Below are 57,671 nucleotides of genomic sequence, written 5' to 3'. Positions count from 1 at the left end.
CTGCTTGAGCACGTCCTCAAGATTCGCTACTGCTGCTTCATTGGGCGTGGAGTAGAACGTGTAATTCGACAGCTGCGCCCCGACCTGCGCATCCAGAATGAAATTGATGAACTTGTGTGCCAGCTCCGGATGCGGCGCACGCGCCGGAATCGCCATGGAGTCCACCCACAGCTCCGAGCCCTCTTTCGGAATCACGAATTCGGTATTGGCGTAGCCTTCAGGGTCATCTTCCCTGTACTGCAGATAGTCACCGTTGTAGGTCACCCCAAGAGCATTCACACCGCGTGATACCTGGCCCAGCACCGGTGTCGAGTCGGTAAAGCCGGTAAAGTTGGCGCGATGCTTGGTCTTGAGCATCAGTTTGGCCGCATCAACCATGTCCTGCTGATCGGTGCAGTTATAGGGCTTGCCCAGAAATGCGCATGCCGCACCGAACATGACCTGGCCATCCTTGAGCATCGAAAACGGCTGGCTGTCGTTGGCCGACTCGTCAAAGACCATCGACCAGCTCGGCTTTGCCTCCGGAAAGGTTTTGGTGTTGATAATCAATCCGGTCGAGCCCCACAGATAGGCCGCGGTGTACTGATTGTCCGGGTCATAGGGCGGGTTGACGAAGCGCGACATCAGGTTGGACATGTTGGGCAGTTGCGATTTGTCCAGCGGCTGCAATAGCCCCGCCTCGATCATGCGCGGCACGAAATAGTTCGACGGCACCACGATGTCATACTGCGAAACGCCACCGGCCTGCAGCTTGGAAAACATCTCGCCCAGCGAGCCGTAATAGTTCTGCACGACTTCCACATCGTACTGCTTTTCGAACGCCTCGATGATTGCTGGATCCATATAGTCGGTCCAGTTGAACACGTAGAGGCGCTCGGCCGCACTGGCGGCATTCGAGAACATGGCGGCGGCAATGGCGCCGGCGAGCAGTGCCGGGCGAGGTGAAAATAGAGTCATTGTCGGGTCCCCTGGGTGATCGTGATATGACGTTTTTTTATGAGACCGCCGCAACGCTTACGCGCGACGACGGTTGAACAGCAGACTCAGTACGGCCACCAGCGCTACCGAAGCAATCATCAGCGTGGCAATGGCGTTGATCTCCGGGGAGATGCCGCGGCGTATGGCGCCCCAGATATAGATCGGAAGCGTCGCGCTTTCAGGCCCCGCCGTAAAGAAGCTGATGACGAAATCATCCACCGACAGCGTAAACGACAGGAAAAAGGCCGACAGCAGCGCAGGCTTGAGCGTCGGTAAAATGAAATGCAGCATCCGCTGCCAGGGGCTGGCGTAGAGATCCTTCGCGGCATCAAAGAGCGTCGCATCCAGACCCACAAAGCGGGAATAGACAATGAGCGCCACAAACGGAATCTGAAAGGTCACATGGGCAATCACCATGGTGCCCAGCCCGGGCGACAGCAATCCGGTCAGGCGATTGATCTGCACGAAAAACGCCATGTCGGCGATGCCGAAGACGATGTCCGGCATCACGATCGGCAAATAGATCAGCACGATTAAAAGCCCGAGCCGGCGTGCCCGATGCTTGTAAAGTCCATAGCCGATCATTGCGCCCAGAATGACCGCAATGATCGAGGAGATGACCGCCAGCAGCAGTGTGTGACTGATGGCGTTGATCACCACATCGTTGTGTATCAGGCGCTCATACCAGCGCAGCGAAAAGCCACCCCAGCGCGCCGAGGTGTTGATGCTGTTAAACGAAAACACCATTACCACCAGCAGGGGCGCGTAGAGGAAAATCAGCGTCAGCCACCAGAAAACGGCAAGCCCCTTCCTGAAACTCCGGTTTTGCATGCCGTTCTCCTAGATCACCATCTCGGTACCACCGCCCAGGCGGCGACCCATGCGACGCAGTATCACCAACCCCAGGAGCGTAGCCAAAAGCATCAACAGCGCCCCGGCCGCGCCCAGCGGCCAGTTGGCCGCCTCGCCGAACTGGCTTGCCACCAGATTACCCAGCATCTGCGAACGCCCGCCGCCCAGAAGCTCGGGGATGACGTACATGCCAAAGGCCGGAATGGCGACCAGTACGGAGCCTGCCAGCAGTCCCGGCAGGGTCTGGGGGAGCACGGCGACAAAAAAGGTCCGCAGCGGCGAAGCATAGAGATCGCGTGCCGCCTCGATCTGGGCGTGATCAAGCTTTTCAAACGCGGCATACAGCGGCAGCACCATGAAAGGCAGGAAGTTGTAGACCAGCCCCAGCGTCACGGCAAAGTCGGAGGGAAACAGTCCCATATTAGGCGCAATCAGCCCCATGTTTTCCGCAAGGGTCGACAGCGGTGTGCCCGGCGAGAGCAGGTTCATCCAGCCAAAGGCGCGAATGACCTGATTGGTCCAGGACGGCACCACCACCGCCAGCAGCATGATCGCGCGCAGCCGTGGCCGGCACATGGAGATATACCAGGCCACCGGATAGGCCACCAGCACTACCAGCCCCAGCGAAATGAGCGACTGAAAGACCGAGCGCCAGAGCGTATAGAGATTGCCCGGGCTCCAGCCCAGAAAGCCAAAACCGGCCAGATTGCGAAAGGCATCCAGCGTCAACGGCATCTGCGGCTGGCCAAAGCCGCCATTGGTCATGAAGGCCACCGACATCAGATAGGCACTGGGCAGCACCAGAAAGATAAATATCCACAGGGCGCCGGGCAGGACGCTTACCAGAAGATGGCGGGTCTCCCGGCGGCGACGACGGCGCCAGACCACATCCACCTGGCTCATGCGCCCTCCTCGTCATCGCTTAACATGACGACGTCTTCCGGGTAGATCTCGACTTTCACCTCATCACCGACGCGAAAAAGGCGCTCACCGGTATTGGAGATTTCGGCAATCAATTCATTGTGCTGATCGCCGCTCTGGTGTGCCAGGCGATATTCGACGTTACTGCCGCGGTAAAAGCGCTCCACAACCCGGCACACAAGCGTGTTGAGCTGCTTGCCCGGCTCGACGCTCGGCGCATTGGGCGAGGTCAGCTCCAGAGTTTCCGGGCGAATCAGGGCAACACTGCCTTCGCTTTTGTCTTCGGTTTCCAGCGCACCGATCGGCGTGGTGACCGTCATGCCCTCTCTTGCCGAGATCGGAAAGAGATTGTCATGGCCCATGAAGCGCGCCACGAACAGATTGGCCGGGCGCTCGTAAACCTCCTGCGGCGTGCCGATCTGCTGGATGATCCCATCGTTTAACACCGCAATGCGATCGCTCATGACCATGGCCTCTTCCTGATCATGGGTTACGAAGACAAACGTCATGCCCAGTCGCTTCTGGGTACGCAGCAGCTCGACCTGCAGCTGACTGCGCAGCCCGGCATCCAGTGCCGAGAGCGGCTCATCGAGCAGCAGCACATCCGGCTCGCAGATCAGCGCACGGGCCAGTGCGATTCGCTGTCGCTGACCGCCGGAGAGCTGATCGACCCGACGATCCACCAGCGAGCCCAGCTTGATGAACTCGGCGATCTCCACCACCTTCTGTTCACGCTGGGTGCGTGCCATGCCGCGCATTTTCAAACCGAAAGCGATGTTGTCGCGCACTGACAGGTGCGGGAAAAGCGCATAGGACTGAAAGACCGTATTGACGCTGCGCTTGTGAGGCGGCGTATCGGTGACATCCACCCCGCCAATGGCAAGCGTGCCGCCGCTGGGCTCATCCAGCCCCGCCAGCATGCGCAAAAGCGTGGTCTTGCCACAGCCGGAAGGGCCCAGCAGGGTAAAGAACTCGCCGGCACGAATGTCCAGATCCACGCTTTCCAGCGCCACCACTCCGCCCGGATACTCCTTGCGAACGCCTTTCAGGCTGATGGAGGACGCCTCGCGCGCCGCACTGGCCTCGCTACCCGGGGTGCTTTCGACTGATGAAAAAGGCCCGCCGGGTGCGGCGGTCGGTGAGCGTTCTGCCATCGAACAGGGTCCCCCTGAAATTGTCCGTACGTGTCTTTTGGGCATCGAATGCCGGCGCGATGGCGCCCTACAGCCGATCCCTTAATCGATAAAAGGTGGTCGCCAGTACCAGCAGCGGGGTGCGAAGCCGCGAGCCGCCGGGAAAGTCGAGATGCTTCATGCCGGCAAATAAATCAAATCGCTCGGACTGTCCGGCCACGGCCTCGGCCATGAGCCGTCCGGCAAGCCCTGCCAGTGCCATGCCATGGCCTGAATATCCCTGCACAAAATGAATATTATGATCCAGCCGACCGAAATGTGGCGCCCGATTACGCGTAATCGCGACCCGACCGCCCCAGCGATAGTCGATGGACACACTCTCAAGCGCCGGAAAGAGCTCGCGCATCTTGCGTTGCATGATCTCGACCAGACCATGTGGCTCACGTCCGCTGTAGCTGACCTGGCCGCCGTAGAGTAAACGACGATCACGGGAAAGCCGATAGTAGTCCAGCACAAAATTGGCATCCGAAACAGCGTCACGCCGCGGCAGGGTCTGAGCCATCTGAACCTCCGACAGACACTCGGTGGCAATGATGTAGTTCACCACCGGCATGATCTTGCGCTCAAGCGCCGGTAATAGTCCGCCCAGATAGGCGTTGCCGGCGACCAGCAGATGATCACATTCGATCTGCCCCTGGTCGGTATCGACCCGAACGGTCTTACCCTTCGTCACGGCCTTCACGCGGCTGTGCTCGTGAATGACCGCGCCGGCATTTTGTGCGGCCCGGGCCAGCCCCAGCGTATAGTTGAGCGGATGTAGATGACCGGCCTCGCGCTCATAAAGCCCACCGAGATAGGCATTGGTGACCACATGGTGGCGCAGCGCATCGCCCTCCAGCCACTCAAGACCGTCATAGCCAAAGCGCCCGGCCATCTCGTCCCGCCAGGCCTTCATGGCCCGTTCGTGGCGCGGCTTGATCGCGGCGTGAACGTAGCCTCGCGAATACTCGCAGTCGATGTCATGACGCTCGATCAGCATCTCGGTCAACCGCACGGCCTCACGACTCATCATCCAGATATCCTGCGCTGCCTGATGCCCGAGCGATTTTTCGATGACCGACAGCTCGGTGCCCAGCCCCGGCAAAATCTGCCCGCCGCTGCGACCTGATGCGCCCGCCCCGATCTCACCCGCCTCCAACAGTGCGACCCGATAACCCCGCTCGGCCAGATGCAGTGCCGCGCTGCACCCGGTCACGCCACCGCCGATGATGGCCACATCAAAGCGCTGCGCACCGCTTAAAGGCGCGGCGGCGTCCAGCGTCAGATTACGGGAGTGGGCATACCAGCTTCTGCTATTCGGGGTCATGAAGGTATTCCAGGCAGAACGGCCAAGTGCAGGCACGGCATATAATATTACCAGGGCCCCGGATGATCAGTCGCCCGACGATCCCCAAAACCAGAAAGCCAAAGCCAAAGCCAAAGCCAAAGCCAAAGCCAAAGCCCATTTACGATGACAGGGCTACGTGGCAGATGTATAGGAAGGCCACTCTTTATCGCCTCATGCTTTGCATATGCCAGCAGCATACTTTAGCTGCTTTTGGGATATCAGAAGAGATATGGTCGCTGTTTAAGCGATTTGGGAGAGAAGAGAGCAACTCAAGTGGTGGTGAAGTACATGAATGGGTGGAAGTCAACGGATCGACTCGCCCCTCATATTCTTTAGTTTTTCGCATCGAGCCACACACTCAAACCACGGTTGGCCGGACCAGTTCCCGGTGTCATCATGCCTAAACCAAGTCTCGTTTTTGCCGAACCAGTGCGGCCACCGGGGCGTGTTCTTCAAATAACCGTAAGCATAAGCGGAACCGTCCGGGTGAATATAAATACGCTCCAGATATTCCGCACCGATGCCTCCCGGCTCACAATGCTCCGGGTGATCTTGGCCATCCTTTGTCTGACGACACCAAGCCTGGTCGAACTGCTCGGAACCGATCAGATATTCTCCATACACTTTATGGGTGACCTGCCAGCGATAGCTTTGCTTCAACGGAGGCATTTCCACCCCATTGTTACGGGGAAAGTTAACCGCAGCACGTGGGGCCTCACGGTCATCTATAATGGCAAAGACCGGATACTCCATAGAATCGACCTGAAACTGCTCATGAGGCGCGACGAAATCACGCCCATCACCACTGGTCGCAGCGCCATAATCGGCCATAGTCGGGCAACCGCTGAGAGTAGCCATTAAAGTAACGCCGCCCCCCCCTGCTAGCCACTGCCATATTCCGGAACTTTCGGCAATTACGGTTCGGGAATCAGTAATCTTTTGGATAGAGTTGGGGATTGTCATCGACAAATGCCTTGTAGTTATTAAATGGATGTTGAGATGGTGTTAGCGGCGCCACAATCGCATCTGGATTGAAAAACTTGCCAAAGTAACCGCCATTGATCAAATCCCCGGAGCCAATGGTTAGATGCGCACCGGGCGCTGCAACATTGCCGAAGGGTAGAGAAAATAGTTCAGCGCGTTCCACCAATCCGTTACTAACCAGATAGTTAGAGGTCAGTGTTCCCAAACTATGTCCTGTTAGCTCACCCCCAAACCCTTGATCCATTAAATAAGCTCGAACGGAAGTATCAGGCAACCCTTGGTATCCAAGCGCACTATCAATCAAATTAAATGGTACTCCCGGTAGGCCACTATCCATAAATCCGCGTGCCCCCTTGAAATACGTCAGTGTGAATTCTTGGTCGTCCGACTTATAACGATTGCCGATCCCGGGCAGTTGATCGCCTGCTATCGAACCGGCCATCAATACCCAGTTCAGCTCCTCGGCATTCAGGCCCACACCTTTGGCCAGCTTCTCGGCGATGCGACTATAAGTCTTCTGCATGGCCACACCGCCAACCACCTTTCCGGCATCCAGCAAAACACCTTGCGAGATCTGTTGCCCGAGGTCGGTTGCCTTGCTCAAGGGATTGCCGTAATAGGTACCCGCTGCCAGATAATTGGCAAGGCCACCCGTTATCGCGCCATGTAGCGCGGGGTCTTGCCAATCCTGACCCTGACTCGCCGCTCCGGCAGCAGCACCGACTGCCCCGGCAATGACCCCTGAAAGGGCCGCATTGGCCCAGCCGGAGGCGGCGGCGGTGGTTCCAGCCGCCCATACCGAGGTCGCCGTAGTCGCGGTAGCCGCTGTCGTAGCTCCTGATAGCATTCCTATCGCCGAACTGGCGGCACCAGACGTCGCAGCAGCTGCGATAATGGCCACGGCCATGCCCACAGCGGGACTCACGCCCGACTGCTTATAGTCCCAGCTGTCGTGGATCTCTTTCACCTGACGCCAGTCGACATCGCCCTGCGCCTCGGCCTGTTTCAGCCAGGCAAGTTCAGGCTCGGCGGCGACCATGGCATCGATGGTCTGACTGACGCTCTGCTGGTCAATGTCACGCACATCGATATTGACGCGGTTGGCGGCGTTGATGGCCAGCTGCCCCTGGGCGACCAGCTCGCTCTGGCGCAGGGTCTCATCGGTGTTGCCCTTGCCCTTCGCCGACTGCCACGCCCAGTTGCTCTTGCTCTTTTCATGGGACTCGCTGTGGCTATCCATGGCCCCGGCAAAGGTGATGTCACCGCCGCTGCTCAGGGTCAGATTGTTGCCGGCGTCCAGCCGCGCCTTCTGATAGACCTGGTCGTTGCCGCTGACAATGGCGAGATCGCCGCCGCTTTCCACCGTGGTGCCGACCGCGCGGGTATCGGTGACCTCGTCGCGCTTCATCTTCTTGCTGCTGACCAGCCCACCGCTTTTTTTCTTCTTCTGATAGAAGTAGTAATCCTGATCGTTGGCGGCGATGAGCTGGACGTCGTTGCCGCTTGCGGCAGACTCTTTACGGTCTGCCAGAGACCTTGCAAAAAAGCCACGACCCGCAGTTTTCATTACGCCACGCCGGGCGAACTTGCCGCTCACCTGAAGGATTATCTGTGGGCCTATAATAGTGCTTGGCCGCTACGTTCTCTGAAAAACAAGACGCCTATCGGATTTATCCTTGAAAGGTGGTAGGACGAGTCCGACAGGTTCCATCATGATCCGAACCACTACTTCCCGGGACCAAACACCTAGAAAAGCTTAATCCCGATGCCAAATTGATGCGACAACTGGAAGCTTTTTGCCGAGGGCAGCTCGGCATAAAGGTTGTCTTGGGCGATTTCGGGGATAGGATTGCGGGTGGGCGACTACTGGAATCCGGTATCAGTGCGTCACTGATACCGGACTATCGCATCGTCAGCCGGGGAGTGAAAACCTTAACTGACTGGCATTAGCGCTCAAGGCGCGACTTTTAAAAAGTAGCTGTTGTTTAACGACGCCACTGGCACACTGGACAGTGCGGGTCACGCCCCAGGCCGAAATGTCGCCACTGGCCGCTAAGTCCGTCGAAGGTGGAGAGGCCCTTTTGAGAGGTGCCGCAACCGCTCAGGAGCTTTAACGCTTCAAGGGCCTGATAGCTGCCGATCATGCCAACCAACGGGGCAATCACGCCGCTTTCGGCGCAGGTCAACTGGTCTTCATCGCCGCTGTCGCCATAGAGACAGGCATAGCAGGGAGCAGCGGAGTCACGAACATCAAAGACGGCAAGCTGCCCCGAAAAGCGAATGGCCGCGCCGGAGACCAGCGGTGTGCCGGCCGCAACGCAGGCACGGTTAATGGCATCGCGACTCTCAAAGCGGTCCGTACAATCCAGCACAACATCGGCATGTTCTACCGCATGCTGGAGCGCTTCCCCCTGCAACCGCTCGGTAATGACCTGCGTTCGGCAATGGTGGTTGATCGCACCAATACTCTCGGCCGCAGACTGCGCCTTGTAATGGTCGATATCCGCCTCACCATGGGCAATCTGGCGCTGAAGGTTGGAAAGATCGACCCGGTCATCATCGGCCAGCGTCAGCGTCCCCACACCTGCAGCGGCCAGATAGAGTGCCGCCGGTGATCCCAGTCCGCCCAGCCCGATGATCAGTGCATGGCTTTCCGTAAGCCGGACCTGACCGTCGTAATCCAGCTCGCTCAGCATGATCTGACGGCTGTAGCGCATGAGCTGTTCGTCGTTCATGAGCCTGTCCCGTTCAATAATTCTGATGAAGCCTCGAACCACTGCCCCAGACTGATGCGCTCACGCCCGCCCAGATCACGACAGGTACCAACGCATTGATAGCCGGCGTCGACCAGTGCGGCCCTGACCGGCTCACCCTGCTGGAAACCGTGTTCCAGCAACAGCCAGCCTTCAGGCGTCAGAAAGGTGCGAGCGGTGTCGATCAGATGCAGCAGATCGCCCAAACCACTTTGCTCGGCCACCAGCGCCGAGCGGGGTTCAAAGCGTACGTCACCCTGCCCCAGATGCTCATCCAGTTCATCGATATAGGGCGGATTGCTGACGATCAGCTCAAAGCGTGCCGAAGGGTTCAGTGAGGAGAAGAAATCGCTTTCCTCAAAGCAGACATTGGTGATGTCGAGCATCTCGGCATTGCGTCGTGCCAGCGTAATCGCCTCCGGCACGATATCGAGGCCGGTGACGTGCCAGTCGGGACGCTCGGAAGCCAGCGCCAGAGCAATGGCACCGCTGCCGGTGCCCAGATCCAGCACCCGACCGCTGCCGGTCACCGCCATGCGCTGTAGCGCCTGCTCGACCAGCGTTTCAGTGTCCGGGCGCGGAATCAGGGTATGAGGAGAGACCGCCAGACGCAGGCCGAAAAATTCTCGATAGCCCAGCAACCAGGCCACCGGCTCTCCCTGTTCACGCCGTTCAACCAGATTATTGAATTGCTCGAGCTCGACGCCCTCAATCTCGCGATCCCCCCAGGTGTAGAGCCAGGTACGTGAACGACCCAGTACATGAGCCATCAGCAGCTGAGCGTCGAGATGGGGGGTGGCCGTCTCGCCCGAGGCGTGATGGGCAAGGCGGGTCACAGCCTCTGACAAAGCCTGATCAATGCGCATGACAGCTCTTTTCAACCATTCTCGTCAGCCGTTCTCGCCGGTCATGGCCGCCAGCTGATCAGCCTGATATTCATGGACCAGCGGGTCGATGATGTCATCCAGCGCTCCGGTCATGACCTCACCAAGCTTGTAGAGCGTTAGATTGATCCGATGATCAGTCACCCGGCCCTGTGGAAAGTTATAGGTGCGAATGCGTTCGCTGCGATCACCCGATCCCACCAGCGAGCGGCGGGTGTCGGACTGCTGCTGCTGTCGAGTGCTTTCGGCGCTCTGCTTGAGGCGCGCCGCCAGCAGTGACATGGCACGTGCACGGTTCTTGTGCTGGCTGCGTTCGTCCTGGCATTCCACGACGGTGCCGGTCGGCAGATGGGTAATGCGGATCGCGGAATCGGTGGTGTTGACGTGCTGACCGCCGGCGCCGCTGGCGCGAAAGGTATCGACGCGCAGATCTGCCGGGTTTAGCTCGACTTCGGCCACCTCGTCGGCCTCGGCCATCACGGCGACCGTACAGGCCGAAGTATGGATGCGGCCCTGTGACTCGGTCGCCGGCACTCGCTGCACCCGGTGGGCACCGGACTCAAACTTGAGCCGGGCATAGATATCACCGCCGGCCACGCGGGCGATGATCTCCTTGAAGCCCCCCTGCTCGCCGTGACTGGCACTGATGGTCTCCATCTTCCAGCCGCGGCTTTCAGCGTAACGCGAATACATGCGAAACAGATCACCGGCAAAGAGTGCCGCTTCATCGCCACCGGTGCCGGCACGCACCTCGAGATAGACGCTGCGCTGATCATCCGGGTCCTTCGGGATCAGAAGCTGCAGCAGCTGAGGCTCCAGGGCTTCAAGATTTTCATCGATCTCGACGATCTCGTCATGCGCCATGGCACGCATGTCGGGATCGCTGTCTTCGAGCATCTGGCGGGCACTGTCGCGATCAGCCTCAAGGGCGCGATAGCGCGCCCACTGGCCTACCAGCTCTTCGAGATCGGCATACTCGCGCGAGTAATTGCGAAAACGGGTCTGGTCACCGATGACACCCGGGTCGGAAAGCAGTCTGGAGAGTTCTTCAAAACGTTCGGAAAAGCCGTCGAGACGGTCTCTGAGCGAGGCCTTCATGGTGATTCCTGGTGCAACGCGCTGTCGTCGATCAAGAGTTCCTCCGCAGCCTGTATCAGATCCACCCGCTCGGCACCGGAAGCCGCGCGAATGCGTGAAGTCGTGCCATGCAGCAGCCGATTGGTCAGCTGCTGCGTCAGTTTCTGGATCACCCGTTCAGGGTCCTGCCCTCGCGACAGGGCCGCCAGCGCCTCGGCTTCGGCCTCGGCACGCAGACGCTCGGCCTGATGACGATGGCGCCGGATCAAATCGCCGGCACTGCGTACGCGCCGCTCATGCTGCCAGGCCGAAACGTTGGCCAGAATCATCTCTTCGGCCTGATCAGCGGCAGCCTGACGCGAGCGACGATTCTCACTGATGACGTCGTTAAGATCATCAATGCTGTACAAAAAGATGTCGTCAAGCTCGCCCACCTGAGGCTCGATATCCCGCGGGATGGCAATGTCCACCATGAAAATGGGGCGATGCTTGCGCGTTTTCAGCGCCGACTCGACGATGCCCTTGCCCAGAAGCGGTGTCGGGCTGCCGGTCGAGGAGATCACGATGTCGGCACACACCAGCGCATTTTCCAGCTCATCCAGGCCAATGGCCACACCGCCGACTTCATCGGCCAGCGTCTGCGCGCGCTCTCGCGTGCGGTTGGCTACGATAATGCCCTGAATACCGGCCTCGCGCAGATGGCGCGCCACCAGCTCAATGGTTTCACCGGCGCCGATCAAAAGCGCCCGGGACTGGCGAATATCGTCAAAGATGCGACCGGCCAGATTGACTGCAGCATACGCTACCGAGACCGGATTCTCGCCGATACCGGTTTCGGTTCGAACCTGTTTGGCCACGGCAAAGGTGTGCTGAAAAAGACGCTCAAGGTCGCTACCCAGCGTGTGATGGGTTCTGGCGAGCTGATAGGCGCCTTTGATCTGACCCAGAATCTGAGGCTCGCCCAACACCATCGAGTCCAGCCCGCAGGCTACTCGCATGAGATGACGCACGGCCTCACCATCACGATGCCACCGGGCACAGTGCTCAAGTGAATCGATGGGCAGGCGATGAAAGTTGCCGAGCCATTCAAGTACCAGACGCTCACCTCCCCCATCGAGCCGACAATAGATCTCGGTTCGGTTGCAGGTCGACAGAATGGCGGCTTCCTCGACCTCATCGAGGGAGGTCAGGTCTTCAAGCGCCAATGCCATCTGACTGGAAGAGAAGGCAACCTGCTCACGTACTTCAAGGGTCGCACTTTTATGATTGATGCCTAGAGAAAGAAGCATCGTGATACCGTATTAGCTGTAACGTTCGTGTAGAACGCTGAGACACGACTGGATAATGTGTCAGGTATCCAATCCTGCCAGGTCAGGTCCGTTATCGGTGATACAGTGCGTATTTCCTGCACGAGCAGCACCGGAGGATTGCATACCCACGGTGCTCGCACTTCATGGTCATGCATTCTAACATAGCCCCGGGCACCATGGGATGGAACGCTTTCATCACCCTCATAGCCCCCGCAGGTTTCGCCATCAATGAGGACACGGATGCGCCAACGCACACTATGGCTATCGATGGCCGCCCTGTTGCTGCCCACCACACTCTGTCCGCTGTCCACCATGGCAGCGGACACATCGACCTCCCCTGACGTCAGCGTTCGGGCGTCTGATGACATGACCCGAGCGCAGGACGAGGCTGCTCCGGAGCGGCTTGATGGCGCCACCTTCGGAGCTCTATTGGGCGCCGATATTGCCGCCCAGCGCGGCGATACCGGACTTGCCGCCCGCACCTATCTTCAGCAGAGCCGACGTCACAGCGACATTGCCCTGGCGCGGCGCGCCACACAGATGGCCCGCTTGAGCAATGATCCACAGCTGGTAGTGGCCGCAGCCAATCGCTGGGCAGCGCTGGACCGCGAAAGTGCGACACCACGTCGCATCCTGGCCGCTGCAGCGGCCGGCCAGGGAGAGTGGGCAACGGCCATGGCGCTGCTGCTGGAAGTCGATGCCAGCGGTCAGGACGCCGATCTCGAATCATTTCTGGAAGAGGCCATTACCAGCGGTGCCAGCCCCGAAGAGCTGCAGGCTCCGCTTGAAAGTTATCTCAAGCGCCATCCCGACCAGCCTCACGCCCTGATTACTCGCGCCCTGCTTCAATCCCTGCAGGGCAATAACGACGCAGCCGACCAGGATCTTGAACGGGCGCAGACGCTGGATGCCAGCCTCCCGGCCCTTTGGCTGGCGCGCAGCCAGATCGCACTGGATCACGAAGATGCTGCCAAAGCGCTTGAATATGCCAGACGCGGACATGAACTGTCCTCTGACGACAACCGCTTTATCCTGGCCATGGCGCAGGCCAACCTCGCCATGAATGATGTTGATGCTGCTGAAAAGCAGTTCGACCGCCTGATGCAGGACATGCCCGATAACCTTCAACTGCGCCTGGCACTGGCTCGGCTCTATCTGCGCAATGACCATCCCGAGGCGGCTCAGCGACTGCTGAAACCGGCATTGGAAGATGATGGTGCCGCCACCTCTGGCGAGCTTTACATGCTGGCAGGACTTGCCAGTGAACAGCTCGATGATCTCGATCAGGCACTGGCGCTTTATGCCCGTGTCCCGGCGGGCGAAGATTTCATGGCTGCTCGCGTACGCGGCGTGCAGTTGCTTTCGGAGAAAAAGCGTATCGATGACGCTTTAAAGTGGCTACAGACTCAGGAGAGGGACTATCCCGATCAGTATGCCTCGCTCATGCAGCTGTCATTGACGCTGCTGGATCAAAATAATCAGCGCTCGCGCGCCGATCAGTTGCTCGATAGCACCATCAAGGCACACGCTCCCGACAATGACAGCCTGCTTTATCTACGTGCCATTCGTGCCATCGAGCATCAGGATCTCAAGGCCATGGAACGCGACATGCGCACCCTGCTTGACCGCGACCCGGACAATGTTGATGCACTCAATGCCTTCGGGTACACCCTGACCGAACAGACCGATCGCCATGAAGAAGCACTCAGGCTTCTGGAGCGCGCGCACCGGCTGGCGCCAGACTCGGCCCCGGTCGTGGACAGCCTGGGCTGGGTGCACTTTCATCTGGGCGAGTTTGACCAGGCCATCACCCTGCTCAAGCAGGCCTACGCCATGATGCCGGATGAAGAAGTCGCGGCTCATCTATCAGAAGCGCTCTGGGCCAGCGGCGACAGCGAACAGGCACGGCGCATCATCGCAGGTGCCATGGCCCGTTTTCGCACGCACCCCACCATTAATGATCTGCTAAGCCGCTATCCGCTGCTGACCCCGCTCAGCCCGCCGCCACAGGCAACGACTTCATCCACTGTCACTTCCCAGGAGACCACCCCATGACATCAGGCACTGCGATCGGTCGCACGCTACAGTTTCTGACCCTCGCCCTGATCGTTCTTCTGGCCGGCTGTGCCACTCAGGCACCCTCCCAGAAGGAAGACCGTTACCCCGGTGACTGGCGCACCCAGCAATCACAACTTGAAGCTCTGGAGACATGGACGGCCGCCGGCAAGGTCGGCATTCGCACCTCGGACGACAGCCAGAGCGCCAATCTCGACTGGACCCAGCGCAATGATCAATACCGCATTTCGGTCAGCGGTCCCTGGGGCGCCGGACGCAATACGCTGGAAGGCAATGATCGACAGGTCACCCTGACCAATGGCGATGGTACTTTCCAGGCACCAACGCCCGAAGAACTGATGGCACAGCAGATGGGCTGGTCGCTGCCGCTCTCCTCGCTGGTCTACTGGGTACGCGGTCTGCCGGATCCGCGTGGCCCGCACCAACTGAGCGAAGATGATGTCGGCTTCCCCAAAACGATGGACCAGGCTGGCTGGCATATCGATTATCGAGACTGGAGTCAGGCAGATGGCCTGTGGCTGCCACGACGCATCGTCATGACCTATGACGACATCCGCACCACGCTGGTCATCAATCGCTGGCAGCCCGGCCAGGCCGACCTGCCATGACAGATCCCGCTACGATAGATGAGGTCTCGCTGAGTCTGCCGGCACCGGCCAAGCTCAACCGTATGCTGCATATCGTGGGCAGGCGCGACGATGGCAACCACGAGCTGCAAACCCTGTTCCAGTTCCTGGATCATGGTGACACGCTGCATTTTCGCCTGCGTCACGACGATGCCATCACGCTTTCGCCGGCGCTTGAAGGGGTTCGTACCGAGGACAATCTGATCGTACGTGCCGCCCGCCTTTTACAGAAGTTCGCCGACCGCCCCCTGCCGGGAGTGGATATCACTCTCGACAAAAAACTACCCATGGGCGGCGGCCTGGGGGGTGGCAGCTCCAATGCGGCCACGACCCTGCTGGCGCTTGATCATCTCTGGCAACTTGAACTGGAAACCGACACGCTGGCAACGCTTGGGCTGTCGCTGGGCGCTGATGTCCCTGTTTTCGTGCGCGGCTTTGCCGCCTGGGGTGAAGGTGTTGGCGAACGACTGATACCGGCGGCGCTGGATACGCCCTGGTTTGTCGTGGTTCACCCTGGCGTGAGCGTGTCGACAGCCGGTGTCTTCGGCCATCCGCAATTGACACGCGACACCCCCTTGATTAGTATGTCGCGCGCCCTGCAGGGAGGTCACAACGACTGCGAGGCCGTGGTGCGAAGGCTTGAACCGGGTATCGGTGAGGTCATTGACCTGCTTCGTCAGTACGGACCCGCCATGCTGACCGGAACAGGCGCCTGCGTTTTCTGCCCTTTCGAGAGCGAAACGTCAGCGCTTGAACTGGAAAGAGAGATACTCTATGGTGTCGCTCGGCATGCGTACCCGAATCGCTGGAACGTTTTCAGGGCACGCGGTTGTAACATCTCTCCTCTGCATCAGGCTCTGAACAGGCTTCGAGTATCCCAGGATACCGGAGTATCATGAAGTATTGAACGTCAGCGCTTGCATCAAAGGTTACTGGGGTATAGCCAAGTGGTAAGGCACCGGTTTCTGGTACCGGCATTCCCAGGTTCGAATCCTGGTACCCCAGCCATCTCTTTTCGATGTCACTCACGTTTGACTTCAAACCACCCCGATTTTCTACAAGCGTCCAAAGGTGGCTGCGCGTGTCTAAACTGATGGTCTTCGCGGGGAACGCCAACCCCGAGCTTGCCCGCAAGGTGGCCGAGAGTCTTGATAATCGTCTGGGCCATGCCACGGTCGGACAGTTCAGCGATGGCGAGATCGCGGTCGAGATCAACGAGAACGTGCGCGGCAAGGACGTTTTTATCCTCCAGTCGACCTGTGCACCGACCAATGACAACCTGATGGAACTCATCCTGATGGTGGATGCCCTGCGTCGGGCAAGTGCGACTCGTATCACAGCTGTCGTCCCCTACTTTGGTTATGCTCGCCAGGACCGCCGTGTTCGCTCGGCGCGAGTCCCGATCTCTGCCAAGGTCGTGGCCGACATGATGGTCAAGGCCGGTGTGGATCGTGTCATGACCATGGATCTGCATGCCGACCAGATTCAGGGCTTTTTCGATGTCCCGGTCGACAACGTCTACGGATCGCCCATTCTGCTTGATGACATCGAGCGCCAGAATTACGACGACATTGCCATTGTCTCACCCGACGTTGGCGGCGTTGTCCGTGCCCGCGCCATCGCCAAGCAGCTCAACGCTGACCTTGCCATCATCGACAAGCGTCGCCCGTCTGCCAATCAGGCGCAGGTGATGCATATCATCGGTGATATCAAGGATCGTACCTGCGTACTGGTTGATGACATGGTTGATACCGCCGGCACCCTGTGCAAGGCCGCCGAAGCACTCAAGGCCCACGGCGCCCGTCGCGTACTGGCCTATTCGACTCATGCCATCCTGTCGGGCCCGGCCGTGGACAACATCACGAAGTCACAGCTCGATGAGCTGGTCGTGGCGGACACCATTCCGCTGTCCGAATATGCTCGCCGCAGCGGCAAGATTCGCCAGCTGTCGGTCGCCGGTCTGATTGCGGAAGCCATTCGCCGCGTCAGCAACGAAGAATCCGTCAGCGCGATGTTTCATTAAACTCGCGCCGGTAACCGCTTTCGCGTGATGCGAAAGCCCGATAAAACGGCACAGGTCTGGTCGCGGGCCGTGTCGTTTTCGACTTGAACCAATGAGGGTCCAACCCATGAAACATGATTATCAACTGACCGCTGTCGCTCGTACGGCGCTGGGGAAAGGTGCGAGCCGCCGCCTGCGTCGTGCGAACGAACGTGTCGCGGCCATCATCTATGGCGGCAGCGCCGAGCCGCAGCCGATCGCCATCGACAAGCCGGCCTTCTACAAGGCGCTTGAAGAAGAAGCCTTCTTCTCCTCCATCGTCAACATCGACATCGATGGCAAGAAGGAGCAGGTAGTTATTCGTGATCTGCAGCGTCACCCCTACAAGGAACTGATCACGCACGCCGACTTCATGCGCGTTGACGCCACTCACGAACTGACCATCACTGTTCCGCTGCACTTTGCAGGCGATGAAGAGTGCAAGGGCGTTCGCGAACAGGACGGTGTTCTGCACGTACTGGCCAACGACGTTGAAGTCAGCTGCCTGCCGGCCGACCTGCCCGAGTATCTGGAAGTCAATGTCGCCAACATGGAGCTGGGTGACACCCTGCACCTGTCCGACATTCCGATGCCGAAGGGCGTCACCGTCGTGGCGCTGACCCACGGTGAAGACCACGACACCGGTATCGTCACGATCACGCATCCGGATCGCGGCACCGATGACGCTGAAGGTGAAGGTGAACCGTCCTCCGACGTTCAGCGCACCGAAGCCGATAACGGCGGCGAGGGCGAACAGGTCTAAGGATGGCACCTGCCATCTGATGCCTGACGGCCGGTCGGGCCGGGCCCAGCGCTCGGCTCGACCGGCCGTTTCGTATTCTGGCCTGCATATACCGCAGGGCGTTGTGATGACAAAAAGCGAGAACGCCTCATGAGCGACATCAAAGCGATCATAGGTCTGGGCAATCCGGGCGCCCAGTACACGCAGACCCGCCATAATGCCGGTTTCTGGCTGATCGATGCGCTGGCCGGCCGCTATCACGCCACGCTTCGTTCCGAGCGCAAGCTGCTGGGCCATTACGCCCGCGCCAGCATTGAGGGCCGGGACATTCATCTGCTGGCCCCTTCTACCTGGATGAATCACAGCGGCCAGTCGATCGGCGCACTGGCAGCCTTTTATAAACTGCCCCCGGAGTCGCTTTTGGTGGTCCACGATGAGCTGGACCTGGCACCCGGGCTGGCACGCTACAAGCAGGGTGGCGGCCATGGCGGCCACAATGGGCTGCGCGACACCATCAATGCTCTGAGTCAGAACAAGAATTTTTATCGCCTCAGGCTCGGCATTGGCCATCCCGGCAGTGCCAGCCAGGTAGTCAACTATGTGCTGGGCGCTCCCGGCAAAAGTGAACGCCAGGCTATTGATGAGGCTATTGATGCCTCACTCGAAACCCTGCCATTGGCACTGGCCGGTGACTGGGCTCGCGCCATGAATCAACTCCACAGTTTCAGCGCAGCCTGAGCGGCGCGATTACCATCGCAGGAGTTGCCTGTCATGATGCTTGAACGCATGATCCCGCTGGCCTTTGTTGGCATCTGGTCAACCGGATTCATCGCCGCGCGACTGGTAGCGCCGTGGACCGATCCGCTCACCTTTTTATGCTATCGCTTTGCGCTCAGTGCGCTGGTCTTCGCGCTGATTGCGCAGGCCGTGGGCGCTCGCTGGCCAAGCGGGCGAGCGGCATGGACCAGGGCACTGGTGGTCGGTGTTTTGCTCCAGAGTCTCTATCTGGGCGGTGTTTTCTGGGCCGTCAATCGCGGCCTGCCAGCAGGCGTGGCCGCACTGGTGGTCGGGCTTCAGCCGCTGGCCACCACACTTTTTGCCGGCTCTATGCTCGATGAGCGCCCGGACACGCGCCAGTGGCTGGGCGTTTTCATTGGTCTCGTCGGTACCCTGCTGGTCCTGCTACCCGGCCTGCGTACGGACCTCGGCGAGATTGACCCCCTGCCACTGGTAGCCGTATTGATCGCCATGCTGAGCATTACCCTGGGCACCATCTGGCAAAAACGAACCACTCCCGGGTCCGATCTCCGTACCAACGCCGCCGTTCAGTTTATCGGCGCTTTCTTGGTGACCCTGCCCGTGGCATTGATGACCGAAAGCCTGCGTTTTGAATCAAACTGGCAATCATGGACAGGCCTTTTATGGTCGGTATTTGGCCTATCGGTAGGTGCCATCTCCCTGCTGCTGGTCATGATACGTCGAGGCTCGGTCTCAAGCGTGGCATCGCTTTTTTATCTGGTGCCCCCGGTCGTCGCCCTTTTGAGCTGGCTTTTGTTCAATGAAACGCTGGGTGCCCTGCAGGTAGGAGGCATGCTGCTGGCCGCATGTGGCGTAGGCCTTGTCAGCCGCCGCACCACATCTACACGGTAGCAAGGGCCCCTCGGCAACAGGTAAACTTCGCATCATCGCGAGCTGCACGGCGGCTCGAATCAATAACATCGCCCTACAATGCAGGATGCATCTCCATGGGATTCAATTGCGGTATCGTCGGCCTGCCCAACGTGGGTAAATCGACCCTTTTCAATGCTCTGACCAAATCAGGCATCGATGCAGAAAACTTTCCCTTCTGCACCATCGAACCCAATACCGGTATCGTCCCGATGCCGGACCCGCGCCTTGATCGGCTTTCCGAGATCGTCAAGCCCGAGAAGGTGATTCCGACGACCATGGAATTCGTGGATATCGCGGGCCTTGTCGCAGGCGCTTCCAAGGGTGAAGGACTGGGCAACCAGTTTCTGGCCAATATCCGGGAAACGGATGCCATCGCACATGTGGTCCGCTGCTTTGAGGATGACAATGTCATCCACGTGTCCAACCAGGTCGACCCGCGCGCCGACATCGAGACCATTAACATCGAACTGGCGCTGGCAGATCTGGACAGCGTCGAGCGCGGCATTCAGCGCCTGGCACGCGTTGCCAAGGGTGGCGACAAGGAAGCGCTGGCCAGCAAGGCGCTGCTGGAGCGCATCCAGCCTCACGTGGCAGAAGGTCAGCCGCTGCGCAGCTTCGGTTTGAGTGATGACGAAAAGAAGCTTCTAAAAGGCTTCGGATTTCTGACGCTCAAGCCGACCATGTACATTGCCAATGTTCATGAGGAAGGGTTCGAAAACAATCCTCATCTGGATATCGTCAATGCCATTGCGGCCGAAGAAGGCGCCGTGGTCGTCCCGGTCTGCAACAAGATCGAAGCCGAGATTGCCGAACTCGAGGAAGAAGAGCGTGCCATGTTCCTGGAGGAACTCGGCATGGAAGAGCCCGGACTCGATCGCGTTATTCGTGCCGGCTATGGCCTGCTGGGCCTTCAGACCTACTTCACGGCCGGCGTCAAGGAAGTGCGCGCCTGGACGGTTCCGGTGGGCGCCACCGCCCCGCAGGGTGCCGGCGTGATTCACACCGATTTTCAAAAGGGCTTCATTCGTGCCGAAGTCGTGGCGTACGAGGATTTTGTCGCACTTGGTGGTGAACAGGGTGCCAAGGAAGCCGGAAAATGGCGCCTGGAAGGCAAGGAGTATGTGCTCAAGGACGGCGATGTGGTGCATTTCCGCTTTAACGTCTAGAAACGTGAACGCAGCTCTTGACGCAACAACGCCCTTTGCGTAGTATGCGCTCCCGTTGCACGGCTACGTAGCTCAGCTGGTTAGAGCACATCACTCATAATGATGGGGTCCCCTGTTCGAATCAGGGCGTAGCCACCAGATATTAAAAAACGGCACCTTCGGGTGCCGTTTTTTTATGCCGGCTCTTTTTGACCACGTCTACACAAGCTGCTCGCGATTACAAAAGGCCGTCAAGGCGCGGATCAGATAATCCGGATCATGCGCCCCTGCCGTTTCACGAATGGAGTGCATCGCCCATTGGGCCAACCCGATATCGAGTGTGGGCACCCCGGTTCGTGTCGCCGTGAGCGGCCCGATGGTGGTCCCACAGGGCATATCGGCACGACTGACAAAGGTCTGTACCGGCACGTCCGCCTCACGACATATTTCGCGAAAAAGTGCGCCGGTGGCGGCATTGGTGGCGTAGCGCTGGCTGGCATTGACCTTGATGACCGGCCCCTGATTGAGTGCCGGCTGATGGCGCGCATCGTGCTTGTCGGGATAGCCTGGATGTACGGCATGTGCGTTATCACACGAAATCAGCCGCGACGACTGTAAAAGCCGGATACGCGCCTCGGCACCACCCTGCCCCTGCGCCTCGGACAGACGTGATACCACATCTCCAAGCAACGTGCCCTGCGCCCCGCCAGTACTGCCACTACCAATTTCTTCATGATCATTGGCGATGAAAAGTGCGCCCTGAGCGCCGTCACTTTCCATCAGCGCGCGCATACCGCAATAGCATGACAGCAGATTATCCAGTCGCGCCCCGCTGATCATTTCCCCTTCAAGCCCGAGCTGCGACGGTGGCTGCACGTCATAAAAGCTCAACTCATAGTCAACGATGCCGATATCATCAGAGTCGTATCGATCAGCCAGCCAGCGCTTGAGCAGCGATTCGATCGACGGCGGTGCCTGATCAGCTCCTGCCTGCCAGACCACGGGGGCCATTTGCGTCTGAGCATTAAGTGCCTTGCCCTGGTTGACGTCACGGTCCAGATGAATGGCAAGACTCGGAATGATGGCGACCGGCCGGTCAACCTGAAAGAGCTGCTCCTTGAGCCGACCTTCGCCATCACGCAGGTATACCCGGCCGGCAACGGCCAGATCGCGATCAAACCAGGGAGCCAGCAGAGCACCACCATAGACCTCGACGCCCAGCTGCATCCAGTGTGCCGACATCTGTACCGGTTGTGGTTTTAAACGTAGAGCCGGGCTGTCCGTATGAGCGCCAATCATGCGAAGCGCTTCAAGCGGGCCTTTTGGAAGCTGAAAGGCCACCAGCGCACCGCCGGCACGAGAACAGTAATAACGCTTGCCGGGCACAAGTTGCCATGGCCGGGTTTCATCCAGCGCTATAAAACCGGCAGCCTCAAGACGCGAAGCCGTCTCCTTGACTGCATGCCAGGGTGTAGGGGAACACTTGAGAAAATCGAATAAATCAGTAATTGTCGAGGAATGAAACACGTAATTCTCCCATACTACCTATCGGTGATCAGTACGTCGGGCTGCTACAATGACGGCCCTGCCTGCTGACCTGTAACAGATCCTTTTAATCTCATAACAGAACATAAAGTGTACATGAACCCGGGAGTGCTTCCTTGATGAGCCTGTTTGCCCCAGCCCGCAATATTGCGGTGTTCGCTCTGTGCCTTTTGACTGCCCTGCCCGCAATGGGTGATGAGGCAATCAAGCCGACCGACGAGGGGCGACAGGCGTCTCGCGAAGTCATTCAATCACTGGAATATGGCCACTATGAACCTGTAACGCTCAACAATGGCTGGTCGGACAAGGTCTTCAGCCGCATGCTGAAGCTGCTGGATTCCCAGCACGCCTATCTCACCCGCGAAGATATCGCGCAGTATGGCGATCTTCGAACAAGTCTTGATGAAATGCTGGTCGAAGGAGATCTGGATCGTGTTTATGCCTTCTACAATCTCTACCAGTCACGACTCGAAAATCGGCTTGAATGGTTAATTGACCGGCTTGAAAACCACCCCGATTTTGATTTCACGGGCAATGAGCGTTTGCCGACCAATCTTGAAGACGCCGATTGGGCAGAAAATCAGCAGGAACTGGATGACCTCTGGCGCAGGCGGCTTAAAAACGCAGCCCTGACCCTTTCGCTGGCCCCGGACACCTCACAGGATCAACCAGTAGTTGATACCAGCGTGCTTTCCGAAATTGTTACCGTTCCTGCTCAACCCTCGACCACCAGTTCGGCCGGAGATGACAGCGGCAAAACAATGACCAGCGAGAAGATCGCCAAACAGCTGGCCGATCGATACAAGAGTCAGCTGTCACGCGTCAAGCAGACCAATACCGAAGATGTATTGAGCGTTGTGCTCAATGCCGCCACAGGTTCCGTTGACCCTCATTCCGAATATCTTTCCCCAAGCCGCGGTGAATCCTTCGATATTCAGATGAAACTGTCACTGGAAGGGATTGGCGCCCTGCTCCAGCAGGACAGCGAATACGTTCGGGTTTCAAGCCTGGTATCCGGTGGCCCTGCCGAGCGCAGCGGACAGCTCAAGCCTGCCGATCGCATCGTGGCTGTAGGCGATGGTGACAAGGGAGAAATGATCAGCGTCATCGGCATGCGACTCGATGAGGTGGTCGAGCATATTCGTGGTCCGAAAGGCTCAAAGGTACGTCTGGAAATTATTCCGGCCAAGGCCGTTGATGTCACACAGACCCGCACCATCGAAATCACCCGTGACACCGTCAGTCTGGAAGATCAGGCGGCCAGTAGCCGGGTCATAGAATCTCATCGCAATGGAGAAACTCACCGCATAGGCGTTATCAAGGTGCCGGCCTTCTATGTTGACTTTGATGCCTATCAGGCGGGTGATAAAAACTATCGCAGCTCGACACGTGATGTCGCTCAGCTGATCGACAAGCTGAAAAAGCAAAACGTGGAAGGCATCGTGCTGGATATGCGTGGCAATGGCGGTGGTGCATTGCAGGAAGCGAATTCAATGGTGGGTCTGTTTATTGATCGCGGCCCTACCGTGCAGGTACGTGATGCTCGCGGCCGCATCAGTCTCTATGGCGACACGGATCGTGGCGCGGCCTATGACGGACCGCTGACTGTTCTGGTCGACAGGCTTTCAGCATCGGCATCGGAAATTTTTGCAGGCGCGATCCAGGATTATGGTCGTGGATTGATTCTGGGTAACCAGACCTTCGGCAAGGGGACGGTCCAGACACTCAGCGACCTGAGTCATGGCGAGCTGAAGCTCACCCGCGCCAAGTTCTATCGAATCTCGGGAGAAAGTACTCAGTTGCGAGGCGTAGAGCCGGACATCACTTTCCCCAGCCTGATCGACAAGGAAGAAATCGGGGAAAGCGCACTCGATAATGCCCTCCCCTGGGATACGGTACGACCGGTCAGCTACCGGATGTATGGCGAACCCTGGCAATTTGTCGAGCAGCTCAGGCAAAGACATGAACAGCGTGCTCAGAATAACCCCAATTTCCATTATTTAACGCGCGAAGCACAGCTGGCCGAGCAGTTTCAGGCCCAGAACAATACCGTGAGCCTCAACCGCGAGCAGCGAAAGCGAGAAATGGAAGCTCAGGAAGCCGAGCAGCTGGCGCTTGAAAACCAGCGACGCCGTGCCCTGGGCCTGCCGGAAATCGATACGTGGACCGATGCCCGCGATGAAGCCCTGCAGGCGGGAGAGGATTCAGAATATGAATCGCCCATTCAGCAGGCAGGGCTGGATGAAAGCGCCGAGATCCTGCTTGACTATGTTCTGCTGACGAACAAGGACAGCAAACCGGGATCTTCTGCCGGCCGACCGTGATCGGGGGGTTAAAAAAGGGCTGCCTGCTATGACAGGCAGCCCTTTTTCATGGCCAGAAAAACCATTTCATATATAAACTTACAACTCAAAAAAAGTAGTGTAATAAAAAGTACCAATCGAACTATAACTACTGCATGAGTTTTAATATTTTTATGGTGTCATGCTGACTCATATTATAGTTCTTCATAAGCGTTTCGAGCTCTTCAAGAAAGACAGGCCCTGCGGGCGCCTGCTTGTCGAGGCTTCTCAGCATCTCACCAAGCTGATTATCAAGTGACCACTTGTCCTTGATGGACAGGTTTCTCTCACGAGGCATTCTTCTACATTCCTGAAATTATTGATGACGCGTATGAAGGTAATGGTGCCACAGATACGAATATACAATGCGGCAGACAAATAAATAGCGCGGCGAATATCGACTCGACACATTAGCACAAACGACAAGGCAATATGAAAGTCTGCTAATCAGTACTCGAAAAGTTCATCTCGCCCGGCAATAAAGCGCTACAAGCCAGGATGAACCGATTCAAGAGATAGTGATGCAGGGAAAAGACAGCAAGAATCGTTTTCAGCCACAGACGGATATTTCTTATAACAAAGGCGATTTATCGAGTCAAACGAGCAAAGAAAGGGTTTTTAAATAAGCGACCGAAATGTTCAAATTAAATAATTTGAATATAATAGCAGAAAAGAAGAATTTTAATAAAAATGGCAGGAATATCTATCTAACAGGAAAAGACGATAGGAGGAATTTTGATATTACAGGTTTGCCATAAACCGGCAATTGATGGCTCCCTGAGCAGGACTCGAACCTGCGACCCAATGATTAACAGTCATTTGCTCTACCAACTGAGCTATCAGGGAACAACAGTATCAGAATTTAGTGGCTCCCCGAACAGGACTCGAACCTGTGACCCAATGATTAACAGTCATTTGCTCTACCAACTGAGCTATCGGGGAATGTCTTCCGAATACGCGGCGTAGTATACGTATTTCAGAAAAAACGTCAAGGCCCTGATAAGACCTCGGCATTATTAATGACAACAATAATAATGCCTGTCGCTGGTGGCTACGCCCTGATTCGAACAGGGGACCCCATCATTATGAGTGATGTGCTCTAACCAGCTGAGCTACGTAGCCATGCGACCGGGCGTATTGTACAGAAGCACTACCGGCATGCCAATCCTTTCAACACTCACTCGAGCACTATCTTCAAAAGGCATGTTCAGCAAGCTGGTTTCACTACGATGGCAGGTTCAAGAAAGCTCACCCTGCAAGCCATGTGGGTTTATTCTTTACTAAGTCATGTAACGTGCCAATCCAGACACTCAGCGTTGGCTACCATTTTATTGATTGATCGTTCAATAAAAAATGGCTACCCTGAATCTCATACAGGCTTACACAACAGGAGAGGCCACCAGTGCCCAAGGTAGGTATGGAGCCCATTCGTCGGCAACAACTGATTGATGCCACCATGGCAACAATCGATGAAGCAGGCCTGGCCGACAGCACCATCATGCAGATCTCGCGGCGAGCAGGCGTTTCTGCCGGCATCATCAGCCACTACTTTGGCGGCAAGGACGGGCTTCTTGAAGCCACCATGCGCCACATCCTCACCGATCTTGGCGCATCGGTAGCTCGACGACGGGACACCCTGAGTGGCAGTGATGCCAGAGAACATCTCTACGCCATTGTGGAGGGCAACTTTGACCGCAGCCAGGTCAGTCAGGCGGTCATGAAGACATGGCTGGCCTTCTGGACCACCAGCATGCACAAGCCGGATCTACAACGACTGCAGCGGGTCAATGATCGTCGCCTGTATTCCAATATCAGCTATCAGTTCAGAAAACATCTGACGCTTGACAGGGCACGCACGGCCGCCCGCGGACTGGCAGCCCTCATTGATGGCCTGTGGCTGCGCGGTGCGCTATCGCCCGAGAAATTCGATATTTCAAACGCAATATGGCTTGCCTGTCGCTATGTTGATGAACAGCTTGATGGCAACGATACCGCCTGACGCCATATGAACTTTTGGCACTTTAAACCCATATTTATCCGGGAGAACCTCATGGCCGTTTTCGATACTCAACAGCTTTATATTGATGGCAAACGCGTTGATGCGACCTCTGGTGAAACCTTTCAGTCCATTAACCCTTACAACGGTGAGGTACTGGCCGAAATTCAACAGGCCTCTCGGGAAGATGTCGATCGGGCCGTTGAATCGGCAAGGCGTGGTCAGAAGGTCTGGGCCGCGATGACCGGCGTGGAGCGCGCTCGCGTTCTCAATCGTGCGGTGACCCTGCTGCGCGAAAGAAACGACGACATCGCGCGTATCGAATCGATGGACACGGGTAAACCCCTGAGCGAAACCACGGCCGTGGACATTGTCACCGGCGCCGACCAGCTCGAGTATTACGCCGGCCTTGCCGCCGCCGTCGAGGGCGAGCAGATTCCCATTCGCTCAGATTCCTTTGCCTATACACGGCGAGAACCGCTCGGCGTATGCGCCGGTATCGGTGCCTGGAACTACCCGATCCAGATTGCCTGCTGGAAATCAGCGCCGGCACTGGCCACCGGCAACGCCATGATCCTCAAACCCAGCGAAGTCACCCCGCTGACCACACTGATGCTGGCCGAAATATTCACTGAAGCCGGCCTGCCCGATGGGGTTTTCAACGTGGTACAGGGCGATGGCCGCGTCGGCGCCATGCTGACCGAGCATCATGGCATCGACAAGATCTCCTTTACCGGCGAGGTGGGTACCGGCAAGAAGGTCATGTCCTCCTCGGCCTCTTCCTCCCTGAAGGAAGTCACCATGGAGCTGGGCGGCAAATCTCCCCTGATTGTCTTCGCCGATGCTGATCTGGACCGCGCCGCGGATGGCGCCATGATGGCCAACTTTTACTCTACCGGTCAGGTCTGCACCAACGGCACTCGTGTATTTGTCGAGCGCTCAATCAAGGAAGCCTTCGAGGCAAAACTGCTTGAGCGGATTGAACGTGTAAAAGCCGGAGATCCTATGGAGCCGTCGATCAATTTCGGTCCACTGGTCAGCTTTGAACACATGGAAAAGGTCTGTGAATATCTTGAGGCCGGCAAACAGGATGGCGCACGCCTGCTGACAGGCGGTGACCGTCTTACCGATGGCGAATTTGGCAAGGGTGCCTTTGTGGCACCGACCATTTTCACCGATTGCTGGGACGACATGAGGATCGTGAAAGAAGAGATCTTCGGTCCCGTCATGTCGATTCTGGCCTTTGATGATGAAGAAGAGGTCATCCGTCGCGCCAATGACACAGAGTACGGCCTGGCCGCCGGCCTGTTCACTGAAGGACTCAACCGCGCGCATCGCGTCGTGCACCAGCTTGAAGCCGGCATCTGCTGGGTCAATACCTGGGGCGACAGCCCGGCACAGATGCCGGTAGGCGGTTACAAGCAATCCGGCGTGGGGCGCGAAAACGGTCTGCTGACGCTTGCACACTACACGAAGGTCAAGTCGATCCAGATCGAAATGGGCCCTTTTGAGTCGGCGTTCTAAACACGGCGATGTCCCGTTTTAACAAGACGCAGGCACACGCGACATGCCTGCCTTTTTCGATTACCTGATCAAGGCACGCCAGGAGGGCTCTATGGCTCACACTCGTGAATATGACTACATCATCATCGGTGCCGGTTCAGCCGGCAATGTGCTCGCTGCGCGTCTGACCGAAGACGATGATGTCACTGTTTTGCTGCTGGAAGCCGGTGGCCCGGACTACCGACTGGACTTTCGTACCCAGATGCCGGCAGCACTGGCCTATCCGTTACAGGGCAAACAGTACAACTGGGCTTTTGAAACCGACCCCGAACCCTTCATGAATAACCGCCGCATGGAGTGTGGTCGCGGCAAGGGTCTGGGTGGCTCATCACTGATCAACGGCATGTGCTATATCCGCGGCAATGCCATGGACCTGGAGGGCTGGGCCGAGCTGCCTGGTCTTGAAGGCTGGAGCTATGCCCACTGCCTGCCCTACTACAAGAAGGCCGAAACCCGCGATATCGGTGGCAATGACTATCACGGTGATCATGGCCCGGTGCAGGTAGCGACCCCCAGGCCGACCACCAACCCGGTCAACCGCGCCTTTATTGAAGCCGGCAAGCAGGCAGGTTACGGTGAAACCGATGATCTCAATGGCTACAAGCAGGAAGGCTTCGGGCCGATGGATCGTACCACCACGCCCAACGGGCGACGCTCCTCGACGGCCCGGGGCTATCTGGACATTGCGCGTCATCGCAGCAATTTGACCATCGAAACCCATGCGACGACCGATCGCATCCTGTTCGAAGGTAAACGGGCCACAGGCGTTGCCTACTCACGCAAGGGTCATAATGAGCAGGTTCGTGCCCGTCGCGAAGTGCTGCTGTGCGCAGGCGCCATCGCCTCCCCGGCCATACTGCAGCGCTCCGGGGTCGGTGACCCTGAATGGCTTGAAGAGATGAGCATTGACGTAGTGCATGCCCTGCCGGGGGTGGGCAAGAATCTGCAGGATCATCTGGAGATGTACATTCAGTACGAGTGCAAGCAGCCCATCACGCTTTATTCGGCACTGAAGTGGTACAACCAGCCCAAAATCGGCGCGCAGTGGCTGTTTCAGGGCAAGGGAATCGGGGCCAGCAACCAGTTCGAGGCCGGGGGATTCATTCGCACCGACGAAGGTGAATCCTGGCCCAATCTGCAGTATCACTTCCTGCCCTGCGCGATCAGCTACAACGGCAAGAGCGCAGTAGAAGCCCATGGCTTTCAGGCCCACGTCGGCTCCATGCGCTCAAAAAGCCGTGGCCGGATCAAAATCAAATCGCGCAATCCCTCGGAGGCGCCCAGCATCCTCTTTAATTACATGAGCGAGGAGCGCGACTGGGAAGAATTCCGGGACGCCATCCGCGTGACGCGGCGCATCATTGAACAGCCGGCCATGGATCCATATCGCGGTCGTGAAATTGCCCCCGGTCCGGACATTCAGAGTGACGAACAGCTTGATGAGTTTGTCCGCAATCATGCCGAAACCGCCTATCACCCCTGCGGCAGCTGCCGAATGGGCGAAGGCCCGGAGGCCGTGGTCGACGCCCAGGGGCGTGTACACGGCATGGAAGGTCTGCGCGTGATTGATGCCTCGCTGATGCCCGTGATCGTGACCGGCAATCTGAACGCCACCACCATCATGATGGCGGAGAAACTCTCCGATGTGGTGCGTAGCCGTAAGCCACTGCCCGCGCTGACCGAGGTGCCCTTCTACACGGCGCAAAAGCCCCATCAAAACGCCCGTGAGGCCGAGACAGTCAAGGCGACCCAATAGAGCCTGAAGCAGCCTTTCAATAAAAACACCGGGCGAAGGCCCGGTGTTTTTTCATGCGTAATGCTCGACTCAGGACAAAGCGTGCTGTCGCTCATCTGCTGACATGGACGTGACTTCAGCTGCCTCGAAGCCGCCAAACGTGCTGGCGCCCTCCTCGGCACTGCCGACAAGGTGGCGCATGCCGGCAAACATTTCACGCCCCAGACCATGATGATACTGCTCGAGATCTGCCTGGGCGCAGGGCCGCGCGGCAAATTCCTCGGCATCCATCAGCACCTCAAGATGACCACTGACCGAGTCCAGCCGAACCATATCACCATCTCTCAATCGGGCCAGAGGCCCGCCATCCATTGCTTCGGGCGTCATATGGATTGCAGCAGGCACCTTGCCGGATGCACCGGACATGCGGCCATCCGTCACCAGTGCGACTCGAAAGCCTCGATCCAGCAGAGAGCCGAGATAGGGCGTGAGCTTGTGAAGCTCGGGCATTCCGTTGGCACGCGGCCCCTGGAACCGAACCACGGCGATGACGTCGCGCTCGAGTTCACCATGATTGAAGGCGGTCTTGAGCGCTTCCTGATCGGCAAACACCCTGACGGGCGCCTCGATAATGCGAAACTCGGGCTTGACCGCCGAGACCTTGATCACACCGCGACCAAGGTTGCCATCCAGTACCGCCAGCCCGCCCGTGGGTGAAAAGGGATGCTCGATATCCGTCAGCACACCCGGATCAAGGCTTTGTATCAGGCCTTCACGCCAGACCAGCTGATCTCCTTCAAGGAAAGGTTCCTGCGTGTAGCTTTCCGCCAGCGTTTTACCCGTGGCAGTCAGGATGTCACCGTGCAGCAACCCGCCCTTGAGCAGTTCCCGGATCAAGACGCTCATGCCACCCGCCGCATGGAAGTGGTTTACATCCGCCTGCCCGCTCGGATAAACATGCATCAGACTGGGCACCACCGCGGAAAGCTCATCAAAGTCATCCCAGTTCAGGGTAATGCCGGCCGCGCCTGCCATGGCAATCAGATGAAGGGTGTGGTTGGTAGAGCCACCCGAGGCCAGAAGACCCACCAGAGCATTGACAATGGCGCGTGCATCAATCTGCTGCCAGAAGGGTAGATATCCCCCGCCCGGTTCGGAGTTCTTGATCGCCCGCTCGGTGGCATGCACTGTCAGGGCATCACGCAGTGGCGTGTTCGGATTCACAAACGATGATCCCGGCAGATGCAGCCCCATGATCTCCATCATCAGCTGATTGGAGTTGGCCGTACCATAAAAGGTACAGGTACCCGGCGCATGGTAGGAGGCAGACTCCGACTCCAGCAGCTCGGCTCGCCCAACCTTGCCTTCGGCAAATTTTTGTCGAATCCGCGCCTTTTCCTTGTTGGGCAGCCCGCTGGGCATGGGGCCTGCGGGAACAAAGACGGCCGGCAGATGCCCGAATCGGGCAGCAGCAATGAAAAGACCGGGGATGATCTTGTCGCAGACCCCTAGAAAAAGGGCCGCATCGAACATGTTGTGAGAAAGTCCGATGGCAGCACCACGAGCAATGCTGTCACGTGAAAATAGCGACAACTCCATGCCCGGCTGGCCCTGGGTGACCCCATCACACATGGCCGGCACACCACCGGCCACCTGTGCCGTTGATCCCATGCGACGGGCCGCTTCACGGATGACATCGGGAAAGCGCTCAAAGGGCTGATGGGCCGAAAGCATATCGTTATAGGAAGTGATGATGCCCAGATTGGCGCTGTTGGTCAGCTTGAGCTGCTGCTTGTCTGAAGCGCTACAGGCGGCAAAGCCATGGGCCAGATTGCCACAGTCGAGTGCACCACGATGAACGCCCCGGCGATGCTGTGCCTGCATGCGAGCTTCATACAGGGCACGTCGAGAGGCGGATCGCTCAATGATGCGCTGGGTTACGCGGGTCAGGGTGGTGTGCATGAAAACCTCACCTGTCACGGTCTCAAGTAGGAAGGGATCAGTCTATTCGAATTGTCTCACGTGTGTAGTTAAACTACATTTCATGCCCATTACAATGGCCTGACGACAGTTCACCTTTCAGGTCAGAAGTTTTGACGATGCGTTAGACTGATCCCCTTTAAATATAAAATGGCGTTTCATGGGTCATTGACCGCCTCGCAAAAGAGGCCCTGATTACTTCAGCCATCCGCAACGCAAATATTATCCTGATATTTTCCGCCCACAGGCACCCAATGAGTGACCTGTCGCGCGAAAACAGCCGCCTGACAACGGAAGTGAATGCATGTCTCATTCTTCAACGCACCGTGTTGCCATCAAGCGTGTGATTTTATGGACGCTACTGATTCTGATCGGTCTTATCGCACTGTGGTGGTTTTTTCTACGCGCCAGTCCGGACAGCAAGGACGATGCAGCAACCGGTGCCGCCATGCCTCGTACCGCAGTGGCCGCCGTTCCCGCGCGGCAGGGCGACTTTCCGATCACCCTGAGCGCGCTGGGTACCGTGCGTTCGCTTTCAAGCATCGACATTCGTCCGCGAGTCGAGGGCGAGCTGGTATCGGTCGACTTCAGGGAAGGCCAGCGTGTCGACAAGGATCAGGTGCTGGCCCATATCGATGACCGTACTTACCAGGCACAGCTGGCTCAGGCCAATGCCGAATTGACACAGAATCAGGCACAGCTGGCCACCGCACGCGAAGACCTCAAGCGCTATGAGAATCTGATCAGGGGCAATAATGTCTCGCGGCAGGATCTGGCCACCCAGCGTCAACTGGTTCGACAGTACGAAGGGGCCGTGGCAGCCTCTCGCGCCAGCGTGCAGGATGCCCGTGTTCAGCTGGGCTACACCACCCTGCGTGCCCCGGCTGCAGGCACCATTGGTCTTCGCAATGTAGATCCCGGCAATATCGTCTCCACCGGTGATGACAATCCCATCGCCACGCTGACCTCGCTGGATCCCATCTCGGTCGTCTTCTCCCTGCCGGGCCAGTACCTCTCCCGAATTCACAACAGCATGCAGCAGGGCCCCATGATGGTCAGTGTCATGGATGACAGCGCGACCGATACGATCACCAGAGGCGAGCTGACCAGCATCGACAGTGCCATTAATACCGACACCGGCACGGTTCGACTGCGCGCGAGGCTCAATAATGACGAGCAGCAGCTCTTTCCCAACGCCTTTGTCAATGTGGAACTCACTCTGACCACGCTGAAGAACGTGGTGATCGTTCCCGAAACCGCCATTCAGAACAGCGAAGCCGGCAACCACGTCTATGTGGTGGACGACAGCGACAAGGTGCACCAGCGCAGCGTCACCGTAGGGGCCAGTGATGATCTGCATGCCGTGATCGACTCGGGGCTCAAGGTCGGCGAGCGTGTGGTGGTGGATGGTGTGGATCGCCTGCGCGACGGCGCCAGCGTCAATGTGGTCAGCAACAATCTGCCGGGCGAGCGCGATAGTCCGAAATCCGCGCCACCAGCGGGCGAATCGACCAATGAAGGGCAGATCAAGGCGACGGACACTTCCGCCGGCGAGGATGATCAACCGTCATGAACCCGTCGCGTCTTTTTATTGTTCGACCGGTTGCGACATCGCTGATCATGCTGGCCATCCTGCTGGCCGGCGTCATGGCCTATCGTCTGCTGCCGGTGGCTTCCCTGCCGGAGGTGGACTACCCCACCATTCAGGTCACAACGCTCTATCCCGGGGCCAGCCCCGAGATCATGCTCTCCAATGTCACCTCGCCGCTGGAGGATCAGCTCGGCCAGATTTCGGGGCTGGAGGACATGCGTTCGACCAGCACCGGCGGTGCGTCACTCGTGACCCTGCGATTTGGTCTCGACAGCGATCTGGGCGTGGCCGAACAGGACGTGCAGGCCGCCCTCAATCAGGCCAGCAACCTGCTCCCGGATGACCTGCCGATGCCGCCCAGCTACAGCAAGGTCAACCCGGCGGATGCGCCGGTCATGACGCTGGCCGTGCGCTCGGACAGCCTGCCGCTGACGCGGGTCTATGACCTGGTGGACACCCGGCTGGTACAGCGGCTTTCCCAGGTCAATGGTGTGGGTCTGGTATCTCTGTCAGGCGGGCATGAACCCGCCATTCGCATCGATGGCGATGCACGCCGTATGGCCGCACACGGTCTGGATATGGAGGCAGTGCGCAATGCCATTGCCGCCGCCAACGTCAATCAGCCCAAGGGCACACTGTATGGCCCCTACCGGGCGCTGACGGTCGATGCCAACGACCAGCTCACCTCGCCCGATCAGTACGGCGATCTGATCGTCAAATATGACAACGATATGCCGCTGCGTCTGCGCGATATCGCAAGCGTTCACGAGGGCTCGGAAAACGCCTGGCTGACGGCCTGGGCCGATCGCGATCCGGCGCTGATCATCAGCGTTCAGCGCCAGCCCGGTGCCAATGTCACCAGCGTGGTCGATGACATCCGTCGCCAGCTGCCCGAACTGCAGGCGAGCCTGCCGGACAGCGTGGATGTGTCAGTGCTCAGCGACCGTACCCAGACCATCCGCGCCTCGGTCGAGGATACCCAGTTCGAACTGGTGCTGGCCGTGGGGCTGGTCATCCTTGTCACCTTTTTGTTTCTGCGGAACATCCCGGCCACCCTCATCCCGAGTCTGGCCGTCCCCATGTCGCTGATCGGCACCTTTGGCGTCATGTATCTGGCCGGCTTCAGCCTCAACAATCTCACGCTGATGGCGCTGACGATCGCCACCGGCTTTGTCATCGACGATGCCATCGTGGTGCTTGAAAACATCATTCGCTATCTGGAAAAGGGCGAAAAACCCATTGATGCCGCACTCAAGGGTGCCCGCCAGATCTTTTTCACCATCATCTCGTTGACGGTATCGCTGGTGGCGGTGCTGATCCCGCTGCTGTTCATGCAGGATGTGGTCGGGCGTCTGTTCCGTGAATTTGCCATTACGCTGGCCGTGGCCATCGTGATCTCGGCGTTCATTTCGCTGACGCTGACGCCCATGCTGTGCGCGAAAATGCTCAAGGCACGCGCCCCCGGCAATGATTGCGATCAGGGCGACGAGATACACGGCGAAAGCTACGCCGGTTTTTTCGGGCGACTGCTGCGCCTTTATGACCGCGGGCTTCAATGGGTACTACGTCATCAGGGGCTGACGCTGGCCGTCGCTGTCATGACCTTTGCCATAACGGCGCTTTTATATCTGGCCATTCCAAAGGGCCTTTTCCCTCAGCAGGATACCGGCGCCATTCGCGGCATCAGCGAGGCGGATCAGTCCATCTCCTTTGACGCGATGGCCGAGCATCAAAAGGCGCTGGCCGACATTATTCTCAAGGACCCTGCAGTGGAGAGTCTCTCCTCGACCATCGGGGTGAATGAAGACAACAGCACCCTCAACACCGGGCGCTTTCAGATCAATCTCAAGCCACTGGCCGACCGGGACGGTGTGCAGGACATCATCCATCGCCTCAACGAAAAGAGCCGCTCCGTGGCCGGCATGCGCCTCTACCTGCAGCCTTTGCAGGATCTGACCCTGGATGACAATGTCAGCCGCTATCAGTACCAGATGTCAGTCACCAACAATGACTCCGAACTGCTGTCACACGATGTCGACGCGCTGATCCAGCAGATTCGCCAGTCGCCGGCCATTTCCGGCGTGGCTTCGGACCTGCAGGATCGCGGTCTGCAGCTCTATCTGGACATTGACCGTGATCGCGCCAGCCGGCTGGGCATCAGCGTCAGCGATATCGATGCCACGCTGTATAACGCCTTTGGCCAGCGCCTGATCTCGACCATCTTTACCCAGTCCAACCAGTACCGGGTGGTCATGAATGTCGCCAATGACCAGCAGCGCGGCCCCTCGGCGCTGGACCGTCTTTATCTAGAGGCTGACAGCGGTGACATGGTGCCGTTGACGTCACTGGTCAGCATCGAACAGCGCTATACGAGCCTGTCGCTGTCACGGCAAAACCGCATTGCGGCCGCCAACGTCTCCTTTGATGTGGCGCCAGGTTACTCCCTGTCCCAGGCCTTCGATGCCATCGATCAGGCCCGCCAGCAGGCAAATGTCGATCGGGATACGCAGCTGGCCTATCAGGGCGCCGCACTCGGATTTGCCGGCTCCACCAGCAACACGCTGTTGCTGATTCTGGCTGCCGTGGTCGTGATGTACATCGTGCTGGGCGTGCTCTATGAGAGCTACATTCACCCGCTGACCATCCTCTCCACCCTGCCCTCGGCGGCCATCGGGGCACTGCTGGCGCTGATGGTCACCGGCAACGACCTGGGCATGGTCGGCATCATCGGCATCATTTTGCTGATCGGAATCGTCAAGAAAAACGCCATCATGATGATCGATTTTGCCCTCGACGGTCAGCGACGTCAGGGACTTTCGCCAGGTGAGGCGATCTATCGGGCAGCGCTTTTACGCTTTCGCCCCATCATGATGACCACCTTTGCCGCACTGTTCGGCGCCATTCCCCTGATGCTTTCCAGCGGTTTCGGCTCGGAACTGCGTCAGCCGCTGGGGCTGGCCATGGTAGGCGGTCTGCTGGTCAGTCAGCTTCTGACGCTGTTTACCACGCCGGTCATCTATCTGTACTTTGACCGTTTGGCCGGTCGATGGAGCACTCGCCGTGATGACCCGGTCGCCGATGGCAATGTTCCCGACACCAATGGGCGCGCCTCATGAGTCTGTCGTCGCCCTTCATTCAGCGCCCGATTGCCACCTCGCTTCTGACGCTTGCCATCATTCTGGGTGGGCTGCTCTCCTACGTACGCCTGCCGGTGGCACCGCTTCCAGCGGTGTCCTTCCCGACCATCCTGGTCACGGCCAGCCTGTCCGGGGCCAACCCGGAGACCATGGCCTCAACGGTGGCCACGCCGCTTGAACGTTCGCTGGGCCAGATTGCCGGGATCACCCAGATGACCTCGTCGAGCTCGGAAGGCTCGACAAGCGTGATCATCCAGTTCGAACTGGAAAAGGACGTCAACGAGGCGGCGCGGGAAGTCCAGGCGGCCATCAATCGAGCCGAGGCGCTGCTGCCTACCGCCATGACCAGCTCTCCCCGGCTTCGAAAGCTCAACCCGGCCGACTCGCCCATCATGCTGTTGTCGCTGACCAGCGCCGAGATCGACAAGGGTACCCTCTATAATCTGGCCGATCAGGACATTGCTCCGCGCATTGCACAGGTAGATGGCGTCTCTCGCGTCAGCGTTGGCGGCAGCTCCTCACCGGCCATGCGAATCACGCTCAATCCACGCAAGCTCGAGAATGCCGGTATCAGCCTTGACCGGGTTCGAGAGGCCATCAATGCGGCCAACAGTAACCAGCCCACCGGTTTCACGGAAGATGACCGGTACCGCTGGAGCATCCATACCGACTCGCAGATGTTCGATCCGCAGGGCTATCGCGACCTGATCATTGCCAGAGATGGTGATCACACCCTGCGTCTGGGCGATGTTGCCGACGTCGAAAAAAGTGTCGAGGATATCTACAACGTCGGTTTTTATAACCGCCAGCCGGCCGTCGTCATCGTGGTCAGCCCGGCAACCGATGCCAACGTGATCGAAACCATCGACCGCATCAAGGCGCGCCTGCCCGGCATCCGTGCCGCGCTTCCTGCCAGTGCCGACCTTCACACCGTGCTGGATCGCTCCCCGGGTATCCGAGCGTCGCTGCAGGAGACCCAGATCACCCTGATACTGGCCGTATTCCTGGTGGTCATGGTGGTATTTGTCTTTTTGCGCAATCCGCGGGCCACGCTGATTCCCACCGCCGTCATCCCGGTATCGCTGCTGGGCACCTTCATGGTGATGTATCTGCTGGGCTACTCGCTCAATACGCTCTCACTGATGGCGCTGATCATTGCCATCGGCTTCGTGGTGGATGACGCCATCGTGGTGGTGGAAAACATTGCCCGGCATATTGAAGCGGGCATGAAGGTCAGAGAGGCTGCCCTGCTGGGTGCCCGTGAAGTGGGCTTTACGGTCCTGTCGATGAGCGTGTCTCTGGTTGCCGTGTTCGTTCCCCTGCTGTTTCTGGGCGGGTTTATCGGTCGGCTCTTTCACCAGTTTGCCGTCACGCTGGCCACCGCCGTCATGGTTTCGCTGCTGGTCTCGCTGACCCTGACCCCGATGCTGTGTTCACGCTGGCTGAAGCTCCCTACTCATGCCCGTCCACCCGGCCGATTCCAGCATCTGATCGAGCGCAGTGGGCAGCGCATTCTGGCAGGCTATGAACGCTCGTTGAATGTGGCCCTGCGCCATCGACGCATGACACTGTTGTCACTGGTGGCCGTAATCGTGCTCAACGGGTTTTTATATGTGCATATCGACAAGGGATTCGTACCCGATCAGGACACAGGACGACTGATCGGCGCCATGCGCGGCGATCAAAGCATTTCGTTTGATGCCATGTCGGCCAAGCTGAACATGGCGCGCGATCGCCTACTGGCGGACGATGCCGTGAGCAGTGTACTGGGCTTTCTGGGCGGCAGCGGCCCGGGGGGTGGTGGCGTCAACTCCGCCACGCTGTTTGTGACGTTGAAGGAAGACCGGACGGGCGACACCAATGCCAACGGCAACCGGCTCTCCGCCTTGATGGGCGATATCCCGGGGGTACAGGTGTTCATGCGCGGTCTGCAGGACCTGCGCATGGGCGGGCGCTCCTCAAGCAACAGCCAGTACGAGCTGACGCTTAAAAGTGATGATCTTTCGCTGCTGAGGGAATGGTCACCGCGTGTGGAGCAGGCTATGCGGGGTATCCCCGAAATCACCGGAGTAGACAGCGACAGTCGCAATGGCGGTCAGGCCATCAAGCTGGTGGTGGACCGCGATCGGGCCGCGCGACTGGGACTGAGCATGCGTGATATCGACACCCTGTTGGGCAACGCCTTCGCTCAGGGGCAGATTTCAAGCGTCTATCAGGGAACAAATCAGTATTACGTGGTACTGGAAGTGGCCCAGAAGTGGCAGCGCTCGGCCAGAGCGCTGGAGATGATGCACATCATCAACGATGACGGCAGCCCCGTGCCGCTATCAGCCTTCAGCCATTACGAACGCAGCACCAGCCCGGTCAGCGTCAACCATCAGGGGCAGTTTGCCGCCACCACGGTGTCGTTCAATCTAAGTGATGGGGTTTCCCTATCCGAGGCGACCAGCCTTATCAGTGACCGGCTCGACCGCCTGCATCTCCCCACCGACCTTCAGGCGGATTTCGAGGGCAGTGCCGCCAGCTTCCAGAGCGGGGTAGAAGCCATGCCCTGGTTGATACTGGCGGCCCTGGTCACGGTCTATCTGGTGCTGGGCATTCTCTATGAGAGCTACATCCATCCACTGACCATCCTGTCCACCCTGCCCTCCGGCGGGATCGGCGCACTGCTGGCGCTGATGCTTCTGGACAAGCCCTTCACCCTGATCGCGCTGATCGGCATCATCCTGCTGATTGGCGTGGTCAAGAAAAACGCCATCATGCTGGTCGACTTTGCCCTGAACGCCGAGCGCGAGCGTGGGCTGTCATCACAGGACGCCGTGCGCGAGGCCGCTCTGGTGCGCTTTCGCCCTATCATGATGACGACCCTTGCCGCCATTCTGGGTGCCCTGCCCTTGATGTTCGGTACGGATGAAAACGCCGCATTGCGCGCGCCTCTGGGCATTTCCATCGTGGGCGGCCTGATCGTCAGCCAGCTTCTAACGCTTTATACCACCCCCGTGGTCTATCTCTATCTGGACCGTCTGAGACGTCGTTGACCTTCTGATATAGCCCTCCTGCACTGATGTGCCCTTGCCGATGGTGGCAAGGGCCGTAGTATCCGGCTCATGAAATGGCAGTCGTATCCTTTCTTCTGTTCATGAACAGTGTTTATTGCCTCGTTTGCGAATGGTAAGTTACCGGTGACATGGCGTGTCATAACAATAAAAACCTGACACGACATCGATACATAACAACGATCAAAGGAACAGTTCATGACCACTCAAACGGACTCACGACGTCTGAAGGCGCTGACGCTCTCCCTCAGCATCTCTGCAGCCATGACGGCCACTGCCGTGCAGGCTGCACCCAATGATCAGCAAACCATCGAGGCACTGCGCGCCCAGCTGCAACAAATGCAGCAGCGTCTTGATCGGCTGGAGCAGCAGCAGGCAACGAGTGCTTCCAGCAGTCATCAGGAAATGACCGGCAATAGCGCGGCAGCAACCCCTGACCCGCAGGCATCGCAAGCAAGCTCACATCAGAGCCTGGCCCAGGAAAACAGCTCTGCCATCAAGCAGATGCAGCAGACGGAATTCAGCGGTCAGCTTCAGTTCAACGGCAGCTTTAACGACTGGAGCGAGCAGAGCAAGGACACTACCGGCGACATGGATTTCGGCAAGTTTGTCCTTGCGGTCAACGGCGAAGTGGACGATCTGGAATATGATTTTGAATACCGTTTCTATGACGGCTATCAGTTCCTGAAGTCGGGCTGGCTCGGCTTCAATCCCAACGATAACGACACCATCCGCGTCGGTCTGGTCCAGACGCCCTTCGGTAACATGGAGTATGGCTATCAGGGCTGGTACGGCACTCTGCCCTATCTCGCCGGCTTCAACGACAACCAGAATGCCGGGGTGAAGTGGGATCACCACCAGGGGCCATGGGATACTTCACTGGCGTTTTTCAAAAGCGATAACCTGGGCAGCGGCAACGAGCACTATGGCGCCAACGCCATCGGGGATAGCCCTCAGGGGAACAGCGAAGAGAACCAGCTCGCCGCCCGCGCCGGCTATACCTTTGATCATGGTGATGACTATTCAACCCAGCTGAACGTCTCCGCCAAGGGCGGGCAGCTCTATAACGAGCAGACCAATCGTAGTGGCGATAACTGGTCGGCCGCCATTGGTATTGACGGTTCATACGGCAACTGGCGCACCATGTTTCAGGCCACAACCTATGAATATAATCCCAAAAACCCCTCGGAAGCGCAGTCCGGCATTTCTGATAGTGTCATCCAGATCGGGGCCTTCGGCTTCAATTATCTGATCCCGAAACGCGGCCAGATGTATACGGCCAGCGCCAGCTACAGCATGGATGTGGACTGGGGACCCGTTGAAAACCTGTTTTTCTTCAACGACTTCAGCTACATCGATCCGGCCGGTGACTTTTCCTCCATCAATGGCGGCTTTGGCGATCAGGATGACCCCATGCTCAATGACCTGGGGGTACTGGTGACTGCCGGACCCTACTTTGCCTGGTTTGATATCATCACCAACAAAAATGGCCTGAACTACTTCGGCTCACCGGTAGATAACGGTTGGCATACCAGTATCCAGACCAACTTCGGCATCAACTTCTAAAAACACGTTGCTATAAAAAACCCCGGCCATGGCCGGGGTTTTTTATATCAGTCTCAATCATGTCAGCGTGTTGAAATGCTCAAGGCCTTCGGCAAAGCGTGTCTTGTAGCGCTCGAATACGGCCGGGTCGCGCTTGAAGGCACGCAACACGGCGTCCTCCTGAAAATCGACCACATCAGGGGCCATCGACAGCGAGTCAACGCTTGAGCGCGCATTAAAGCCGGTGCGCAGATCGCTGTCAGCGTGGCGATACCAGCGCTCCAGACCAAACGTGGTGAAAAAGGCTTCAAGCCTTGGGTCCGCAGTCGTGACCCGCATCGCCGTTGACTCTCCAAGCCGCGTCACCAGCCGCCGCCCATGACCCCGGCCACGCTTTTTCTCGGGCGTGGCCAGAAGCCGGAGCGCCACGCCGCGCCCTTCCACCTCAAGCGTGAGCAGTGCCACCGAGCAAAGTTTTTTGCTGTCGTCGAAAAGTGCCACGATACGGGCCGATTCCTGCTCGAGCAATCGGCTGACACCGGCAAACTCCACCAGAGGCGCCAGCCCCGCTTCCCGTCCGAACACACTGGCACAGAGCATGGCCAGACAGGCATCCCGATCCCGGGAGTCGGTGATATATGAAATCTTCAAAGCTGTGTCTGCCCGCCGTTCAAAACGGCCATGATGCCATGTGCCTCTCGTATCTGGCTAACCTCTCGCCCACATTACTCTCTGCCTTCTTCCCGTCGATACCACTGTCATCGACATGACATCTGTTTGCCACACGACTGCCATCAGTCTCCCAGCATATTGTCGCAGCAAAAATTTTCACAAGGACAGCGCGGAGCACAACATGGTCAAGGGTTTCAAAGGCATCGTCGGGATGGCGGCAATATCCTCGCTGGCACTGAGCGCGACACCGGCGCTGGCGGCCACGGAAGTCATCTGGTGGCATGCCATGGAGGGCAGTCTGGGTGAAAAGGTCAACGAGATTGCCGAAGGCTTTAATCAGTCCCAGTCAGATTATGTCGTCAAACCGGTCTACAAGGGCACCTACAGCGAAAACCTGACCTCGACCATTGCGGCGTTTCGCGCCGGCCAGGCACCCGCCATTACACAGGTCTATGAAGTCGGCACGGCCACCATGATGAACGCCCGGGGCGCTATCTATCCGGTGTATGAACTGATGGCTGATACCGGCCAGCCCTTCGACCCTACCGCCTATCTGCCCGCCATTACCGGTTATTACAGCACCACCGACGGCCACATGCTGTCACTGCCCTTCAACTCGTCCACCCCGGTGGTCTATTACAACCGCGATCTTTTCAAAAAGGCAGGGCTTGATCCTGATGCACCGCCGACCACCTGGGAAGCCGTGGCCGAGGCAGGTAAAACCATCGTCGACAGCGGTGCAGCCAGCTGCGGCTTTACGACCACCTGGCCAAGCTGGATTCAGCTCGAAAACTTTGCAGCGCGTCAGGACATTCCATTTGCCAGCGAGCAGAACGGGTTTGGTGGAACAACAGCGCGGCTGACGTTCAATCAAAGCGATGCCGTCGTTGCTCACGTACAGGATCTGATCAACTGGCAGAAAAGCGGCGTGTTCAGCTACGGAGGACGGCAGGACCAGGCCTCACCGCGTTTTTTCTCGGGTGACTGCGCCATGCTGATGGCGTCATCGGCCAGCTACGCCAGCGTTCGTGACAATACCGAAGGTTTTGAATTCGGCGTCGCGCCCCTGCCCTGGGATCCGAAGGTGATCGATCAGCCGAAAAACTCGATCATCGGCGGCGCCTCACTATGGGTACTCAAGGGTCAGAGTGATGACGTCTATAAAGGCGTCGCGCAGTTCTTCGGCTACCTCTCTTCGGCAAAAGTACAAGCCGACTGGCATCAGTTCACGGGATATCTGCCCATTACCGACAAGGCTTACGCGCTGACCCGTGAGCAGCGCTTCTACGAGGAAAACCCTGGCACCGAGATCGCGCTCAAGCAGATGACCAGCACAGAGCCAAGCGATAACTCGCGCGGTCTGCGGCTGGGCAACATGCCGCAGATTCGCGACGTGATCGAAGAGGAACTCGAGCGAGCCCTCAACGGTGACAAGAGCGCTCAGCAAGCGCTCGATGATGCCGCAGACCGTGGCAATGCGCTTCTGGAACAGTTCGAGCGCAGCGTGCGCTGATCCATCCAGCCCCGGCGCGGAAGTTGCCGGGGCAGGTATGCCGACTTCTCGTGTCTTTTGGATAACGCCTTCAGCTCATGTCCACCTTTCAACGTCACCGCCTTGCGCCATGGATGCTCATGGCACCGCAGCTTGTCATCGTGCTGGTGTTTTTTTTCTGGCCGGCCGTGACAGCCCTGCGACAGTCCTTTTATGTGCAGGATGCCTTCGGTCTGGGAGAGACCTTCGCCGGTCTTTCGAACTTCACGCGGGTGCTGGCCTCTCGCAGCTATCATGAGGCGCTGCTCAATACGGCCCTCTTCAGTGTCAGCGTAGCGTTCGGTGCCATGGCGATTGCATTGCTGCTGGCCACCATGGCCGATCGGGTATTGAAGGCAAGCCGTGTCTACCGGACGCTTTTGATCTGGCCCTACGCCGTAGCACCTGCCGCGGCCGGGGTTTTGTGGATGTTCATGTTCGATCCCACCCTGGGGGTGCTCACCAGGGCCCTGAGTGCGCTAAGCATTCACTGGGACTTCCGGCTCAACGGCCATCAGGCCATGGTGCTGGTGATCGTGGCCGCCATCTGGCAACAGATGAGCTACAACTTCGTGTTCTTTCTGGCCGGTTTGCAGGGCATTCCGGCCAGTCTCATGGAAGCCGCGGCCATCGATGGTGCCGGCCCCTGGCGGCGCTTCTGGACCATCACCTTTCCGCTGCTCTCACCGACCAGCTTTTTCCTGCTGGTCATGAACACTATTTACGCCTTTTTTGACACCTTTGGCACCATCGATACCACCACCGGCGGCGGCCCGGGCGGCGCAACGCGCACGCTGGTCTACAAGCTCTATCAGGACGGCATCATAGGACTGGATCTGGGCGGCTCGGCCGCACAGTCAGTGCTTTTGATGCTGATGGTGGGTCTTTTGACACTGGTGCAGTTTCGCTACGTCGAACGACGCGTGCAGTACCACTGAGTCTCTCTTTAACCGCACCGATATCCGTCAGGAAGCCTTGCCATGCGCTATCACCGGCCAAAGCTTGATGTTGTGGCCCATGCCCTTTTGATCCTCGGGGCGCTGATGTTCATGCTGCCCGTGGTGCTGGCCGTGCTGGCCTCGACCCAGACACCCGGCGCGCTGTTTTCCGGCGCCCTGCCACTGTGGCCGGGCGCCAGCGGCCTGGATCATTATCTGACGCTTTTGAGTGAGCCGGTGCGTGGTGTCGGGGTGCCGGCCTGGCACTTGATGCTCAACTCGCTTTTCATGGCGCTTGGCATTGCCGTTGGCAAGCTGACCTTTGCAATCCTTGCTGCCTATGCACTGGTTTTTTTCCGTTTTCCGTTTCGACGCTGCTGCTTCTGGCTGATCTTTGTGACGCTCATGCTGCCCATCGAGGTGCGTATCGTGCCGACCTATGGTGTGGTCGCCGATCTGGGACTGATCGACAGCTATCCGGGACTGATACTGCCGCTCATTGCCAGCGCCACGGCAACCTTTCTGTTTCGTCAGTTCTTTTTGACGCTGCCACCCGAACTCATGGAAGCAGCCCGGGTCGATGGCGCCGGCCCGTGGCGCTTTTTCATCGATATTTTGCTGCCGCTGTCCAGAACCAATATCGCGGCACTGTTTGTGATCATGTTCATCTACGGCTGGAACCAGTACCTGTGGCCGCTGGTGGCCATGAGCAGCGCCGATAACGCAACCCTGGTCATGAGCCTCAAGCGGTTGACCATTTCCCAGGATGGCACGCCGCCCTGGCACCTGGCCACCGCCATGACGGTACTGGCGCTGCTGCCTCCAGCTGTGGTCATCATTGTCATGCAGCGCTGGTTCATCAAGGGCCTGGTCGACACGGAGAAATAACATGGCAAGACTGGAACTCAAACGCCTTCGCAAACGCTATGCAGGTGGTAGTGACGTGCTTCATGACATCGAGCTGAGCATCAATGATGGTGAAATGATCGTGGTGGTTGGTCCATCGGGCTGCGGCAAGTCAACACTTTTGCGCATGGTGGCAGGACTTGAAGCGATCAGTGACGGCGAGCTTGTCATCGACGATGAATGTGTCAACGCTCAGGAGCCGGCCGAACGCGACATCGCCATGGTCTTTCAAAACTACGCGCTTTATCCCCATATGAGCGTTTTCGACAATCTGGCCTACAGCCTCAGAAATCGCGGCACGCCAAAGAACGAGATTACCCGGCGCGTTGAGGAAACCGCTCGACTTCTTGATATTGCCACGCTTCTGGAACGCAAGCCCCGCCAGCTCTCGGGTGGACAGCGCCAGCGTGTGGCGATGGGTCGTGCCGTGATTCGAAAGCCGCGGGTGTTTCTTTTTGACGAGCCGTTGTCCAATCTTGATGCCAGTCTGCGCGTGCAGATGCGCCAGGAAATTCGCGCCCTGCAGCAGCGTCTTAACATTACCTCGCTGTATGTCACCCATGATCAAACCGAGGCCATGACCATGGCCGACCGGCTGGTGGTCATGAATGCCGGGCGCATCGAACAGATCGGCACGCCCATGGCCTTGTTTCAAAAACCGGCCACCCGCTTCGTGGCAGGATTCATCGGATCGCCGGCCATGAACTTTCTGACGATGCCTGCAAGCGATCTGCCCGACTGGCTACCCAGGGTTCCGATGGAGGCCGTCGAGCCGCTCGAGAGCGCAATAAGTGTGGGCATCCGGCCTGAACACATCGCGCTGACGCCTGCCGGAACAGGACATCTTGAGGGCCGTATCGAACTGGTAGAGCCACTGGGCTCCGAGAGCCTGGTTCACGTACGCGTCAGCGGTCATGACACGCGACTGGTGGTACGTCATGCCGGCACGGAGCTGCCCACGGCCGGCCAGATCACCGGTCTTAACCTCCAGGGGCCGTTCCATCTGTTTGATCAACATGGACAACGACTATCGACCAGGCCCAGACTTGCCGATACGACCTGTTCCATGGAGCCCTGAAACATGCAGCTGCCTCGCTATATCGCCCACCGCGGCCTGTCCGCTCACGCCCCCGAAAATACGCTGGCCGCCATTCAGGCGGCGTCTGACGCCAGCTGTGAGTGGGTCGAACTCGACGTTCAATGTTTGGGAGATGGCACTCCGGTCATCTGGCATGATGCCAGCGTTGATCGCTGCAGCAACGGCAAAGGCGCACTGATCAACATGACACGTAACGACATTCGGCCGCTGGATGTCGGCAGCTGGTTTTCTCAGGATTTTCGCGGTGAGCGCATGGCACTGCTTGATGAGGCGCTCTCACTGGTCAGCGCGTTGGGGCTTGGGCTCAATCTTGAGCTCAAGATCAACACCGGGCACGACCCGGCGGCACTGGCTCGTGTCGCGGTTCATCGTGCCCGTCAGGTACTGCCGCTCGATCAGCTGCTGGTCTCGAGCTTTGACATGAGCGCCCTTGAAACCGCGCGGGCAGAGGATGAGGCACTGGCACTGGGGCTTTTGTATGAGGCCGTTCCGCGGCGCTGGGCCAGCGATGCCGAGCGACTTCGTCCAACCAGCGTGCATGCCGACTGGACACAGCTTGACCAGGAACGGCTCATCGAAATCCAGGCCGCCGAACTGGCGATGCTTTGCTATACGGTCAACGAACCCGAGCGCTTTTCGTCCTGGTGGGATCATGGCGTCACCGGCGTCTTTACCGATGACCCCGGACTTTTTGATACGCGCTATCAGCGTCGAACGCGCGGCGACGGTAGCCGCAAACCACGCTGAGAAGGGGAAAAAAGAATACTGCCAGCGCGAGGCTGGCAGTATGGGTCGTAACTCAAAAGGCTTGAGCTCAGGTAAAAAAGAGCTGGCGAAGGGCATCGCCCGGGTCCGATTCACGCATGAAGCGCTCACCGACCAGAAAGGCATTAACGTTGCCGCGGCGCATGCGTGCCACGTCTTCACGAGTCGCAATGCCTGATTCGGTGACCACGCGCACGCCTTCGGGCACCTTTTCCAGCAGCTCGAAGGTCGTGTCCAGCCGGGTCTCGAAGGTATGCAGGTCACGGTTGTTGATGCCCACCAGCGCTAGATCCAGCTTCAGCGCCCGCTCGAGCTCTTCAAGACTGTGTACCTCGACCAACACGTCCATGCCAAGTTCGATGGCCAGCGTATTGAGCGCCTTCATCTGACGATCCTCAAGGGCAGCCACGATCAGCAGGATCGCATCGGCACCCATGCTGCGCGCCTCATAGACCTGGTACGGCGCCACGATAAAGTCCTTGCGCAGTACCGGCAACTGACAGGCACCGCGGGCGGCAATCAGAAAGCGCTCACTCCCCTGGAAATAGTCGGCATCGGTCAGCACCGACAGACAGGCCGCGCCCCCGGCCTCGTAACGCTGGGCGATGGCCACCGGATCAAAGTCAGCGCGAATGATGCCCTTGGAGGGCGAGGCCTTTTTGATCTCTGCAATCACGGCAGGATCGCCGTTGGTCAGACGCTGATTCAGCGCGGTTGCAAACCCGCGGGTGGGCGGTGCCTGCTCAGCACGCGCGCGTAGCGTATTTTCACTGATGCTGGCCGAGCGTTCGGCAATCTCTTCATGCTTGCGAGCAATGATTTGCGTCAGAATGGTAGGCAGCGTGCTCATGCGATGTTCCCTGAAAATCGCCGGACATGCCTTTATCACGTCCGGACGTTATTTATAGTACGTCAGTCATCGGCCCTGGCCAGACGAGCGGAAAACTCTGCCAGCGCGTCCAGTTTGGCAAGCCCCTGACCACTGGCAAGCGCTTCGCGTACGGTCTGCACACCTTCCTTGATCGAGCTGACCACATCGGCCACATACAGCGCCGCACCGGCGTTGTAGGCCACCATGTCGGCAGCCACGCCTTCCCCTCTCAAGGCTGCCTTGACCAGTATCAGACTGGCCTCGCTACTATCGGCCCTGATCGATTCCAGCGGCTGGCGCTCAAGGCCGACCTCCTCGGGAGTGATCACGTATTCGTGGATCTCACCATGTTTCAGCTCGGCCACTCGGGTCGGCGAGGCGATGGAGAATTCATCAAGGCCATCCTCGGCATGGACGACCAGCACATGCTGACTGCCCAGACGGCGAAGTACCATGGCCATGGGCACCAGCAGATCAGCACTGTAGACCCCAATGACCTGGCGTGTAGCACCGGTAGGATTGGTCAGCGGGCCCAGGATATTGAACATGGTCCGCACACCCAGCGCCTTGCGAACCGCTACAGCGTGACGCATGGCCGTATGATGGTTGGGGGCAAACATGAAGCCGACACCGATCTCTTCAATACACCGGGCGATCTGTTCGGAAGATAGTTCGAGCGATACTCCAGCGCGTGCGAGCAGGTCTGCGCTGCCGGAGCTGCTGGAAACGCCGCGACCACCGTGTTTGGCGACTCTGGCACCACAGGCCGCAGCGGCAAAACTTGAGGCGGTTGAGACATTGAAAAGCCCGGCGCCATCGCCACCGGTGCCTACAATATCGACGACGTGATCGGCATCGACATGAACCGGGTACATGAGTTCGCGCATGACCATGACCGCAGCCGTAATCTCGTCAACGCTCTCTCCCTTCATGGCAAGACCAATCAGAAAACCGCCCATCTGTACCGGGTCGGCCTCGCCACGCATGATGGTCGACATGACCGTTCGCATCTCGTCCAGCTCGAGATCCTCACGGCGTGTGACACGCGAAATGGCTTCCTTTAGTTCCACGAGTTTCTCTCCACGCCACGGGCAGCAGGCACCACCCAAAAGTGGTTATCGCATCAAAGGGACATATCCGGAAAACTCAGGCTTCGACCGGAGATCCCTGGGAGACATCGCTTGGCTGACGCTTGAGAAAATTGGCCAGAAGCTCGTGCCCCTGACGCGACAGGATGGATTCCGGGTGGAAGAGAACGCCTTCCATGTCCAGCGTCCGATGGCGAATGCCCATCACGATACCGGGAGTGACATCATCGCTGACCGTGGTTGCCGTGATCTCGAAACAGTCCGGCAGCGTCTCACGCTCGAGAATCAGGGAGTGATAGCGCGTCACCTCCAGTGGATTTTCAAGCCCTTCAAAGGCACCCCGACCATCGTGATCCACCATGGAAGTCTTGCCGTGCATCACCATCGGCGCCCTAACCACCTGCCCACCCCAGGCCTGACCGATGGCCTGAAAGCCCAGACAAATGCCAAAGATGGGCACTCGACCGGCAAAGTGACGAATCAATTCCAGTGAGATGCCCGCCTCGCTGGGGCTACAGGGCCCCGGGGAAATCATCAGATGGGTAAAGTCACGCTGCTCGATCTCTTCGATCGTCAACGTGTCGTTTCGAACGGTGTCGACCTCCGCCCCCAGCTCGCCCAGATACTGGACGATGTTGAAGGTAAAGCTATCGTAATTGTCGATCATCAATACTTTCATGGCTTTCCATCCTCACAGTGGCCGGGCGGTCGTTATCACGACACGCCAGTGACCCGGCCTTTATTCGGTGTTGGCTCGCTGATTCCAGAACGGAATCCGGCTCTATTCGAGGTTGTCCAGCCCACGCTCTGCCATGGCAACGGCGCGGAACATGGCACGACGCTTGTTCAGCGTCTCCTGCCATTCATTGTCCGGATCGGAGTCGGACACGATACCACCACCAGCCTGCACATGAAGCTCTCCGTTCTTGATCACGGCAGTTCGGATGGCAATGGCCATGTCCATGTTGCCCTGCCAGGAGAGATACCCCACGGCACCTGAATAGATGCCGCGCTTGACCGGCTCGAGCTCGTCGATGACCTCCAGCGCCCGCACCTTGGGTGCCCCGGACAGTGTGCCGGCCGGGAAGGTCGCACGCAGAACGTCCATCGGTCCCAGTGACGGCTTGATGCGACCGGTCACATTGGAAACGATATGCATGACATGTGAGTAGCGCTCGATGGTCATCCTGTCGGTCAGCTCGACCGAGCCAGGCTCGCTGATACGGCCTACATCGTTGCGCCCAAGATCGATCAGCATAACGTGCTCGGCGATCTCCTTGGGATCTCCAAGCAGCTCCTGCTCAAGCGCACGGTCCTCTTCCTCGTTGGCTCCCCTGTGGCGTGTGCCGGCAATCGGGCGCAACGTGATCTCGTCGTGATCAAGTCGGGCCAGAATCTCGGGGGATGCCCCGACGACATGATGGTCATCGAGATTGAAAAAGAACATGTAGGGAGACGGGTTGAGGCTTCGAAGCGCGCGATACAGATCCAGCGGCGGTGCCTGATAGGCAATGGTCATGCGCTGGGAGGGAACACACTGCATTAGATCGCCGGCCGCAACGTACTCGCGAATACGCGCCACGGCGTCCTTGTAGCCCTGCTCGGAGAAACTGGCAAAGAAGTCCTCTTCGGCTACCGCGTTGCGCCCGGTGCCGGGGCTTGCAGTGGTGATCGGCGTATGACGCAGCTGGTATTCCAGCGCCGCCAGACGCTCCTGAGCCTGCTCAAGCGCATTGTCATTGCCCGGGTCGGCATGGACCAACAGCGTCAGGCGTCCGGAGAGGTTGTCAAAGACCACCAGCTCATCGGCCACCATCAACAGAATATCCGGCACATCGATCGGGTCGGGCTTCTCCACACCACGCAGGCGTGGCTCGATCAATCGAATGGTGTCATAACCAAAATAGCCGACCAGACCGCCATCAAAGCGCATCGCCTCCGAGCTTTCAGGCGCCCGGAAGCGGCGACGAAACTGCTCGATCCACTCCAGTGGATCCTCGACTTCGGTGGCGCCCTGCAGATAGCCATCCACGTAGTGGCGAACGGTAAAACCGCTGACCTCAATGCGTTCACGACACGGCAGACCTATGATGGAATAGCGGCCCCACTTTTCACCGCCCGTGACCGACTCGAGCAGAAAGCTCCAGGGCGCATCGGCCAGCTTGAGATACGTAGACAGCGGGGTTTCAAAATCGGCCAGTACTTCATGGGTGACCGGAATACGGTTGTAGCCTTCGGCGGCGAGTTCGGCGAAGCGCTCGGATGTCATCATGTCGCAGATTCCTGTAGAGAGAGAAACGGTAGTACGGTGCAGAGGGCCGGTATCACCAGCGCCAGCGCTTGACGTTTCTCATCAGTCCGCAGGCCTTTGCATTGAGTGACATGATTGTATCTCGCAAGCTGAAAATTCCTTCGCGTGAAGGGAGAAAAAGGGCGAGCAGCGCCGTCATGGCGCAGTTTCAACCCTAAACGAGTTCTCCAAGTGAATCAAGAAGATGGTCGGGGTTCAGGGCGGCAATGGGTTCACCATGATTGTAGCCATAGGTGACCGCCAGGCTGCGACACCCAAAGGCTCTGGCCGCCTTCACATCGCTGCGAGAATCTCCGACCATCAACACCCGTCTGGGGGGAATATTCAGCGCGCTTGCGATATAGGCAAGCGGGGCCGGGTCGGGCTTTTTTTGCGCCAGCGAATCACCGCCCAGCACATGAGAGAAAAAGCCTTCCAGTCCCATGGAGGCCAGAATGGTATCGATAAAGCGCGACGGTTTGTTGGTCACCAGTGCCTGGGCAATGCCGCGTTCGCGCTGCGCTCTGAGGCACTCGACAACACCCGGATAGCAACAGGTCCGCGATACCGGATGCTGCGCATAGAAATCCATGAACAGCGCCAGAGCATCATCGATCTGCTGACTGTCGGGACCGGATGCCCCAAAGGCATTGGAATGCATGAGTGCACGTTCGACCAGCCGCCGCGAGCCGTTGCCGACCCAATCGCGAACCCGGTCAACCCCGGCTGGTGGAAGATCCATGGCCTGCATCATTTCATCAATGGCGAGCGCCAGATCCGGCGCCGAGTCGATCAGCGTGCCATCGAGGTCATAGAGAATCAGATCAATATCGTTAAGCGCATCGTGCATTTTCAGGCCATCACTGCGGGTGAATTCAGGTCATGATGACCCCATATCAAGGTGAGCAGGCCGGACATTGCCGGGAGCAAACACACCATCGTAGTGTCAAAAGTATCGATGCCAAAGAGCGGCCTGTCACGGTCATTTGTGACCGAAAGCCTTCAGGCCGTGGTCCGCTGTGTGGGCCACCGCCTGAATGTTTTTCCTTTCACTTTTCTTATGGAGCAGTCAATGGCGATCCCTCGCATTGTAGTGGTCGGTGGCGGCGCCGGCGGTCTGGAGCTGGTCACCCGTCTAGGACGCAAACTGGGCAAGTCCAACAAGGCTGAAATTGTTCTGGTCGATCGCAACCCCACTCATATCTGGAAACCGCTGCTGCACGAGGTGGCCGTCGGGGTGATGGACTCAAGCCTTGATGAAGTGTCCTATCAGGGGCATTCATCCAACGCAGGCTACCGCTATCAGATCGGCACACTGTGTGGTCTTGATCGTGAGCATCGCCAGATCCGTCTGGACGCGATTCACGACGACAAAAATCGTGTCGTTTTGCCCGAGCGACGCCTGGATTATGACTATCTGGTGCTCTCGGTGGGCAGCGTCTCCAATGACTTCGGGACGCCGGGTGTGGCGGATCACTGCTATTTCCTGGACAGCGTCAAACAGGCAGAAGCCTTTCGCAAGCAGATGCTCAATACCTTCCTGCGCTGCAGCAACCGTGAAGAAGCCGGCAAATCCGGGATGTCGGTGGCCATCGTGGGCGGCGGCGCCACGGGCGTGGAGCTCTCGGCCGAGCTTCTCAATGCCACACAGATGCTGCATGGCTATGGCTTTAGCCGCATCAGCCGTCAGCAACTCAAGATTCACCTGCTGGAAGCCGCGCCGCGTGTTTTACCTGCCCTGCCCGAGCGCATCAGCCAGTCAGTGCACCGTGAGCTTGAACGACTCGGCGTCGAGATTCATACCGATACTCGTGTCACCCAGGCCGACGAGAATGGATTCGAGATTGCCGATGGCTCACGTATTGATGCCGACCTGACCGTCTGGGCGGCCGGCGTTCGTGGACCCTCAATCCTTTCCGAACTGGGGCTTTCCACTCAGCGCAACCATCAGGTCATTGTTCATCAGACCATGCAGAGCGTGGACGACGACCGCATCTTCGCACTCGGCGACTGCGCGGCCTGCCCGCAGCCGGGCGATAAAATGGTACCGCCGCGCGCTCAGGCCGCCCACCAGCAGGCCAACACCCTCTACAAGAATCTGAAAGCGGCCATGGCCGGACGTGAGCTGACGGACTTTCACTACAAGGACATGGGCTCGCTGATCTCGCTGGCGCATTTTGATGCCGTGGGCAATCTCATGCGCGGAGCTTCGGCGCGTGGCGTGCTGGTCGAGGGCTGGATGGCCAAGATTTTCTATGCCTCGCTGTATCGCATGCACCAGGCCGCCATCCACGGCTATACAAGCACCGGTATTCGCATGCTGGTTGATCGCATCAATACGATCATTCGCCCGCGCCTTAAACTGCATTGAGCGCATTTCACCCCCGGAAACGTCGGGCAAACCGGACTGACTGGCACCTATACTGCTGCCAGGGTTCGAAATCGCGGAGGCACCCGGTGCGCCCGTATCCGTGCGGCTTCACTACACTAGAAGCAACATGAGCATTTTCTACACGGGGATGTTCTTGGCCACAGCGGCGTCCTCAGACGGACCCGCTTTCAGACCAGGTGACGCAAGGAGTTTTTCATGGGACCGGTAATGATCTGTACTTCTGCCTTTGGCGCCGATCTGGTCAAGCGATCAGGACAGGCAGGTGTTCTTGAACATATCAGGGATGCCGGCGCACAGGGTGTCGAAATTCGCGAAGAGCTGTTGAGCGATCATGATATGCCTCTGAGCCGGCTTCGCGAAGCCATCGAACAGGCGTCACTAAACTGCGTCTATTCTGCAGCCACTTCACTCTTTGACGAACAAAGCAGGCTCAATACTGACGAGATGCATCAGGCGCTGACGCGTGCCGAGGAGCTGGGCGCGCAGTGGATCAAGTTCGGGCTTGGCCAGCTGTGTGCCGAATGCATTGATGATGGCGCTGCCGCCCTCAAGGCCGAGCTTGCCGATCAAACCCTGCCAATATTAATTGAAAATGATCAGACCTCCTGCGGAGGCGATCCGTTGATTCATGCCGCACTTCACAGGGCACTGGGTTCTGATCTGTTTGGGACGACCCTTGATCTGGGCAACGGCTACTGGACGGACCATGACCTTTCACAGGCCGCCAGCCGCCTGGGCAGCAGGGTACGTTATGTGCACTGCAAGGCCGTTACCCACGTCAACGGCCAACCTCGGGCATGCCCCCCGGATGACGCCGCTCGCGCGCACTGGTCTGCGCTCTGGCATCATTTTCCGAAAGACGTGCCGCGAGCCATCGAGTTTCCGCTGGATCATGACAATGTCAGTGCCACAGCGCGTCATGTTGAGCAGTTGAAATCGCTTGCCTGAAGCTCTGACAGGTCCGAGGGTCAGGCCTCTTTTGCGTCATATCTCGATATAACGAGCTGTCGCAAACAGCTCGCTTACTTCTTTCATCAGGAGAGATCATGTCTTCGAAGAAAACGGTCATTGTGTATCAGCGTGCCCTGAAGCCGGCTCTGCAGGAAAGGCTGGAACGGGAGTGCCATGTACTGGATTTCTCGCAGACCACGGACCTGACCCGAAACAGTGAGTTCCACAAGGCGTTGTCGCAGGCACATGGCCTGATCGGCTCAAGCGTCAACCTTACTCCGGAGCTGCTGGATCAGGCCCCCAATCTTGAAGTGGTCTCAAGCATTTCGGTAGGCGTGGATAACTACGACATCGACTATCTCAGCAAACGTGGCATTGTGCTTTGCCACACACCGGATGTGCTGACGGAAACGACCGCCGATACCGCCTTTTTGTTAATTCTGGCCAGCGCCCGCCGTGCAGTTGAAATGGCGGAGATGGTAAAGAAGGGAGAATGGACAGGCGGGGTCGCCGAACCCCACTTCGGAGTGGATGTTCAGGGCAAAAAGCTCGGCATCGTCGGCATGGGCCGCATTGGGGCCGCCATTGCGCGCCGTGGCAAGTTCGGCTTCAACATGTCGGTGAGCTATCACAATCGCTCGCGCCATGAAGATTTCGAACGCGAACTGTGTGCCGACTGGAAGGCACTTGATGATCTGCTGCACGACTCTGACTTTGTCTGCGTGACCGTGCCGCTCTCTGACGCCACTCGCCACATGTTTGGCAAGCGTGAATTCGAGCTAATGGGCAAGGACACCATCTTCGTCAATATCGCTCGCGGCGGCGTGGTGGACGAGCCGGCCATGATCGAGGCGCTGAAAAATAACACTATCCGTGCCGCCGGCCTTGATGTCTTCGATGTCGAGCCGCTCCCCGCTGATTCCCCGCTGGCACATATGGACAATGTCGTCGCCCTGCCCCATATCGGCTCGGCCACGCATGAAACCCGTTATGCCATGGCGGAACTGGCCGTGGAGAATGCTCTGGCGGTACTCAAGGGCGAGAAACCGCGGGCCCCCTACAACTGGGACGCTCTCAAGCGCTGATTGCTTTGAACCGTCGTGGCCATCAGGGCAGCTCCGATTACTCAATGGGAAGCTGCCCTTTTTCTATGATGGCCAGACGCTTGAGCCGAGAGAGCTTCTTGACCCGCCGCTCAATGCTGAGCGCCTTGCCCTTGTCGCCTACCAGGCAGGAAAAGCGTAAACGCAGCGGTCCCTTGCCACGCAGCGCTCGCGCACAGCGTGCACCATCATCCTGGTGCTCCTTGAGACGGCGCGCCACATCCGTGGTCACGCCGGTATAAAGGTGGCCCAGCCGATTTTCAATGATGTAAAGCGACCAGACGGGGCGGGCTATCTCGTCATGTTGCTCAGTCTGACAGGCCATCCAGCGGTTCCCTGAAGGCGCGCAGGATCGAGTCGTAGCGATTCGGGTCGTTGTCACTGCGTTTGGCGAAGATGGAAGAGCCGGAGACAAAGGTATCCGCACCGGCGCGAGCAATCTCGCCGATGTTGTCGGCGTTGATGCCGCCATCGACTTCCAGACGAATGGGCTTGCCGGTGGCGTCGATCATGGCGCGCGCCAGACGCAGCTTGTCCATCATGGCCGGAATGAAGGATTGCCCACCAAAGCCCGGATTGACCGTCATGACCAGCAGCATCGACAGCTTGTCGAGCACATGGTCAAGCGTTGAAAGCGGGGTCGCTGGATTGAGCGCAAGACCTGCGGTGGCGCCACCATCAAGAATCAGCTGCAGGGAGCGGTCGACGTGCAGGCTGGCTTCCGGGTGAAAGGTGATGTGGTTGGCACCGGCATCCAGAAAGGCGCGGATCAGATCATCGACCGGGGATACCATCAGGTGGACATCGATCTCGGCGGTCACGCCGTAATTGCGCAGGGCATGACAGACCGCCGGCCCAAAGCTCAGGTTGGGAACATAGTGGTTGTCCATGACGTCGAAATGAATCATGTCGGCGCCGCTGGCCAGCACATCATCCACCTCCTGTCCCAGACGGGCGAAGTCTGCAGACAGAATGGAAGGTGCGATCCTGAAGGGTTGTTGCACTGTAAACACCTCATCAAACAAGCTTGATAGCCGTCAGCCTACACGGCGGGCCCAAAGCGTAACAGGGCATCGCTGTGCAGGCGTTACTGCACGAGACAAAAAGGGGCCGCCTCATGGCGGCCCCTCTCATACTACCAAAGTCTCAATTTTCACACTCATAACGCTTGACGGCGTCAATGGCTTCCTGCTCGGTTTCATATTCACTGAGCAGGGTATCGGTATCAGGATTGACCCCACGAACTTCATAAACCGTTTTGCCACCTCCCTTTTCGACCTTCTTGACACAGGCAGTGCGGGGCGTAGGCGTTTGATCAGGCATGGCAATAACCTCAATGTTAGCGTGCAAGAGTCACTATAGTGCATACCCGCCAACTGGCGAGCTACTCGACAACCTCTACAGGAGCTTCCGCTTCCGGAAGCCGTGCAGATACCCTATTGTTGCAAAGCCGTATTAAACGGACCTGATATAACCAGATCAACAATATTAGAAGGGGATTTGCATGCCCGGGAAAAAACGACCAGCGCTGGCCTGCCTGCTGTTCATGCTCCTGCCATCACTGGCGGGTGCTCAGCCGCCCATCATTGAAGGCGAGCGTTTTCATGCCGAGTACGGTCAGCATGCCATGGTAGTCACCAGTCATGAACTGGCAAGCCGTGTCGGCCGTGACATTCTTCGCCAGGGAGGCAACGCAGTAGACGCCGCAGTGGCCATCGGCTTTGCGCTGGCCGTGGTTCAGCCACGCTCGGGCAATATCGGTGGTGGCGGCTTCATGGTGATTTCCAATGAAAAAAGCGGTGAAGTGACCTCGATCGACTATCGCGAGACCGCGCCTGCCGGTGCCTTCAAAACCATGTTCCAGGACGAGGAAGGCAATGTCATCGAGGAGGCCTCGCGCTATTCGGCCAATGCATCAGGCGTCCCCGGTACGGTCTCCGGCATGACGATGGCGCTTGAGCGCTACGGCTCAATGTCCCTTGAGCAGGTCATGGC

At 58.3% G+C, this 57,671-nt stretch carries 48 protein-coding genes and 5 tRNA genes (2 of these 53 cut by a window edge); 27 read left to right on the top strand and 26 right to left on the bottom strand.

What is annotated here, in order from left to right; translation table 11 throughout:
- The 11 genes from B9H00_RS15155 to hemA form a co-directional block, all read right to left on the bottom strand.
- Positions 1–957: the 5' portion of an ABC transporter substrate-binding protein gene (locus tag B9H00_RS15155; protein ID WP_236944303.1), read on the bottom strand. It extends 114 nt beyond the left edge of the window; 957 of the gene's 1,071 nt are visible here — the first part of the coding sequence; it begins with the start codon at positions 955–957; the stop codon falls past the left edge of the window.
- Positions 958–1,014: 57 nt separating this feature from the next.
- Positions 1,015–1,809 (bottom strand): ABC transporter permease, encoded by a 795-nt coding sequence (locus B9H00_RS15150; protein ID WP_086901354.1) that lies wholly within the window; start codon positions 1,807–1,809, stop codon positions 1,015–1,017.
- A 9-nt stretch (positions 1,810–1,818) separates the two neighbouring features.
- Positions 1,819–2,733, bottom strand: coding sequence for an ABC transporter permease (locus B9H00_RS15145; protein ID WP_086901353.1), 915 nt, complete (start codon positions 2,731–2,733; stop codon positions 1,819–1,821).
- A complete protein-coding gene (locus B9H00_RS15140; RefSeq protein ID WP_086901352.1) occupies positions 2,730–3,905 on the bottom strand; it encodes an ABC transporter ATP-binding protein in 1,176 nt (391 codons plus the stop codon). Before B9H00_RS15140 ends, B9H00_RS15145 begins: the two co-directional genes overlap by 4 nt.
- A 67-nt stretch (positions 3,906–3,972) precedes the next feature.
- A complete protein-coding gene (locus B9H00_RS15135; protein ID WP_086901351.1) occupies positions 3,973–5,250 on the bottom strand; it encodes an NAD(P)/FAD-dependent oxidoreductase in 1,278 nt (425 codons plus the stop codon).
- A 324-nt stretch (positions 5,251–5,574) separates the two neighbouring features.
- Entirely contained in the window at positions 5,575–6,234 is a 660-nt protein-coding gene (locus B9H00_RS15130; RefSeq protein ID WP_147376586.1) for a hypothetical protein, read from the bottom strand.
- Positions 6,200–7,822, bottom strand: a complete 1,623-nt coding sequence (locus B9H00_RS15125) for a hemagglutinin repeat-containing protein (protein ID WP_086901349.1) — start codon at positions 7,820–7,822, stop codon at positions 6,200–6,202. Before B9H00_RS15125 ends, B9H00_RS15130 begins: the two co-directional genes overlap by 35 nt.
- A 418-nt stretch (positions 7,823–8,240) precedes the next feature.
- A complete protein-coding gene (locus B9H00_RS15120) occupies positions 8,241–8,990 on the bottom strand; it encodes a HesA/MoeB/ThiF family protein (RefSeq protein ID WP_086901348.1) in 750 nt (249 codons plus the stop codon).
- Positions 8,987–9,874, bottom strand: a complete 888-nt coding sequence (gene prmC / locus B9H00_RS15115; RefSeq protein ID WP_086901347.1) for a peptide chain release factor N(5)-glutamine methyltransferase — start codon at positions 9,872–9,874, stop codon at positions 8,987–8,989. The genes B9H00_RS15120 and prmC overlap by 4 nt, the downstream gene beginning before the upstream one ends.
- A 24-nt stretch (positions 9,875–9,898) precedes the next feature.
- On the bottom strand, positions 9,899–10,990 hold the full coding sequence (gene prfA / locus B9H00_RS15110; protein WP_086901346.1) for a peptide chain release factor 1: 1,092 nt from the start codon (positions 10,988–10,990) through the stop codon (positions 9,899–9,901).
- The gene (gene hemA / locus B9H00_RS15105) at positions 10,987–12,258 is read right to left on the bottom strand and encodes a glutamyl-tRNA reductase (protein ID WP_086901345.1); all 1,272 of its coding nucleotides are present in this window, start codon (positions 12,256–12,258) and stop codon (positions 10,987–10,989) included. Before hemA ends, prfA begins: the two co-directional genes overlap by 4 nt.
- Positions 12,259–12,519: 261 nt before the next feature.
- Between hemA and B9H00_RS15100 the strand changes: the two genes are divergently transcribed.
- From B9H00_RS15100 to B9H00_RS15055, 10 genes are all read left to right on the top strand, one after another.
- Entirely contained in the window at positions 12,520–14,334 is a 1,815-nt protein-coding gene (locus tag B9H00_RS15100) for a tetratricopeptide repeat protein (RefSeq protein ID WP_169713448.1), read from the top strand.
- Positions 14,331–14,963 carry a lipoprotein insertase outer membrane protein LolB gene (lolB, locus tag B9H00_RS15095; protein WP_086901343.1) on the top strand — a complete coding sequence of 211 codons (633 nt, stop codon included), beginning with the start codon at positions 14,331–14,333 and terminating at the stop codon, positions 14,961–14,963. The genes B9H00_RS15100 and lolB overlap by 4 nt, the downstream gene beginning before the upstream one ends.
- Positions 14,960–15,880 carry a 4-(cytidine 5'-diphospho)-2-C-methyl-D-erythritol kinase gene (ispE, locus tag B9H00_RS15090; RefSeq protein WP_086901342.1) on the top strand — a complete coding sequence of 307 codons (921 nt, stop codon included), beginning with the start codon at positions 14,960–14,962 and terminating at the stop codon, positions 15,878–15,880. Before lolB ends, ispE begins: the two co-directional genes overlap by 4 nt.
- A gap of 34 nt (positions 15,881–15,914) precedes the next feature.
- A tRNA-Gln gene (locus tag B9H00_RS15085) sits at positions 15,915–15,989 on the top strand.
- A 73-nt stretch (positions 15,990–16,062) separates the two neighbouring features.
- On the top strand, positions 16,063–17,004 hold the full coding sequence (locus tag B9H00_RS15080) for a ribose-phosphate pyrophosphokinase (RefSeq protein ID WP_174678732.1): 942 nt from the start codon (positions 16,063–16,065) through the stop codon (positions 17,002–17,004).
- A 106-nt stretch (positions 17,005–17,110) separates the two neighbouring features.
- Entirely contained in the window at positions 17,111–17,785 is a 675-nt protein-coding gene (locus tag B9H00_RS15075) for a 50S ribosomal protein L25/general stress protein Ctc (protein WP_086901340.1), read from the top strand.
- A gap of 129 nt (positions 17,786–17,914) precedes the next feature.
- The gene (gene pth, locus B9H00_RS15070; protein WP_086901339.1) at positions 17,915–18,502 is read left to right on the top strand and encodes an aminoacyl-tRNA hydrolase; all 588 of its coding nucleotides are present in this window, start codon (positions 17,915–17,917) and stop codon (positions 18,500–18,502) included.
- Between the two features lie 33 nt (positions 18,503–18,535).
- Positions 18,536–19,414 (top strand): DMT family transporter, encoded by an 879-nt coding sequence (locus B9H00_RS15065; RefSeq protein WP_211329665.1) that lies wholly within the window; start codon positions 18,536–18,538, stop codon positions 19,412–19,414.
- 95 nt (positions 19,415–19,509) lie between these two features.
- Positions 19,510–20,601, top strand: a complete 1,092-nt coding sequence (ychF, locus tag B9H00_RS15060; RefSeq protein WP_086901338.1) for a redox-regulated ATPase YchF — start codon at positions 19,510–19,512, stop codon at positions 20,599–20,601.
- Between the two features lie 61 nt (positions 20,602–20,662).
- Positions 20,663–20,739, top strand: a tRNA-Met gene (locus B9H00_RS15055).
- A 60-nt stretch (positions 20,740–20,799) separates the two neighbouring features.
- On the opposite strand, the gene B9H00_RS15050 is transcribed toward B9H00_RS15055, so the two are convergent.
- Positions 20,800–22,107: a M18 family aminopeptidase gene (locus tag B9H00_RS15050; RefSeq protein WP_086901337.1), complete on the bottom strand. Its 1,308-nt coding sequence runs from the start codon at positions 22,105–22,107 to the stop codon at positions 20,800–20,802.
- Positions 22,108–22,244: 137 nt separating this feature from the next.
- On the opposite strand from B9H00_RS15050, the gene B9H00_RS15045 reads away from it, so the two are divergent.
- Positions 22,245–24,449 (top strand): carboxy terminal-processing peptidase, encoded by a 2,205-nt coding sequence (locus B9H00_RS15045; RefSeq protein ID WP_086901336.1) that lies wholly within the window; start codon positions 22,245–22,247, stop codon positions 24,447–24,449.
- Positions 24,450–24,576: 127 nt separating this feature from the next.
- On the opposite strand, the gene B9H00_RS15040 is transcribed toward B9H00_RS15045, so the two are convergent.
- The 4 genes from B9H00_RS15040 to B9H00_RS15025 all read right to left on the bottom strand — a co-directional run bounded on the left by B9H00_RS15040 (position 24,577) and on the right by B9H00_RS15025 (position 25,589).
- Entirely contained in the window at positions 24,577–24,765 is a 189-nt protein-coding gene (locus B9H00_RS15040) for a hypothetical protein (protein ID WP_086901335.1), read from the bottom strand.
- Between the two features lie 472 nt (positions 24,766–25,237).
- A tRNA-Asn gene (locus B9H00_RS15035) sits at positions 25,238–25,313 on the bottom strand.
- Positions 25,314–25,333: 20 nt separating this feature from the next.
- Positions 25,334–25,409 (bottom strand) — tRNA-Asn (locus tag B9H00_RS15030).
- A 103-nt stretch (positions 25,410–25,512) separates the two neighbouring features.
- Positions 25,513–25,589: transfer RNA gene (locus B9H00_RS15025), tRNA-Met, on the bottom strand.
- 280 nt (positions 25,590–25,869) lie between these two features.
- On the opposite strand from B9H00_RS15025, the gene betI reads away from it, so the two are divergent.
- The 3 genes from betI (at position 25,870) to betA (ending at position 29,782) form a co-directional block, all read left to right on the top strand.
- Complete coding sequence (gene betI, locus B9H00_RS15020; protein ID WP_179947314.1) at positions 25,870–26,466, top strand: transcriptional regulator BetI; 597 nt, start codon at positions 25,870–25,872, stop codon at positions 26,464–26,466.
- A gap of 51 nt (positions 26,467–26,517) precedes the next feature.
- Positions 26,518–27,987 (top strand): betaine-aldehyde dehydrogenase, encoded by a 1,470-nt coding sequence (gene betB, locus B9H00_RS15015; protein ID WP_086901333.1) that lies wholly within the window; start codon positions 26,518–26,520, stop codon positions 27,985–27,987.
- Positions 27,988–28,078: 91 nt separating this feature from the next.
- On the top strand, positions 28,079–29,782 hold the full coding sequence (betA, locus tag B9H00_RS15010) for a choline dehydrogenase (protein WP_086901924.1): 1,704 nt from the start codon (positions 28,079–28,081) through the stop codon (positions 29,780–29,782).
- A 69-nt stretch (positions 29,783–29,851) separates the two neighbouring features.
- On the opposite strand, the gene edd is transcribed toward betA, so the two are convergent.
- Entirely contained in the window at positions 29,852–31,723 is a 1,872-nt protein-coding gene (edd, locus tag B9H00_RS15005; protein WP_086901332.1) for a phosphogluconate dehydratase, read from the bottom strand.
- 322 nt (positions 31,724–32,045) lie between these two features.
- Between edd and B9H00_RS15000 the strand changes: the two genes are divergently transcribed.
- The 4 genes from B9H00_RS15000 (at position 32,046) to B9H00_RS14985 (ending at position 41,091) form a co-directional block, all read left to right on the top strand.
- Entirely contained in the window at positions 32,046–33,314 is a 1,269-nt protein-coding gene (locus B9H00_RS15000; protein ID WP_086901331.1) for an efflux RND transporter periplasmic adaptor subunit, read from the top strand.
- On the top strand, positions 33,311–36,448 hold the full coding sequence (locus tag B9H00_RS14995; protein WP_086901330.1) for a multidrug efflux RND transporter permease subunit: 3,138 nt from the start codon (positions 33,311–33,313) through the stop codon (positions 36,446–36,448). Before B9H00_RS15000 ends, B9H00_RS14995 begins: the two co-directional genes overlap by 4 nt.
- A complete protein-coding gene (locus B9H00_RS14990) occupies positions 36,445–39,507 on the top strand; it encodes an efflux RND transporter permease subunit (protein ID WP_086901329.1) in 3,063 nt (1,020 codons plus the stop codon). The genes B9H00_RS14995 and B9H00_RS14990 overlap by 4 nt, the downstream gene beginning before the upstream one ends.
- Positions 39,508–39,723: 216 nt before the next feature.
- The gene (locus tag B9H00_RS14985; RefSeq protein WP_086901328.1) at positions 39,724–41,091 is read left to right on the top strand and encodes a hypothetical protein; all 1,368 of its coding nucleotides are present in this window, start codon (positions 39,724–39,726) and stop codon (positions 41,089–41,091) included.
- Between the two features lie 57 nt (positions 41,092–41,148).
- Here the strand turns inward: B9H00_RS14985 and B9H00_RS14980 are convergent, their stop codons facing one another.
- Positions 41,149–41,721 carry a hypothetical protein gene (locus tag B9H00_RS14980; RefSeq protein ID WP_086901327.1) on the bottom strand — a complete coding sequence of 191 codons (573 nt, stop codon included), beginning with the start codon at positions 41,719–41,721 and terminating at the stop codon, positions 41,149–41,151.
- Between the two features lie 202 nt (positions 41,722–41,923).
- Here B9H00_RS14980 and ugpB point away from each other — a divergent pair, with 202 nt between their 5' ends.
- From ugpB to B9H00_RS14955, 5 genes are all read left to right on the top strand, one after another.
- On the top strand, positions 41,924–43,255 hold the full coding sequence (gene ugpB, locus B9H00_RS14975) for a sn-glycerol-3-phosphate ABC transporter substrate-binding protein UgpB (protein ID WP_086901326.1): 1,332 nt from the start codon (positions 41,924–41,926) through the stop codon (positions 43,253–43,255).
- Positions 43,256–43,332: 77 nt separating this feature from the next.
- Positions 43,333–44,211 carry a sn-glycerol-3-phosphate ABC transporter permease UgpA gene (ugpA, locus tag B9H00_RS14970; protein WP_086901325.1) on the top strand — a complete coding sequence of 293 codons (879 nt, stop codon included), beginning with the start codon at positions 43,333–43,335 and terminating at the stop codon, positions 44,209–44,211.
- A gap of 42 nt (positions 44,212–44,253) precedes the next feature.
- Complete coding sequence (gene ugpE, locus B9H00_RS14965; RefSeq protein ID WP_086901324.1) at positions 44,254–45,099, top strand: sn-glycerol-3-phosphate ABC transporter permease UgpE; 846 nt, start codon at positions 44,254–44,256, stop codon at positions 45,097–45,099.
- A gap of 1 nt (position 45,100) precedes the next feature.
- Positions 45,101–46,195 carry an ABC transporter ATP-binding protein gene (locus B9H00_RS14960; RefSeq protein ID WP_086901323.1) on the top strand — a complete coding sequence of 365 codons (1,095 nt, stop codon included), beginning with the start codon at positions 45,101–45,103 and terminating at the stop codon, positions 46,193–46,195.
- Between the two features lie 3 nt (positions 46,196–46,198).
- Positions 46,199–46,963 carry a glycerophosphodiester phosphodiesterase family protein gene (locus B9H00_RS14955; RefSeq protein WP_086901322.1) on the top strand — a complete coding sequence of 255 codons (765 nt, stop codon included), beginning with the start codon at positions 46,199–46,201 and terminating at the stop codon, positions 46,961–46,963.
- Between the two features lie 67 nt (positions 46,964–47,030).
- Here B9H00_RS14955 and trpC read toward each other — a convergent pair whose 3' ends face one another.
- The 5 genes from trpC to B9H00_RS14930 form a co-directional block, all read right to left on the bottom strand.
- Positions 47,031–47,831 (bottom strand): indole-3-glycerol phosphate synthase TrpC, encoded by an 801-nt coding sequence (gene trpC, locus B9H00_RS14950; protein ID WP_086901321.1) that lies wholly within the window; start codon positions 47,829–47,831, stop codon positions 47,031–47,033.
- A gap of 62 nt (positions 47,832–47,893) precedes the next feature.
- Positions 47,894–48,922, bottom strand: a complete 1,029-nt coding sequence (gene trpD, locus B9H00_RS14945) for an anthranilate phosphoribosyltransferase (RefSeq protein ID WP_086901320.1) — start codon at positions 48,920–48,922, stop codon at positions 47,894–47,896.
- Positions 48,923–48,998: 76 nt separating this feature from the next.
- On the bottom strand, positions 48,999–49,619 hold the full coding sequence (locus B9H00_RS14940; RefSeq protein WP_086901319.1) for an anthranilate synthase component II: 621 nt from the start codon (positions 49,617–49,619) through the stop codon (positions 48,999–49,001).
- Between the two features lie 102 nt (positions 49,620–49,721).
- Positions 49,722–51,209: an anthranilate synthase component I gene (gene trpE / locus B9H00_RS14935; RefSeq protein WP_169713465.1), complete on the bottom strand. Its 1,488-nt coding sequence runs from the start codon at positions 51,207–51,209 to the stop codon at positions 49,722–49,724.
- A gap of 196 nt (positions 51,210–51,405) precedes the next feature.
- Positions 51,406–52,080: a phosphoglycolate phosphatase gene (locus tag B9H00_RS14930; RefSeq protein WP_086901317.1), complete on the bottom strand. Its 675-nt coding sequence runs from the start codon at positions 52,078–52,080 to the stop codon at positions 51,406–51,408.
- A gap of 222 nt (positions 52,081–52,302) precedes the next feature.
- Here B9H00_RS14930 and B9H00_RS14925 point away from each other — a divergent pair, with 222 nt between their 5' ends.
- The 3 genes from B9H00_RS14925 (at position 52,303) to B9H00_RS14915 (ending at position 55,658) form a co-directional block, all read left to right on the top strand.
- Positions 52,303–53,601: an NAD(P)/FAD-dependent oxidoreductase gene (locus tag B9H00_RS14925; protein WP_086901923.1), complete on the top strand. Its 1,299-nt coding sequence runs from the start codon at positions 52,303–52,305 to the stop codon at positions 53,599–53,601.
- 216 nt (positions 53,602–53,817) lie between these two features.
- Positions 53,818–54,570, top strand: a complete 753-nt coding sequence (locus tag B9H00_RS14920) for a sugar phosphate isomerase/epimerase family protein (RefSeq protein WP_086901316.1) — start codon at positions 53,818–53,820, stop codon at positions 54,568–54,570.
- A gap of 98 nt (positions 54,571–54,668) precedes the next feature.
- Positions 54,669–55,658, top strand: coding sequence for a 2-hydroxyacid dehydrogenase (locus B9H00_RS14915; protein ID WP_086901315.1), 990 nt, complete (start codon positions 54,669–54,671; stop codon positions 55,656–55,658).
- A 37-nt stretch (positions 55,659–55,695) separates the two neighbouring features.
- On the opposite strand, the gene B9H00_RS14910 is transcribed toward B9H00_RS14915, so the two are convergent.
- From B9H00_RS14910 to B9H00_RS14900, 3 genes are all read right to left on the bottom strand, one after another.
- The gene (locus tag B9H00_RS14910; protein WP_086901314.1) at positions 55,696–56,001 is read right to left on the bottom strand and encodes a GIY-YIG nuclease family protein; all 306 of its coding nucleotides are present in this window, start codon (positions 55,999–56,001) and stop codon (positions 55,696–55,698) included.
- Complete coding sequence (rpe, locus tag B9H00_RS14905) at positions 55,985–56,680, bottom strand: ribulose-phosphate 3-epimerase (protein WP_086901922.1); 696 nt, start codon at positions 56,678–56,680, stop codon at positions 55,985–55,987. The genes B9H00_RS14910 and rpe overlap by 17 nt, the downstream gene beginning before the upstream one ends.
- Positions 56,681–56,822: 142 nt before the next feature.
- Positions 56,823–56,999, bottom strand: a complete 177-nt coding sequence (locus B9H00_RS14900) for a hypothetical protein (protein ID WP_086901313.1) — start codon at positions 56,997–56,999, stop codon at positions 56,823–56,825.
- 181 nt (positions 57,000–57,180) lie between these two features.
- Between B9H00_RS14900 and ggt the strand changes: the two genes are divergently transcribed.
- On the top strand, positions 57,181–57,671 hold the 5' end (the start) of the coding sequence (gene ggt, locus B9H00_RS14895; protein ID WP_086901312.1) for a gamma-glutamyltransferase. 1,228 nt of this gene lie beyond the right edge of the window; the window shows 491 of its 1,719 coding nt (coding positions 1–491); it begins with the start codon at positions 57,181–57,183; its stop codon lies beyond the right edge, outside the window.

Source organism: Kushneria marisflavi (genome assembly GCF_002157205.1).
In the GTDB taxonomy this organism is placed as follows: domain Bacteria; phylum Pseudomonadota; class Gammaproteobacteria; order Pseudomonadales; family Halomonadaceae; genus Kushneria; species Kushneria marisflavi.
The sequence above is the reverse complement of the archived record's forward strand: the minus strand, read 5'-3'. Positions and strand labels throughout refer to the sequence as shown.

What these genes read in the sequence shown, in the direction of transcription:
- B9H00_RS15150 (WP_086901354.1), bottom strand. Translation starts at nt 1,809, where the DNA reads ATGCAAAACCGGAGTTTCAGGAAGGGGCTTGCCGTTTTCTGGTGGCTG.
- B9H00_RS15145 (WP_086901353.1), bottom strand. Translation starts at nt 2,733, where the DNA reads ATGAGCCAGGTGGATGTGGTCTGGCGCCGTCGTCGCCGCCGGGAGACC.
- B9H00_RS15140 (WP_086901352.1), bottom strand. Translation starts at nt 3,905, where the DNA reads ATGGCAGAACGCTCACCGACCGCCGCACCCGGCGGGCCTTTTTCATCA.
- B9H00_RS15135 (WP_086901351.1), bottom strand. Translation starts at nt 5,250, where the DNA reads ATGACCCCGAATAGCAGAAGCTGGTATGCCCACTCCCGTAATCTGACG.
- B9H00_RS15130 (WP_147376586.1), bottom strand. Translation starts at nt 6,234, where the DNA reads ATGACAATCCCCAACTCTATCCAAAAGATTACTGATTCCCGAACCGTA.
- B9H00_RS15125 (WP_086901349.1), bottom strand. Translation starts at nt 7,822, where the DNA reads ATGAAAACTGCGGGTCGTGGCTTTTTTGCAAGGTCTCTGGCAGACCGT.
- B9H00_RS15120 (WP_086901348.1), bottom strand. Translation starts at nt 8,990, where the DNA reads ATGAACGACGAACAGCTCATGCGCTACAGCCGTCAGATCATGCTGAGC.
- prmC (WP_086901347.1), bottom strand. Translation starts at nt 9,874, where the DNA reads ATGCGCATTGATCAGGCTTTGTCAGAGGCTGTGACCCGCCTTGCCCAT.
- prfA (WP_086901346.1), bottom strand. Translation starts at nt 10,990, where the DNA reads ATGAAGGCCTCGCTCAGAGACCGTCTCGACGGCTTTTCCGAACGTTTT.
- hemA (WP_086901345.1), bottom strand. Translation starts at nt 12,258, where the DNA reads ATGCTTCTTTCTCTAGGCATCAATCATAAAAGTGCGACCCTTGAAGTA.
- B9H00_RS15100 (WP_169713448.1), top strand. Translation starts at nt 12,520, where the DNA reads ATGCGCCAACGCACACTATGGCTATCGATGGCCGCCCTGTTGCTGCCC.
- lolB (WP_086901343.1), top strand. Translation starts at nt 14,331, where the DNA reads ATGACATCAGGCACTGCGATCGGTCGCACGCTACAGTTTCTGACCCTC.
- ispE (WP_086901342.1), top strand. Translation starts at nt 14,960, where the DNA reads ATGACAGATCCCGCTACGATAGATGAGGTCTCGCTGAGTCTGCCGGCA.
- B9H00_RS15075 (WP_086901340.1), top strand. Translation starts at nt 17,111, where the DNA reads ATGAAACATGATTATCAACTGACCGCTGTCGCTCGTACGGCGCTGGGG.
- pth (WP_086901339.1), top strand. Translation starts at nt 17,915, where the DNA reads ATGAGCGACATCAAAGCGATCATAGGTCTGGGCAATCCGGGCGCCCAG.
- B9H00_RS15065 (WP_211329665.1), top strand. Translation starts at nt 18,536, where the DNA reads ATGATGCTTGAACGCATGATCCCGCTGGCCTTTGTTGGCATCTGGTCA.
- ychF (WP_086901338.1), top strand. Translation starts at nt 19,510, where the DNA reads ATGGGATTCAATTGCGGTATCGTCGGCCTGCCCAACGTGGGTAAATCG.
- B9H00_RS15045 (WP_086901336.1), top strand. Translation starts at nt 22,245, where the DNA reads ATGAGCCTGTTTGCCCCAGCCCGCAATATTGCGGTGTTCGCTCTGTGC.
- B9H00_RS15040 (WP_086901335.1), bottom strand. Translation starts at nt 24,765, where the DNA reads ATGCCTCGTGAGAGAAACCTGTCCATCAAGGACAAGTGGTCACTTGAT.
- betB (WP_086901333.1), top strand. Translation starts at nt 26,518, where the DNA reads ATGGCCGTTTTCGATACTCAACAGCTTTATATTGATGGCAAACGCGTT.
- betA (WP_086901924.1), top strand. Translation starts at nt 28,079, where the DNA reads ATGGCTCACACTCGTGAATATGACTACATCATCATCGGTGCCGGTTCA.
- edd (WP_086901332.1), bottom strand. Translation starts at nt 31,723, where the DNA reads ATGCACACCACCCTGACCCGCGTAACCCAGCGCATCATTGAGCGATCC.
- B9H00_RS15000 (WP_086901331.1), top strand. Translation starts at nt 32,046, where the DNA reads ATGTCTCATTCTTCAACGCACCGTGTTGCCATCAAGCGTGTGATTTTA.
- B9H00_RS14995 (WP_086901330.1), top strand. Translation starts at nt 33,311, where the DNA reads ATGAACCCGTCGCGTCTTTTTATTGTTCGACCGGTTGCGACATCGCTG.
- B9H00_RS14990 (WP_086901329.1), top strand. Translation starts at nt 36,445, where the DNA reads ATGAGTCTGTCGTCGCCCTTCATTCAGCGCCCGATTGCCACCTCGCTT.
- B9H00_RS14985 (WP_086901328.1), top strand. Translation starts at nt 39,724, where the DNA reads ATGACCACTCAAACGGACTCACGACGTCTGAAGGCGCTGACGCTCTCC.
- ugpB (WP_086901326.1), top strand. Translation starts at nt 41,924, where the DNA reads ATGGTCAAGGGTTTCAAAGGCATCGTCGGGATGGCGGCAATATCCTCG.
- ugpA (WP_086901325.1), top strand. Translation starts at nt 43,333, where the DNA reads ATGTCCACCTTTCAACGTCACCGCCTTGCGCCATGGATGCTCATGGCA.
- ugpE (WP_086901324.1), top strand. Translation starts at nt 44,254, where the DNA reads ATGCGCTATCACCGGCCAAAGCTTGATGTTGTGGCCCATGCCCTTTTG.
- B9H00_RS14960 (WP_086901323.1), top strand. Translation starts at nt 45,101, where the DNA reads ATGGCAAGACTGGAACTCAAACGCCTTCGCAAACGCTATGCAGGTGGT.
- B9H00_RS14955 (WP_086901322.1), top strand. Translation starts at nt 46,199, where the DNA reads ATGCAGCTGCCTCGCTATATCGCCCACCGCGGCCTGTCCGCTCACGCC.
- trpC (WP_086901321.1), bottom strand. Translation starts at nt 47,831, where the DNA reads ATGAGCACGCTGCCTACCATTCTGACGCAAATCATTGCTCGCAAGCAT.
- B9H00_RS14940 (WP_086901319.1), bottom strand. Translation starts at nt 49,619, where the DNA reads ATGAAAGTATTGATGATCGACAATTACGATAGCTTTACCTTCAACATC.
- trpE (WP_169713465.1), bottom strand. Translation starts at nt 51,209, where the DNA reads ATGACATCCGAGCGCTTCGCCGAACTCGCCGCCGAAGGCTACAACCGT.
- B9H00_RS14930 (WP_086901317.1), bottom strand. Translation starts at nt 52,080, where the DNA reads ATGCACGATGCGCTTAACGATATTGATCTGATTCTCTATGACCTCGAT.
- B9H00_RS14925 (WP_086901923.1), top strand. Translation starts at nt 52,303, where the DNA reads ATGGCGATCCCTCGCATTGTAGTGGTCGGTGGCGGCGCCGGCGGTCTG.
- B9H00_RS14920 (WP_086901316.1), top strand. Translation starts at nt 53,818, where the DNA reads ATGGGACCGGTAATGATCTGTACTTCTGCCTTTGGCGCCGATCTGGTC.
- B9H00_RS14915 (WP_086901315.1), top strand. Translation starts at nt 54,669, where the DNA reads ATGTCTTCGAAGAAAACGGTCATTGTGTATCAGCGTGCCCTGAAGCCG.
- B9H00_RS14910 (WP_086901314.1), bottom strand. Translation starts at nt 56,001, where the DNA reads ATGGCCTGTCAGACTGAGCAACATGACGAGATAGCCCGCCCCGTCTGG.
- B9H00_RS14900 (WP_086901313.1), bottom strand. Translation starts at nt 56,999, where the DNA reads ATGCCTGATCAAACGCCTACGCCCCGCACTGCCTGTGTCAAGAAGGTC.